This window comes from Amycolatopsis vancoresmycina, from assembly GCF_000716785.1.
GTDB lineage: Bacteria > Actinomycetota > Actinomycetes > Mycobacteriales > Pseudonocardiaceae > Amycolatopsis > Amycolatopsis vancoresmycina.
Genome location: NZ_JNYY01000017.1, coordinates 1 through 57,671, shown reverse-complemented (window position 1 = coordinate 57,671; position 57,671 = coordinate 1). Strand labels below are relative to the sequence as shown.

The 57,671-nt window shown below is 74.8% G+C and carries 31 protein-coding genes (1 of these 31 running past the window's edge); 22 read left to right on the top strand and 9 right to left on the bottom strand.

The annotated features are described in order from the left end of the window. The 7 genes in view from OO60_RS33820 to OO60_RS33790 are tightly spaced (at most 35 nt apart) and all read right to left on the bottom strand, a layout consistent with a single transcriptional unit that may run on beyond the window. Positions 1–1,059 carry the 5' portion of an HAD-IIIC family phosphatase gene (locus OO60_RS33820; RefSeq protein ID WP_003066156.1) on the bottom strand. The gene continues 9 nt to the left of window position 1, outside the view, so 1,059 of the gene's 1,068 nt are visible here — the first part of the coding sequence; its start codon is at positions 1,057–1,059; its stop codon lies off the left edge, out of view. Then, positions 1,056–2,195: an acyl-CoA dehydrogenase family protein gene (locus OO60_RS33815; RefSeq protein WP_003066159.1), complete on the bottom strand. Its 1,140-nt coding sequence runs from the start codon at positions 2,193–2,195 to the stop codon at positions 1,056–1,058. Before OO60_RS33815 ends, OO60_RS33820 begins: the two co-directional genes overlap by 4 nt. A 3-nt stretch (positions 2,196–2,198) precedes the next feature. After that, positions 2,199–2,450: an acyl carrier protein gene (locus OO60_RS33810; RefSeq protein ID WP_003066161.1), complete on the bottom strand. Its 252-nt coding sequence runs from the start codon at positions 2,448–2,450 to the stop codon at positions 2,199–2,201. A gap of 26 nt (positions 2,451–2,476) precedes the next feature. Continuing rightward, positions 2,477–3,319: a 3-hydroxyacyl-CoA dehydrogenase family protein gene (locus OO60_RS33805; RefSeq protein WP_033262873.1), complete on the bottom strand. Its 843-nt coding sequence runs from the start codon at positions 3,317–3,319 to the stop codon at positions 2,477–2,479. A 35-nt stretch (positions 3,320–3,354) separates the two neighbouring features. Further along, positions 3,355–12,255 (bottom strand): type I polyketide synthase, encoded by an 8,901-nt coding sequence (locus OO60_RS45165; RefSeq protein WP_162186958.1) that lies wholly within the window; start codon positions 12,253–12,255, stop codon positions 3,355–3,357. Positions 12,256–12,263: 8 nt separating this feature from the next. Next, a complete protein-coding gene (locus OO60_RS33795) occupies positions 12,264–16,694 on the bottom strand; it encodes a type I polyketide synthase (protein WP_003073936.1) in 4,431 nt (1,476 codons plus the stop codon). Positions 16,695–16,722: 28 nt separating this feature from the next. Further along, positions 16,723–24,591, bottom strand: a complete 7,869-nt coding sequence (locus OO60_RS33790) for a type I polyketide synthase (protein ID WP_033262872.1) — start codon at positions 24,589–24,591, stop codon at positions 16,723–16,725. Between the two features lie 475 nt (positions 24,592–25,066). Between OO60_RS33790 and OO60_RS33785 the strand changes: the two genes are divergently transcribed. The 3 genes from OO60_RS33785 to OO60_RS33775 all read left to right on the top strand — a co-directional run bounded on the left by OO60_RS33785 (position 25,067) and on the right by OO60_RS33775 (position 29,932). Next, on the top strand, positions 25,067–26,296 hold the full coding sequence (locus OO60_RS33785) for a pyridoxal-dependent decarboxylase, exosortase A system-associated (RefSeq protein ID WP_051767842.1): 1,230 nt from the start codon (positions 25,067–25,069) through the stop codon (positions 26,294–26,296). 16 nt (positions 26,297–26,312) lie between these two features. Beyond that, on the top strand, positions 26,313–28,811 hold the full coding sequence (locus OO60_RS33780; RefSeq protein ID WP_051767841.1) for an AfsR/SARP family transcriptional regulator: 2,499 nt from the start codon (positions 26,313–26,315) through the stop codon (positions 28,809–28,811). 182 nt (positions 28,812–28,993) lie between these two features. Then, on the top strand, positions 28,994–29,932 hold the full coding sequence (locus OO60_RS33775; protein ID WP_003074506.1) for a TIGR03564 family F420-dependent LLM class oxidoreductase: 939 nt from the start codon (positions 28,994–28,996) through the stop codon (positions 29,930–29,932). Between the two features lie 320 nt (positions 29,933–30,252). Here OO60_RS33775 and OO60_RS33770 read toward each other — a convergent pair whose 3' ends face one another. After that, complete coding sequence (locus OO60_RS33770) at positions 30,253–33,096, bottom strand: AfsR/SARP family transcriptional regulator (RefSeq protein ID WP_003074508.1); 2,844 nt, start codon at positions 33,094–33,096, stop codon at positions 30,253–30,255. 116 nt (positions 33,097–33,212) lie between these two features. Between OO60_RS33770 and OO60_RS33765 the strand changes: the two genes are divergently transcribed. The 19 genes from OO60_RS33765 (at position 33,213) to OO60_RS47535 (ending at position 53,808) form a co-directional block, all read left to right on the top strand. After that, on the top strand, positions 33,213–33,965 hold the full coding sequence (locus OO60_RS33765; RefSeq protein ID WP_003074510.1) for a hypothetical protein: 753 nt from the start codon (positions 33,213–33,215) through the stop codon (positions 33,963–33,965). A 59-nt stretch (positions 33,966–34,024) separates the two neighbouring features. Continuing rightward, positions 34,025–35,221, top strand: a complete 1,197-nt coding sequence (locus tag OO60_RS33760; protein WP_003074512.1) for a hypothetical protein — start codon at positions 34,025–34,027, stop codon at positions 35,219–35,221. Positions 35,222–35,234: 13 nt separating this feature from the next. Further along, positions 35,235–35,696: a hypothetical protein gene (locus OO60_RS33755; RefSeq protein ID WP_003074513.1), complete on the top strand. Its 462-nt coding sequence runs from the start codon at positions 35,235–35,237 to the stop codon at positions 35,694–35,696. A gap of 13 nt (positions 35,697–35,709) precedes the next feature. Continuing rightward, the gene (locus OO60_RS33750) at positions 35,710–35,916 is read left to right on the top strand and encodes a hypothetical protein (protein WP_003074514.1); all 207 of its coding nucleotides are present in this window, start codon (positions 35,710–35,712) and stop codon (positions 35,914–35,916) included. Beyond that, positions 35,913–38,504 carry a hypothetical protein gene (locus OO60_RS33745; protein WP_033262871.1) on the top strand — a complete coding sequence of 864 codons (2,592 nt, stop codon included), beginning with the start codon at positions 35,913–35,915 and terminating at the stop codon, positions 38,502–38,504. The genes OO60_RS33750 and OO60_RS33745 overlap by 4 nt, the downstream gene beginning before the upstream one ends. After that, complete coding sequence (locus OO60_RS33740; RefSeq protein WP_033262870.1) at positions 38,501–40,246, top strand: hypothetical protein; 1,746 nt, start codon at positions 38,501–38,503, stop codon at positions 40,244–40,246. Before OO60_RS33745 ends, OO60_RS33740 begins: the two co-directional genes overlap by 4 nt. After that, positions 40,243–40,734: a hypothetical protein gene (locus OO60_RS33735; protein ID WP_033262869.1), complete on the top strand. Its 492-nt coding sequence runs from the start codon at positions 40,243–40,245 to the stop codon at positions 40,732–40,734. Before OO60_RS33740 ends, OO60_RS33735 begins: the two co-directional genes overlap by 4 nt. Before the next feature lie 11 nt (positions 40,735–40,745). Beyond that, positions 40,746–41,303, top strand: coding sequence for a hypothetical protein (locus OO60_RS33730; RefSeq protein ID WP_033262868.1), 558 nt, complete (start codon positions 40,746–40,748; stop codon positions 41,301–41,303). A gap of 19 nt (positions 41,304–41,322) precedes the next feature. Continuing rightward, complete coding sequence (locus tag OO60_RS33725; protein WP_033262867.1) at positions 41,323–43,359, top strand: hypothetical protein; 2,037 nt, start codon at positions 41,323–41,325, stop codon at positions 43,357–43,359. After that, complete coding sequence (locus OO60_RS33720) at positions 43,359–43,721, top strand: hypothetical protein (RefSeq protein WP_033262866.1); 363 nt, start codon at positions 43,359–43,361, stop codon at positions 43,719–43,721. The genes OO60_RS33725 and OO60_RS33720 overlap by 1 nt, the downstream gene beginning before the upstream one ends. Positions 43,722–43,731: 10 nt before the next feature. Next, positions 43,732–44,277 (top strand): hypothetical protein, encoded by a 546-nt coding sequence (locus tag OO60_RS33715; RefSeq protein WP_033262865.1) that lies wholly within the window; start codon positions 43,732–43,734, stop codon positions 44,275–44,277. Then, positions 44,274–45,743 carry a baseplate J/gp47 family protein gene (locus OO60_RS33710; RefSeq protein ID WP_033262864.1) on the top strand — a complete coding sequence of 490 codons (1,470 nt, stop codon included), beginning with the start codon at positions 44,274–44,276 and terminating at the stop codon, positions 45,741–45,743. Before OO60_RS33715 ends, OO60_RS33710 begins: the two co-directional genes overlap by 4 nt. Before the next feature lie 3 nt (positions 45,744–45,746). After that, complete coding sequence (locus OO60_RS33705; protein ID WP_033262863.1) at positions 45,747–48,017, top strand: hypothetical protein; 2,271 nt, start codon at positions 45,747–45,749, stop codon at positions 48,015–48,017. Then, entirely contained in the window at positions 48,014–48,793 is a 780-nt protein-coding gene (locus OO60_RS33700) for a hypothetical protein (RefSeq protein WP_003065469.1), read from the top strand. The genes OO60_RS33705 and OO60_RS33700 overlap by 4 nt, the downstream gene beginning before the upstream one ends. 1 nt (position 48,794) lies before the next feature. After that, entirely contained in the window at positions 48,795–49,520 is a 726-nt protein-coding gene (locus tag OO60_RS45160) for a hypothetical protein (RefSeq protein WP_003065472.1), read from the top strand. Further along, complete coding sequence (locus tag OO60_RS33690) at positions 49,517–50,464, top strand: ATP-grasp domain-containing protein (protein WP_003065476.1); 948 nt, start codon at positions 49,517–49,519, stop codon at positions 50,462–50,464. Before OO60_RS45160 ends, OO60_RS33690 begins: the two co-directional genes overlap by 4 nt. After that, complete coding sequence (locus OO60_RS33685) at positions 50,461–51,189, top strand: hypothetical protein (RefSeq protein WP_003065479.1); 729 nt, start codon at positions 50,461–50,463, stop codon at positions 51,187–51,189. Before OO60_RS33690 ends, OO60_RS33685 begins: the two co-directional genes overlap by 4 nt. A gap of 11 nt (positions 51,190–51,200) precedes the next feature. Continuing rightward, positions 51,201–52,721, top strand: a complete 1,521-nt coding sequence (locus OO60_RS33680; RefSeq protein WP_003065482.1) for a right-handed parallel beta-helix repeat-containing protein — start codon at positions 51,201–51,203, stop codon at positions 52,719–52,721. 145 nt (positions 52,722–52,866) lie between these two features. Further along, positions 52,867–53,808 carry a GH25 family lysozyme gene (locus tag OO60_RS47535; RefSeq protein ID WP_051767840.1) on the top strand — a complete coding sequence of 314 codons (942 nt, stop codon included), beginning with the start codon at positions 52,867–52,869 and terminating at the stop codon, positions 53,806–53,808. 7 nt (positions 53,809–53,815) lie between these two features. On the opposite strand, the gene OO60_RS33670 is transcribed toward OO60_RS47535, so the two are convergent. Then, on the bottom strand, positions 53,816–57,671 hold a 3,856-nt coding region (locus OO60_RS33670), incomplete at its 5' end, for a DUF6531 domain-containing protein (protein WP_156081340.1).

Below are 57,671 nucleotides of genomic sequence, written 5' to 3'. Positions count from 1 at the left end.
CACCTCGAGCGTCACGTACCCCGGCGGCTCCTGGATCTCGGCCAGGTCCGCCGCCAGCACCACGTGCGAGCCCTCGCGGGACACCTCGCGGAACCCGCTGAACGCGTAGGTGATCTGCATCATCCGGTTCCGGCCGGTCTCGACGAAGTCCGCGCGCAGGCCCGCGCCCGCCGCCCGGGCCAGGCCCATCACGTGCCCGAGCAGCACCGTGCCGACACCGCGGGACATCACCCGGCACGACATCAGCATCATGTTGAGCCGCCAGTCCGGCGTGCCCTTCTCCAGCAGCGCCAGGCCGATCTTGCCGTAGGAGCCGAACTTGTCGGTCAGCGACGCGACGAGCAGCACGTGGTCGTCCGACGAGCGCAGCGCGTCCAGCTCGTCGTAGGAGTACGTCCGCCCGGTCGAGTTGAGCTGGTTCGTCCGGACCGTCAGCTCCTCCGCCCGCTGCAGGTCCTCCTGTCGGGCCGGCGCGATGGTGAACCGCAGGTCCAGGCTGGCCAGGAAGTCCTCGCCGGTGCCGGCGAAGTCAGCCTCGACGTCGTCGCGGGCGAGCTGGCTGAAGTACATCCCGCGCCGCTGCGCCGACTCGTCGGTGACGAACCGCGGCGCGAACTCCGGGCGCCGCAACACCTCGTCGGCCTCCAGGATGTCCACAGTGGTCACCTGCGGCAGCGCGAAAGCCACCTCGGCCCGCTCGAACTCCTGGTCGTCGACGAACGCGAAGGCGTCCAAGCCCAGGTTGAGCTTCTGCGCGATCTGGCCGATCGACGCCGACTTCGCGTTCCACGAGATGCGCGGGAACAGGAAGTACTCGTCCAGGCCGAATTCGCGCAGCTTCGCCATCGCGGCTTCGTGGTCGTTCTTGCTGGCGACCGAGTGCAGCACGCCCATCGCGTCGAGCCGCTTGACGTGCTCGACCACCCACGGCCGCAGCCGGACGTCGCCGTCTTCCAGGAGGACCCCGTCCCAGACGGTGTTGTCGAGGTCCCACACCACGCACTTGATCTTGCCCTGCACCGGCTTCGCCGCGGGTGCCGGAGAAACGAGACTGGTCACGGTACCTGCTTCCGGTAGGCCTCGGCGGCGATGGTCATCCGCTGGATCTCGGTGCTGCCCTCGATGATCTCCATGACCTTCGAGTCCCGGTAGAACCGGGCCACGGGGTAGTCCCCGCTGCAGCCGTTGGCGCCGTGCACCTGCACGGCCTCCGACGCGTGCTTGGCGGCCGCGACCGACGCGAAGTACTTCGCCACCCAGGTGGCCATGATCGTGGCCGCGTCGCCGCGGTCCTTGAGCCGGCCGGCCTCGGCCAGCAGCAGCCGGGCCGCGCGGACGTCGGTGACCATGTCCGACAGCTTCGCCTGGATCAGCGGCAGGTCCTTCAGCGGCGTGCCGCCGACCGTGCGCTTGCTCGTGTAGTCGGCGCACGCGTCGGCGCACGCCTGGATGATGCCCACCGACCCGGCCGCCACGCTGTAGCGGCCGAGGTCGAGCGTGCCGGTGAGGACCATGCCGGAGGCGAACCCGCTCGGCCCGAGCAGCGCGTCGGCGCCGAGCCGGACGCCGTCGAACCGGATCTCGGCCAGCATCGACGAGCGCGTCCCGAGGATGTCGTCGATCGGGGTGACCGTGACGCCGGGGGTGTCGCGCGGCACGAGCAGCGCGATCGTGCTGGCCGGGCCCTTGGCGAAGACCAGGAACAGGTCCGCGCGCTGGCCGTTGGTGGTCCACTTCTTGAGGCCGTCGAGCCGCCAGCCGTCCCCGTCCGGGGTCGCGGTGGTGGTGATCGCGGCCGTGTCGCTGCCCGCGCCGGGCTCGGACAGGCAGAACGCGCCGAGGGTGCGGCCGCTCGTCAGCTCCGGGCCCCACCGGTGCTGCTGCGCCTCGGTGCCGAAGCGCAGCAACGCCCAGGAGAGCATGGTGTGCACGGTCAGCAGGCTGCGGACCGACGAGCAGCCGCGGCCGACCTCCTCGTGGATCTCGCCGAGGGTGACCATGTCGAGGCCGGAGCCGCCGAGTGCGGGCGGCAGGAACGGCGCCCACAGCCCGGCCTCGGCGATCTTGTCCAGCACGTCCTCGGGGATCCGCCCGGCTTTGTCCCACGCGTCGGCGAAGGGGACGATGTGCTCGTCCACGAAGGCCCGTGCGGCCTCGCGGCCGGGCGCGCGGACCGCGGTGAGTACCTCCGTCACGGGTCAGCCCACCGTCGCGGCCGGGCGCAGGCGGCCGACCAGCTCGGTCATCGCCGCCGCGGTGCGGAAGTTGTCGATCCGCAGTTCCTCGTTGGGGATGGTGACGGCGAAGGTCTTCTCCAGGTGCATCACCAGCTCCATGGCGAACAGGGAGTTGATGTAGCCGAGCGAGAAGATGTCCTCGGTGGCGGTGATCTCGGCCTGGGGGAAGCGGCCGGTGATGAAGGCGAGGATGTCGCCGGTGGTCTCGGACATGGTGTTCTCCTTCTGGGTGACGGGATTCAGCTGTAGGTGTAGAAGCCGCGGCCGGTCTTGCGGCCGTGCAGGCCGGCGTCGGTCATCTGCTTGAGCAGCGGGCAGGGGCGGTACTTGGAGTCGGCGTAGTGCTCGTAGAGGACCTCGACGCTGTAGAGGATCGTGTCGACGCCGATCAGGTCGGCGGTCTGCAGCGGGCCCATCGGGTGGCCGAAGCAGCCGCGGAACACCTCGTCGACCGACTCGGCGGTGGCGACGCCCTCGTGCACCAGGTAGGCGGCCTCGTTGACGGTCAGCATCAGCACGCGGTTGGACACGAAGCCCGAGGCGTCCTTCACGTCGACCCAGCGCTTGCCGATGCTGGTGAGCAGCTCGCGGGTGCGCAGGATGGTCTCCGGCGTGGTGTGGAAGCCGGGGATCAGCTCGACGACCGGCTTCTGCGGCACCGGGTTCATGAAGTGGACGCCGATGACGCGGCCCGGGTTCTTGCCGACCGAGGCGATCCGGGTGATCGGCACGGCCGAGGTGTTGGCGATGATCACCGTGTCCGGGCCGCACACCTCGTCGAGCTCGGCGTGCACCGCGGCCTTGATGTCCCAGTCCTCGGTGACGTTCTCGACGAGGATCTCGGTCTTGTCCAGCGCGGCCAGGCCGACCGCGGTGGTGATCCGGGCGAGGATCTCGTCCGCGTCGAGCGCGGGGCCGCCCATGAGCCGGCTGAGCCGGCAGTTGCGGGTGATCGCGGCCCGCGCCTCGTCGAGGATCCGCTCGTCTTTGTCGACCAGCACGACCTCGTGGCCGGCGGCGGCGAAGTCCTGGGCGACGCCGATGCCCATGACGCCGGCGCCCACCACTCCCGTGACTGCCATGACTGTTCCCTTTCTGGTGTGCGGACTGGGTGATTTCAGGCCCGGCGCCGTCGGGCGGCCGCGGCCTTGATGCCGGAGCGGCGCAGCTGTCCCTGCGCGGCGCTGTCGGGTGCGGGTTCGGGGGTCCCGCGGTCACCGGCGGCGATCTTCGCGAGCGCGGCGACGGTCGGGGCCTCGTGGATGATGTGCGGCGGCAGTTCCGCGTCCGGGAAGCTGGTGCGCAGCGTCGCCAGCAGCGAGATGCCGAGCAGGGACGTGCCGCCGAGTTCGAAGAAGTTGTCGGACGCGCCGACGCGGTCCAGGCGCAGTGCCTCGCACCACGCTTCCGCCACCGCGCGTTCGGCGTCGCCCTCGGGCTCCTGGAACGGTGTTACCAGCTCCGGCCGCGGGTGCCGGTCGGCGGTCGAGCCGCCGTGTGCGGCCGACGTGACGGCGTCGACGCTGAACCGGGCCGCCACCGCCGTCACCGCGTCCAGGTCCTGAGTGGACACTACGACGTGCGGTTCGCCCGAGGCCAGTGCCCGCAGCAGCGTGCGCCAGCCCTGCTCGAAGTCGATGCCGAACTTGGCGCGGTGCTCGCGGAAGTAGGTCTGGATGTCCTCCTCGTACCCGGAAAGCCCCTCGTCCCAGGCGTTCCAGGTCCACTCGCCCCACGAGATCGACACCGTGCGGCCGCCGTGGGAGGCGGCGTAGGCGTCGAGCCAGGCATTGCCGGCGCAGTAGTCGACCTGGCCGGGGCCACCGCCGGTGACCGACGTGATCGAGGAGAACAGCGCGACGAAGTCGAGGTCCAGGCCGTCGGTGGCCGCGCTGAGCGCCCGGGAGCCGGGCAGCTTGGGCGCGAGGACCTGGTCGGCGTCGCCGGGTTGCTTGAACTGCATCAGCCCGGTACCCGGCACGCCCGCGGTGTGCAGGATGCCGTGCAGCGCCCCGAACCTCTCGACGGCCACGGCGACCGCGCGCCGGACGTCGGCCTCCTCGGCGACATCGCCTTCGACGACCACGACTTCACCGCCGAGGGCCTCGATCTCCTGCACTCGGGCGACGCGGTCGCGGATCGTGCCGGGCACCTCGTCGGTGCCGTCGGCGATCCCGGCCCAGCGCTCGCGCGGCGGCAGGCCGCGGCGGCCGAACAGCACCAGCTTCGCGTGGCTGTCGCGGGCCAACCGCTCGGCCATCGCGAGCCCGATCCCGCCGAGGCCGCCGGTGATCAGGTAGACGCCCTCCTCGCGGAGCACGTCCTTGGCCTGCTCGATCGGCTGCGGCGCCAGGACTTCGTAGCCGGGCAGCCAGCGCCGCGACCCGCGCAGCGCGACGGTCCGGCCCGGCGCCGGGCGGTGCAGCTCGGCGACCACGGCGGCGGCACCGGCGGCCGCGTCGACGTCGATCAGTCGCGTTTGGACCCCCGGGTACTCCATCGGGATGACCAGGTTCGGGCCGACGAGGGTGGCCGCGTCGGGCCGCAGCTCGCCGTCGTGCAGGACCCGCTGGGTGCCGGTGGCGGCCAGATCCAGGGTCCAGCCGCCCAGGCCCAGTTCGCCGGCCGCGCGGGCCAGCGCGACGAGGGTGTGCAGGCCGAGGGACAGCGAGTCGCCGTCGTCGAGGTTCCACAGGTGGACGACCCGGTCCAGGCGGGTGCCGCCGCGCTTGAGGTCGCGCAGCAGCTTGAGCAGGTCGTCGACGTCGCCGGGGCGGACGGTGGCGTCCGGGCCCGGCCGGTACCCCGCGCCCGGCCGGACCACGGTCACCGGGTCGCCGGTGCGGCGGATCCCGTCGAGGACGTCCTCGGCGAGGCCGGGACGGGCGAACACCAGCCAGGACGCGGCCTGCGGCGCGGCGGGCGCGGCCGAGGTCTGGCGCCAGGTGGGCAGGTTGATCCACTGCTCCTCCGGCAGCAGCGGGATCCGGTCGAACTCCTCCAGGGGCCCGTCCGCGGGCGTCTCGATCCGGTGGGTCCCGGTGGCCGGCTTGGCCTCGATCCAGTAGCGCTGGCGCTGGAAGGGGTACGTCGGCAGCGGCACCCGGCCCGGGGCGGTGCCGCGGTAGACCGGCGTCGCCGTGCCCCGGCCGTGGTAGGCGGACCAGTCGAGGTCCGCGCCGAGCAGCCACAGCCGGGCGAGCGCGTCGGTGAGCACCTCGTCGGCCGGTCGCGGGTCGTCGGCGGCGGGCAGCGTGGCGGTGATCAGCGGCCAGCGCGTCGCCGGGCTCAGCCCGCGCAGCAGCGCGCCGAGCGACGGGCCGGGACCGATCTCGACCACGGCCAGGTGCTCGTCCGCGAGGAGTTCGGTGGCCGCGTCGGCGAACCGGACGGTCTCGCACATGTGCCGCGCCCAGTACCCGGGGTCGGTCGCCAGGTCCGCGGTCACCGGCGACCCGGTCACGTTGGACAGGTAGGGCAGCTCGGGCGCGTTCAGGGTGACGTTCGCGGCGATCCATGCGGTCAGCTCCGCCGCGGCCGGGGCCAGCAGCCGCGAGTGGAACGCATGGCTGGTGCGCAGCGGGCGGCACGGGACATCGGCGGCCCGCAGGTCGGCGGCCAGCCGCTCGATCGCCGCGCTTTCCCCGGCCACCACGACCAACTCGGGACCGTTGACCGCGGCGATGTCGAGGCCCGCGAGATCGAACCGGACTGCCAGATCGGTGACGGACAGCGGAACGGCGGCCATGGACCCGCCCGGGAGCGCGGCGATCAGCTCCGCGCGCTTGGCGACCAGCGCCAGGGCGTCTCCGAGGGAGAGGACCCCGGCCAGGCAGGCGGCGACGTACTCGCCGAGGCTGTAGCCGAGCATCGCGGCGGGCCGCAGCCCCCAGTCCATCAGCGTCCGGGCCAGCGCGTAGTCCACGGCGAACATCAGCGGCTGCGCCAGCTCGGTCTGCTGCAGCCGGGCGGCGCGCGGGTCTTCGTCGCCGCCGCGGCCGAGCAGCGCGGCCAGGCTCGGCCCGCCGCCGCGGGCGCCGGTGACGAGGTCGCCGTCGAGGTGCCCGAGGCACTCGTCGAGGTGCGCGCGGAACACCGGCTCACGCCGGTACAGCTCGCCCACCAGGCCCGGGTACTGCTCGCCGACCCCGGCGAAGAGGAACGCCACCGGCCGGTCCTGCACCGGCTCCACGCGGGTCGCCGGGGCGCCGGCCAGTGCCGCCGCCGCACCGTCCACATCGGACGCTACGACCACCCGCCGGTGTTCGAACGTCTTGCGCCCCTCCTGCAGGGTGAACGCCACGTCCGCGAGGCGCGCGTCCGGGGTCCCGGCGAGGTGCTCGCCGAGGCGCCGGGCCGCCGCGTCGGCGGCGTCCGCGGTGCGGGCCGAGACCGGCACCACCTGGTAACGGCGTTCGGTGTCCGGGTCGCCCGGGGGCGGCGCGGGCCGGTCCGGCGGCTGTTCGACGACGACGTGCACGTTGGTCCCTCCCATGCCCAGCGAGTTGAGCCCGGCGATCCGCGGGCGGCCGTCGCCGGTGTTCCACGGCGCGAGCTCGGCGGCCACCCGGAACGGGCTGTGCTCGAAGTCGATCTCCGGGTTCGGCGCGGTGTAGTGCAGCGTCGGCGGGATCAGGCCCTCGCGGACCACCAGCGACGCCTTGATCAGCCCGGCCGTGCCGGCGGCGCGGTCGAGGTGCCCGACGTTCGGCTTCACCGAACCCAAAGCGCAGTACTGCTTCTCGGCGGTGTCCCCGAACGCCCGGGTGAGCGCGGCGACCTCGATCGGGTCGCCCAGCTCGGTCGCGGTGCCGTGGGCCTCGACGTACCCGACGTCCTCGGCCGCGACCCGCGCGTCCGCCATCGCGTCGGCGATCACCCGCGACTGCCCGCCGACGCTCGGCGCGGTGTAGCCGACCTTGAGGGCGCCGTCGTTGTTCATCGCCGAACCGCGGATCACCGACCAGATGTGGTCGCCGTCGCGCAGCGCCGCACCGAGTTTCTTGAGGACGACGACGGTGGCGCCGTCGCCGAACATGCTGCCGTGGGCCTGGGCGTCGAAGGTGCGCACGTGCCCGTCCGGCGACTCCTGGCCGCCGGGGGAGTGCAGGTGCCCGATCCGGTCCGGCACGCGGACCGAGACGCCGCCCGCGAGGGCCATCTCGCAGTCGCCGGCCCGCAGGCTGCGCATCGCGGTGTGCACCGCGACCAGCGACGTCGAGCAGAACGTCTGCACCGCCATGCTCGGGCCGCGCAGGTCGAACAGGTAGGACACGGTGGTGGTGAGCGCGTCCTTGTCGTTGCCCATCACCAGCTCGTAGATGCTGGCGTCGGCGTCGGAGGTGAACTGCCCGGCGATGCCGAGCAGGTAGGTCGAAAGGTTGCAGCCGCCGAACACGCCGACCCGGCCGCGTTCGCCGGGCTTCGCGTACCCGGCCCCCTCCAGGGCTTCCCAGCAGACCTCGAGGAACAGCCGCTGCTGCGGGTCGGTCAGCGCGGCCATCCGCGGGCTGAGGCCGAAGAACGCGGCGTCGAAGCCGGTGACGTCGTCGAGCACCGGCCGCGCCGGCACGTACGCCGGGTCGCGGACCTGCGCCGGGTCGACCCCGGCGGCGATCAGCTCGTCGGGGGTGAAGAAGGTGATCGACTCGACGCCGTCGCAGAGGTTGCGCCAGAACTCGTCGATCGTGCCCGCGCCGGGGAACCGGCCGGCCATGCCGACGATGGCGATGTGCCGGTCCAGCTCGTCGTCGTCCGGATCCGCCACGACGACCGGCGCCGCCGGGGCCACGACCTGCGCCGGAGCCTGCTCGTCCAAGGTTGCCGCGAGCGCCTGCACGGTCGGCAGCTCGAACAGCGTCACGGTCGGGATGGCGACCCCGAAGCGTTCCTTGACCAGCGCGAGCATCTGCAGGGCGAGCAGCGAGTTGCCGTTGAGGTCGAAGAAGTTGTCCCGGGTGCCGACCGGTTCGACACCGAGCACGGACGACCAGACCTCGGCCAGGCCGCGTTCGGTGGCGCTCATCGGCGGGACGTAGGGCTGGGGCAGGTCGGGCCGCGGGAACCGGTCGGCCGTCGGCTTCGCGACCACGCGGGCGCCGGGAAGGCGCTCGTCGAGCCCGCCGGCGGCAACGATCACGGCCGGGCCGGGGTGGGCGGTGAGGCGGTCGAACGCGGCCAGCGCCTGGCTGCGGGTCATCGCGTGCTGGGCCATGGAGGCGCCGAGCCGGGCGTCGAGCCGTTCGAGGGTGCCGGGCCAGGTGTCCCAGGCGGCGGCGAGCCACCCGGGACGGCCGTGGGCCTCGGCCAGCAGCGCCGCGTTGGCGGCGGCGTAGCTGCCGAAGGTGACCCCGCCGAGCAGGGCCGACGTCGACGAGAAGAGAAGTGTCCACTCGGGACGATCGGGTTCCCTCAGCTCGTCGAGGGCCGCAGCCAGCGTGCGAGCGCCGCCGACCTTGGCGGCGAAGTGCCGGGCGATGCCCGCTTCGTCCACTTCGGACAGAGCGCGGAACCCGGCGGGGTCCGAGTCCGCGGCGGCGTGGACGATGCCGTCGAACCGCTCGGTGAGCAGCGCCCGCACCGCGGCGGGATCGCCGATGTCCACGCGCGGGGTGTCGACCTCGGCGCCCAGGGCACGCAGCCGGGCCACCGCGGCTTCGGTGCCCCCGCTGCGGCTCGCCAGGACGAGCCGGCGCGCGCCGCGGGTGGCGAGGTGCTCGGCGATGGTCAGCCCGACCCCGCCGAGACCGCCGGTGATGAGGTAACTGCCGCCGGCGCGGATCGCCGGCGGGGCGGCGGGTTCGGCCGGCCGGTGGCCGGGGACGAGCCGCTGGTCGCCGCGGTAGGCCACCAGCGGGGTGCCGGGGGAGCGCAGTTCCGCGGCCAGCACGGCGGCGGCCTCGGCGGGGCTGTGGGCGGGGTCGAGGTCGACGGTGCCGGCGTCGAGGTTCAGGTGTTCCTGGTTCGCGACGACCGGCAGCACGGCGACGGCCGCCTGCGCCGGGCGCACCGGGCCGTCCCCGGCCGCCTGGCCGGCGCGGGTGGCGACGAGGACCCGGACCGCGCGCGAGCCGTCCCCCGCCGCCGTGGCCAGGGTGCGGGACACCGCGTGCACCGCCGCCACGTCGTCGTCCAGGTCGAGGACCGACAGGTCGACCACCGTGTCGGCGTCGGCCACTTCGGCCACCGCACCGAGCAGCGAGGTCAGCGCCGCGGCCACCCCGCCGGTGTCCGGCAGGATCGCGACCCGGCCGGTGGTCCCGGCCGCGGGCGCGGGCTGCGGCCGCCACGACGGCGTCAGCAGCTGCACGTGCTCGTCGGGCTCGGCGGCCAGGCGCGGGACCTCCGGGGTGACCGTGCCGGGGGCGTCGATCCAGTAGCGCTCGCGCTGGAACGGGTACCCGGGCAGGCCGACCCGCCGGGCACCGCGGCCGCCGCGGACACCGGTCCAGTCGAGGTCGACGCCGGCCAGCCACAGCCGTCCGGCCGCCTCGGCCAGCGCCGTGGGGGCCGGGACCGGGTCGTCGGCGCCCGGCAGCGTCGGGATCACCGACGCCCAGCGCTTCGGCGGGCACGCCCGGTGCCCGCGCACCATCGCGCCGAGCGAGCGGCCCGGGCCGAGCTCCAGCAGCACGGTGTCCTCGTCGGCCAGCAGGGTGGCCAGCACGTCGTCGAACCGGACGGGCGCGCACATGTGCTCGGCCCAGTACGCCGCTTCAGGCGCCTCGGTGACCAGCTCACCGGTCACGTTGGAGACGTACGGGATCGTGGGTGCGTTGAGGGTGACGTTCGCGGCGATCCACGCGGTCAGCTCGTCGCGCAGCGGGGCGAGCTGCCGGGAGTGGAAGGCGTGCGTGGTGGCCAGCGGCCGGCACGGGATCTCGTCGGCGGCCAGGGACGCGCTCAGCGCGGCGATCGCGTCCGGGGTGCCGGACACGACGGTCAGCTGGGGGCCGTTGAGCGCGGCGATGTCGAGGTCCGTGCCCGCGATCCGGGCGCGCACGTCGCCGTCGGCCAGCGGCACGGCCGCCATCGCCCCGCCGGGCAGCGCGGCGATGAGCTTGGCCCGGTGCGCCACCAGCTTCAGCGCGTCCTCGAGCGAAAGCACCCCGGCCAGGCAGGCGGCCACGTACTCGCCGAGGCTGTAGCCGGCCAGGACGCCCGGCTCGACGCCCCACGACCGCACGAGCTGCGCCAGCGCGTACTCGACGGCGAACAGCGCGGGGTGCAGCACGTCGGTGCGGTCGCCCGGACGGTCCGTCCCGGTCGTGCGGCCCAGCAAGGCGGCCAGGCCGCCCGCGGTTTCGCGCTCGCCGAGCATGCCGGCCAGGAAGTCCGTGTCCAGCAGGGCGCGGCAGCGGTCCAGCTCGGCCCGGAACACCGGCTCCGTCTCGTACAGCTCCGCGGCCAGGCCCGGGTACTGCTCGCCGGTGCCCGCGATGAGGAACCCGGCGCGGCGCCCGGTCCCGGCGTCGCTCGACGCCGACACCGCGCCTTCGCGGAGTGCCTGCGCCGCCTCGGCAGCCGAACCGGCCACCAGCACCCGCCGGTGCCCGAACGTCGTCCGTCCACTTTGGAGTGTGTGGGCGACGTCGGCGAGCGCGTCGCCGGAGGTCTCCAAGTGGGCGGCGAGATTCGCGGTGGCCGCGTCCGCGGCGGCGGCCGAGCGGGCCGACCACACGAGCAGCTCGGGGCCGGTCGCCGCCGTGGGAGCGAGGAGCGGTGCCTCTTCCAGCACGACGTGGGCGTTCGTGCCGCCGATGCCGAACGCGCTGACCCCGGCGCGACGCGGCACGTCGGTGCGCGGCCACGAGGTGCGCTCGGTGACCACGGTCAGCTCGGCGTCGCCCGCGGTGAGCTGCGGGTTCGGCGTGCCGAGGTTGCGCGTCGGCGGGATCTCCTCGTGGTGCAGCGCGAGGGCGGCCTTGATCAGGTTGGTCACGCCGGCGGCGCGGTCGAGGTGCCCGACGTTGGTCTTCACCGAGCCGATCCGCACCGACCGGCCCGCGAAGACCTGCTGCAGCGCGGCGATTTCGGCGGCGTCGCCGAGTGCGGTGCCGGTGCCGTGCGCCTCGACGTACCCGATGTCCTCCGGCTCCAGCCCGGCGGCGGCCAGCGCCTCGGCGATCACCGTGGCCTGGCCCTCGACGCCGGGTGCGGTGAAGCCGACCTTGCGGCCGGCGTCGTTGTTGACCGCCCAGCCGCGCAGCACCGCGTACACCCGGTCGCCGTCGGCGAGCGCGTCCTCCAGGCGGCGCAGCGCGACCACGCCGACGCCGCCGCCGAGCGGGGCGCCCAGGCCCGCGGCGTCGAACGCGCGGCACTCGCCGTCCGGCGGCGCGATGCCGCCCTGCTGGTAGAGGTAGCCGACGCGGTGCGGCACGCCGATCGACACGCCACCGGCGAGCGCGACGTCGCATTCGAAGTTCGCCAGGCTGCTCGCCGCGACGCACACCGCGACCAGCGACGTCGAGCAGGCGCTCTGGATGCTGAACGCGGGACCGGACAGGCCGAGGGTGTGCGAAACCCGGGTGGCCAGGGTGTCCTTGTCGTTGCCAAGGGCGATCGCGATCTCGCCCATCTCACCGGCGGCGTTCGCCGGCGTCAGGTTGTGGGTCAGGTAGGTGCTCCACGCGCAGCCGGCGAACACGCCGATCGCGCCGTCGAACCGCGCCGGGTCGCAGGCCGCGTCCTCCAGGGCGTGCTGGCTGTGCTCCAGGAAGAGCCGGTGCTGCGGGTCGAGGATCTGGGCTTCCTTCGGGTTGATGCCGAAGAAGCCCGCGTCGAAGTCCTCGACGCCGGTGACGACGGCACCCGCCTTGACGTAGGCCGGGTCGCCGAGCCGGTCGGCGGGGACGCCCGCGGCCAGGAGCTCCGCGTCGGTGAAGCGGGTGATGCCGGAGCGGCCGGCGCGGACGGTCTCCCAGAGCGCGCCGACGTCGTCGGCGCCCGGGAAGCGGCCGGCCATGCCGACCACGGCGATGTCCGTGGGCGAGATCTCGCTGCTGGTGTCGGTCACGGTGTCCCTCATTTCCGGGTGCCGGCCAGGCGGCGGCGCTGGCCCCGCGCGGATCCGGTGGTGGCCGCCCGCGGGGCGGGGGCGTCGGTGTCGGTCAGTGCGGCGGCGAAGGCGGCCACGGTGGGGTGGCCGAAGAGGACGGCGGGCGCGATCTTGCGGCCGAGGCGCTTCTCCAGCGCCGCCACCATCGCCATGCCGACCAGCGAGTTGCCGCCGAGGTCGAAGAACGGGTCGTGCACGCCGACCGCGTCGATGCCCAGGAACTCGCCCCAGACGCCGGCGATGTCGGTCTCGAGTTCGCCGCGCGGGGCGGCGTACTCGGTGCGCAGCGGCGGCCGCGGGTAGCGCGATTCCGGCGCCGGTGCCGCTTCGAGGAGCCCGCCGAGGTCGTTGAGCTCGGCCAGCTCGCGGCGGGCCGCCGTCAGGTCCTGGCGCAGCGCGACCACCGTGCCGCGGAAGCCGTTCCCCGCGAGCCTGTCCAGCACGGCGCAGCCGGCTTCGGCGGAGAAGCCGTAGCGGCGGCGGTAGGCGAGGCGCGCTTCGCCGGTGGCGGCGTCGGCCCAGGAGTCGTGCTGCCAGTGACCCCAGGCCACGGTGACCACCTGGGTGTCCGCTGTGGACAGTGCGGCGCCGTGCGCGTCGAGGACGCTGTTGGCCGCGCAGTAGTCGGCTTCGCCGATGCCGCCCACGACCGTGACGATCGAGGAGAACAGCACCAGCCGCCGGGGCCGGGCTTCGAGCAGCGGGCCGACCGCGTGCACCTTCGGGGCGAGTGTCCGGTGCATGTCCCCGGCGGTGCGGCGCTGGGCGAGTCCGCCGCCCGGCAGGCCGGCGGCGTGCACGATCGAGTCGAATTCGCCGAACCGGGCTCGGGCTTCGGCCAGTGCTTTCCGCAGCTGGTCCGGGTCGCCGGCGTCGGCCTTGAGCACGAGCACCTCGGCGGTCAGCTCCGCGAGGTCGCTCGGGTCCGCCTCGCCGGTGCGGCCGATCAGGGCGAGCCTGCTCGCGCCGTGGCGGGCGAGGTGCTGGGCGACGATCATGCCGAGCCCGCGGGTGCCGCCGGTGATCACGTGCGTGCCGCCCCAGTCCGGGGTGACGTCGTCGAGGGTGATCTCGGTGTACTCCTGGAGGCGGCGGCGTCCGCCGCGCCAGCCGGTGAGCACCGGTTCTGCCGCGGCGTCGCCGGTCCAGGGGCGGGCCAGCTCCGCCAGGAGGTGCTCGGCCGGGGTGCCGGGTTCGACGTCGACGCCGCGCCACCGCAGGCCTGGGTACTCGGCGCGGACGCCGCGGCCGAGGCCGTGCACTGCGGCGGCGTCCGGGTCGGTGAGGTCGCCGCCGGTGATCTCGGTCGCGCCGGTGGTGACGGTGAGCAGGCGGACGTCGTGGCCGTCGAGGGCCTGGACGGTCCGGAGGAGCTCGTCGAACCCGCCTTCGTGGACGACGTGCAGGGGCTGGGGCAGCGTCCCGGGGTCGGTGCCGACGGTCATCCCCGCCTGCACGGCCAGCGCGGCGAGTTCGGCGTTCGTGGTGATCAGCGAGCCCTGCGGGGTGGCCGTGGGCCGCGTGGGGTCGAGGCGCCAGACCGGGGCGTAGAGCCGGCCGTTCTCCTCCGCCGGCCCGGCCTGGGTGCGGGTCGCCTGCGGCCAGAACTTCGTGCGCTGGAAGGGGTAGCCGGGCAGCGACACGGTCCGGCCGGCGTGCCCGGTGCCGAACTTCGCCGGCACGCCGAGTTCCCACAGGCGGGCGAGGGTCTCCAGCAGCGCGGTGCCTTCGGCCGGGCGGTTCTCGACGGGCCAGGGCGCGGGCAGGGTGCCGAGCACGGCGGGCCTGCCTTCGGTGAGGTTCTGGCGGACCAGGCCGCCGAGGGTCTGGCCGGGGCCGAGCTCGACGTAGGCGTCGACGTCCTGGCCGGCGCAGTGCCGGACCCCGTCGGCGAACCGGACGGGGTGGCACAGGTGGCCGGCCCAGTACTGCGGGTCGATCGCTTCGGCGTCGGTGAGGACGGTGCCGGTGGCGTTCGAGACGACGGGGATCCGCGGTGCCTGCCGCGGCACCGAGGCGACCAGCTCGGCCAGCTCGGCGCGGGCGGGTTCCAGCAGGGTGGAGTGGAACGGGTGGGCCGAGCGCAGGGCCCGCGCGGCCAGCCCGGCGGCCTTCAGGCTCGCCGCGGCCGCCTCGATCTCCCCGGGCGGTCCACTGAGGACGGTCATCTGCGGGCCGTTGAGCGCGGCGACGTCGACCCGGGTGCCGCGGACGGCTTCGGCGACCTGCTCCGCGGACGCGGCGACGGCGAGCATCCGCCCGGCCGGCGCGCGCCCGATCAGCCGGGCCCGCCCGGTGACGACGTGCAGGGCGTCGGCGAGGGTGAAGACCCCGGCGAGGCAGGCGGCGACGTACTCGCCGAGGCTGTAGCCGACGAGCAGGCCGGGCTTGACACCCCGGTCGGCGAGCAGCTGGGCGAGGGCGTACTCGACGGTGAAGAGGAGGGGGTGCGCGACTTCGGCGCGGTCGAGGAGTTCGTCTTCCTGCCCGGCGCCGAAGAACGTCGGCGCGGCGGCGGCGACCGGCTCCGCGAAGAAGGCGGCCTTCAGGCCGACGCCGCACCGGTCGGCGGCGATGGCGCAGCATTCGTCGACGGCTTGGGCGAAGACGGATTCGTCGCGGTAGAGCTGGGTGGCCATGCCGCGGTACTGGTCGCCGACGCCGGGGAGCAGGTAGGCGACCTTCGGCGAGCCGGGCTTGCGGTGGACGCCGGGTGCCTGTGCGGCGGCGGTCAGCTGCCGCGCAGCATCCTCGAGGCTGGTGGCGACGACGGCACGGCGGTGGTCGAGGTGCGCGCGGCCCTCGCGGAGCGTGTGGGCGAGGTCGGCCAGGGTCACGGCCGTGCTCGCCGGGGCATCACGCGTGATCAGCGGGGCATCACTCGTGACTGAGGGGGCATCACCCGCGGTCCGGGCGAGCCGAGAGAGCTGCGCGCGCAGCGCGGCTTCCGACGCCGCCGAAACCGGGACCAGTTCGGCGCCGGGGGGTCGTGAGTGAAAAGGAGGGTTAGAACCCTCTTTTTCACTCACGACCACCCGCGCCGCTTCCAAAACCAGGTGGGCGTTCGTCCCTGACCAGCCGAAGGAGCTGACGCCCGCCACCGCCGGGCGGTCGTGGTCCGGCAAGGGCGTCAAGCCGGCCGACGGGCGGACCGTCGCGTTCGCCAGCACCTGCTCCGCCGGGTCGCTCATGTGCAGGTTCGGCGGCACTTCGCCGTTCTCCAGCACCAGGACCGTCTTGATCAGCCCGGCGATCCCGGCCGCGGTGTGGGTGTGGCCGATGTTGGTCTTCACCGCCCCGACCGGCAGCGGCCGGTCCGCTGGCCGCTCGCCGAACACGTCGCCCAGCGCGCCCAGCTCGATCTCGTCGCCCAGCGGCGTGCCCGAGCCGTGGGCCTCCAGGAAGTCGACGTCGGCCGGGGCGGCACCCGCGTCGGCCAGTGCCCGGCGGATCACGTCGACCTGGGCGCTGCGGTTGGGGGCCGTCAGGCCGTTGCTGCGGCCGTCCTGGTTCACCGCCGAACCGCGGATCACCGCGCGGATGCGGTGGCCGTCGCGCAGGGCGTCGGACAGCCGCGCCAGCACCACCATCCCGCCGCCCTCGCCCATCATGTAGCCGTCGGCGCTGGTGTCGAACGTGTGGCAGCGGTCGGTCGGCGACAGCAGCGCGTTGCGGCTGCTGTAGACGTACAGGAACGGGTGCAGCGCCAGGAACCCGCCGCCGGCCAGCGCGTAGTCGCACTCGCCCGCCCGCAGCGCGCGGGCCGCGAGGTGCACCGCGACCAGCGTCGACGAGCACGCCGTGTCCAGCGAGAACGCCGGCCCGCGCAGGTCGAAGTGGTACGCCAGCCGCCCGGCGACGACGCTGGCGAGGCTGCCCTGGCCCATGTACGGGTCGGCGTACACGCCGGTGCCTTCGCGTTCGGCCGCCACCTGGCCGTACTGGAAGGCGTCGGAGAACCCGAGGAGCACGCCGGTGCGGCTGCCCCGCAGCCGGGGCGCCGGGGTGCCGGCGTCGTCCATCGCCTCCCACGCGAGCTCCATCAGCAGCCGCTGCTGCGGGTCCATCCGCAGCGCCTCCTGCGGGGCGTAGCCGAAGAAGGGGGCGTCCCAGCCGTCCACTTCGGTCAGGAAGGCGCCGCGGCGGCGGGTGCCGCCGGTGTCGGGCAGGTGGTCGAACCGCCCGGCGGGCACGTCGCCGACTTCGGCGGCGCGGCCTTCGCGAAGCAGCTTCCAGTACGCGTCGACGTCCGGGGCGCCGGGGAACCGGCAGGACATGCCGATCACGGCGATGGGCTCGCTCTCGCGGGCCTCGTACTCGGCCAGCCGGCGGCGCGCGCCCGCGAGCTCGACCGTCGCCCGCTTCAGGTAGTCGCGAAGCTTGTCTTCGCCGGTCATAACCGAACCCCTATTCGTTCGCAAAAGGTCAGAGCTTGTCGATGAAGGCGAAGAGCTCGTCATCCGAGGCGAGGTCGAGCGCCGGCTCCGCGCCGAGGCCGGCCAGTGCCTCCCGCAGCACGTCCGCCAGCCGGACGCGGTCCTCGGCGTCGGCGCCGGGCAGGACTTCGCCGAGGGCCTCGCGCAGCCGCTGCGCGGGGTCCGGCGGCGGTGGGAGCAGCTCGCCGAGCAGGTGCGCGGCCAGCAGCTCGACCGTCGGGTGGTTGAACAGCAGCGACGCGGGCAGCCGCAGCCCGGTGCCGGCCCCGATGCGGTTGCGCAGCTCCACCGACGTCAGCGAGTCGATCCCCAGTTCGCTGAACGGTTTCGCCACCTCGACCGACGCCGGCGACCGGTGCCCCAGCGCCGTGGCGACCTCCGTGCGGACGAAGCCGGTCACCGTCGCGGCCGCCGTTTCCCGGTCCAGCCCGGCGAGCTGCCCCGCCAGCCCGGCCGCGACCGGCGCGGCCGCGGCAGCGCGGCGCACCGGCGCGAAACTCCGCAGGACGGCAGGGATTTCGTCGGCCGCCCGCAGCGCCGCAGTGTCCCAAGTGGACGCCACGACCGTGCCGGACAGCCCCAGCGCGGCGTCGAACGCGGCGAGCCCCTGTGCCTCGCTGATCGGCCGGACGCCGGTCAGGCGCGAGCGGTCGGTGGCGGTCATCGCCGAGGTCATGCCGGTGGCGGTGTCCCACAGGCCCCACGCGATCGACACGCCCGGCAGCCCGCGGGCCGCCCGGTACTCCGCCAGCGCGTCGAGGGAGGCGTTGGCGGCGGCGTAGTTCGCCTGGCCGCGGTTGCCGAGCACCCCGGCGATCGAGGAGAACAGCACGAACGCGGCGAGCGGCTGGCCTTCGGTGAGCTCGTGCAGCAGCCAGGCGGCGTCGCGCTTGGGCCGCAGCACGGTCTCCAGCCGGGCCGGGGTGAGCCCGGTGAGGGTCGAGTCGGCCAGGACACCGGCGGCGTGCACCACCCCGGTGAGCGTCTCGCCCGCCAGCACGGCCGCCAGCGCGGCCCGGTCGGCGACGTCGGCGGCCGCCACCCGGACGCGGGCGTCCAGCCCGGCCAGCCGGGCCGGGACGTCCCCGCCGGAGCGGGAAACCAGCAGCAGGTCGCGGACGCCGTGCGTGGTGACCAGCCGTTCGGCGACCAGGGCGCCGAGCCCGCCGGTGCCGCCGGTGACCAGCACCGTGCCGCCACCGAAGTCCACTGTGGAGGGCTCGGCCGCGTACCGCGCCAGCCGGGGCACGAGCACCGCGCCGTCGCGGACGGCGAACTGCGGCTCGCCGGCGTCGAGCGCCGCGGACAGGGGCGCGCCGGGCCGGGCACCCGCGAGGGCGAAGCGGCCGGGGTGTTCGGCGATCGCCGAGCGCACCAGGCCCCACACCGGCGCGCCTTCGGGCGAGCCCGGGTCCTGCAGGAACACCAGCTGCGAGCCGTCGCAGCGCTCGTCGAGCAGCCAGCGCTGCACGAGGCCGAGCACGGCGGGCAGCTCGTGCGCGGTGGTGAGCACGACCGGCGGGACGACCTCCGGCAGCTCCGTGCCGATCACCGTCCACTCCCGGTCGGTGCCGCCGCCGACCGCGGCCGGCGTCCATTCCACCCGGTAGAGCTCGGCCGCCGCACTCGCCTCGGCGGCCGGCCGCAGCAGCAGCGACTCGACGCCGCCGAGCGGGGTGCCGTCGGTGTCGTAGAGGGTGACTTCGACCCCGGTCGTGGCCGAGCCGGACAGCCGGGCCCGCACCGAACCCGGCAGCGGCGCGGTGATCCGCAGCCCGCCGAAGGAGAACGGGAGCAGCAGTTCGGTGCCGTCGAGCACGAGGGCGTGCAGCACCGCGTCGAGCACCGCGGGGTGGGCGGTGAACTCGCCCTCCGCGGGCAGCTCCACCTCGGCGTACCGGTCGTCGCCGTCGCGCCACAACGCCGTGAGCCCCCGGAACGCGGGCCCGTACTCGTAGCCGCGTCCGGCGAGCCGCGCGTACGCACCGCCGAGGTCGACGGGCTCCGCCCCGAGGGGCGGCCAGGCCGGCAGGGGAGGGGGCGGCGGTTGCGCGGGGCCCACCGTGCCGGTCGCGTGCCGCGTCCACGGCCCGTCGCCGAGCCGCGAGTGGATGGTCAGCGGGCGGCGGCCGTTCTCGTCCGCGCCGCCGAGGCCGGCCTGGACCTCGACGACGCCCGAGGCGGGCAGCACCAGCGGTGCTGCCAGCGTCAGGTCCTCGACGCTCCCGCCGTCCGCTGCTTCCAGGGCCAGCTCGGCGAAGCCGGTGCCGGGGAACAGGACCGTGCCGCGCACCGCGTGCCCGGCCAGCCAGGGCAGCGAGGTGAGCGAGAGCCGCCCGGTGGCGACCAGGCCGTCGCCGTCGGCGACCGGGGTGGGGGTGCCGAGCAGGCCGCTTCCGCCGTCGGTGAGCCAGTAGCGCTGCCGGTCGAACGCCGAGGTCGGCACGTCCGGGTGGCGGGTGACCGGGCCGAGCAGCCGCGGCCAGTCGACCGCGGTGCCCCGGACGTGCGCGGCGGCGAGGGCGAGCAGGAACCGGCGGCGCCCGCCTTCCCCGCGGCGCAGGGTGCCCACGGCGGTGCCGTCGACGTCCGCGTCGGCCAGGATCTCCTGCACCGCGCCCGCCAGGATGGGGTGCGGGCTGACCTCGACGAACAGCGGCCGCCGGTAGCCGGCGAAGGCGCGCACGGCGGCGTCGAACCGGACCGGCTCGGCCAGGTTGCGGTACCAGTAGTCCGCGGTCAGCTCCGAGCCCGGCAGGAAGCCGCCGGTGCAGGAGGAGCAGATCGTGGTCGCGGTGTCGGCGGGCGCGAGCTCGCCGATTTCGGCGAGCAGCGCGTCACGGACGGCCTCGACGTGCGGGGTGTGCGCCGCGTACGCCACCGGGGTGCGCCGGATCTGGACGTCGGCGCAGGCGGCCGCGAACTCCTCGATCGCGGCCAGGTCGCCGCCGACCACGGTGCCCGCCGGGCCGTTGTCCACGGCGGGCCACAGGCGCCCGGCCCACGGCTGCAGGCGCTCCCGCACCTGCGCCACCGGCAGGCCGACGGCGAGGATCCCGCCGGTGCCGTCGAGCTCGGCGGTGAGCAGCCTGCTGCGCACGGCGATGATCCGGGCGGCGTCGGCGAGCGGCAGCGCCCCGGCGACGACGGCCGCGGCCAGCTCACCCTGGGAGTGGCCGACCACCGCGGCCGGAACGACCCCGGCGGCCTGCCACAGTCCGGCGAGGGCGACCATGACGGCGAACAGCACCGGCTGCACGACCTCGGTCCCCTCCAGGCCCGGCGCGCCGCCGTCGCCGGTGAGCACGTCGAGCACCGACCAGCCCGTGTGCGGGCGCAGCGCTTCGGCGGCGTCGGTGAGCAGCCGCGCGAAGTCCGCGTCCGCGGCGAGCAGCTCGGCGGCCATCCCCGGCCACTGGGCACCCTGTCCGGGGAAGACGAACACCGGCTTCGTGTCGCCCGCCGCGGTGCCGGTGACGAGCGCGGGGTGCGGGGCGCCGTCGGCGAGCGCGCCGAGGGCGGCCACCAGCTCGGCGCGGTCTTCGGCGACGACGACCGCGCGGCAGGTCCCGGGACGGCGGCGGGCGAGGATCGCCGCGGTGGCCGCGATGTCGTCATCGGACGCGGTTTCGGCGTAGGCGCGCAGCCGGGCGGCCTGGGTGCGGAGTGCGGTGCCGGTGTGGGCGTACAGGGGCCAGACGAGCGGCCCGGCGGGCGCCGCGGCCGGCGCTCCGGCCGGCACCGATTCCAGCACCACGTGCGCGTTGGTCCCGCTGATGCCGAAGCTCGACACGGCCGCCCGGCGCGGGCGCCCGTGGTCGGGCCACGGCTGGGCCGCCGACAGGACCTCGACCCGGCCGCTCGCCCAGTCGACGTGCGGGCTCGGCACGTCGGCGTGCAGCGTGCGCGGGATCGCGTCGTGCCGCAGGGCCTCGACCATCTTGATCACGCCGGCCACCCCGGCCGCGGCCTGGGTGTGACCGATGTTGGACTTCAGCGACCCCAGCCACAGCGGCGTTTCGCGGTCCTGCCCGTAGGTGGCCAGCAGTGCGTGCGCCTCGATCGGGTCGCCCAGCGCCGTCCCGGTGCCGTGCGCCTCGACGACGTCGACGTCCGCAGTGGACAGTCCGGCGGCGCCGAGCGCGCGGCGGATGACCTGCTGCTGCGCCTGGCCGTTGGGCGCGGTGAGGCCGTTGCTGGCGCCGTCGGAGCCGGTCGCGCCGCCGCGCAGCAGGGCGAGGACCGGGTGGCCGTGGCGGCGGGCGTCGGACAGCCGCTCCAGCACGAGCATCCCGGCGCCCTCGGCGAACGCCGTGCCGTCGGCGCCGGCGGAGAACGCCTTCGCGCGGCCGTCGGCGGAAAGGCCGTTCTGGCGGGTGAAGTCCACGAGGTTGCCGGGCGCGGCCATCACGGTGACGCCGCCGGCGAGGGCGAGCGAGCAGTCGCCGCGGTGCAGCGCGTCGGCGGCCAGCTGGATCGCGACCAGCGACGACGAGCACGCGGTGTCGACGGTGAGCGCGGGGCCGCGCAGCCCGTAGGTGTAGGCGATCCGGCCCGACGCGACACTGGGGGAGGTGCCGGTCAGGCGGTGGCCGTCGACCGATCCGGTCGGCTCGTGCAGCCGCGGGCCGTAGTCCATGGCCATCGCGCCGACGAACACACCCGTGTCGGTCCCGGCGAGGGCGTCCGGCTCGAGCCCGGCGCGCTCGATCGCCTCGTGGCTGATTTCCAGGAGCACCCGCTGCTGCGGGTCCATCGCCAGCGCTTCGCGGGGGCTGAGGCCGAAGAAGGCGGGGTCGAACCGGTCGGCGTCGTGCAGGAAGCCGCCGAACCGGGTGGCGCACGAGCCGGGGCCCGCCTCGCCGAGGAGCGTGTCGAGGTCCCAGCCGCGGTTCGCGGGCAGTTCGGTGACGGCCTCGCCGCCCGCCGAAACCAGGTCCCACAGCTCGGCGGGGGAGGTGACGCCGCCGGGGAAGCGGCAGCCCATGGCGACGATCGCGATCGGATCGCCGTGCTGCGGCGCGGTTTCCGCCGCGGGAGCGGGCTCGCCCGGCCGGGCCCGCAGGTGCGCGGCGAGGTGGTTCGGCGTCGGGAAGTCGAACAGCAGCGTGGTCGGCAGCTTGCGACCGGTCGCGGCCTGCAGCCGGGTGCGCAGCTCGACCACGCTCACCGAGTCGAAGCCGAGGTCCTTGAACGTGCTCGCGGGGTCGATGCGGCCCGCGTCGGCGTGGCCCAGGACGGCCGCGGCCGTGGCGAGCACCAGCTCCGCGACCTGTGCCGGGTCGACGGTGACCGGGGCGGCGGCGGCTTCTTCGCCGAGCCAGTGCCGGGTCCGCTGGAACGCGTACGCCGGCAGGTCCACCAGGCGCTCGCCCGGGACGTCCCACCGCACCCCGGCGCCGGCCACGAACGCCTCGGCGAGGCTGCGCCGGAGCCGGTCGCCGCCGCCGTCGTCCCGCCGCAGCGTGCCGACCACGGCCACGGTGCGGTCCTGGGCTTCGGCGGTCTCCTCGATGCTGCCCAGCAGCACCGGGTGCGGGCTGCACTCGACGAACCGCGCGCCGCCGGCCGCCAGGGCACCGGCGGTCGCCTCGGCGAACCGGACCGGGCACCGCAGGCTCTCGAACCAGTACCCGGCGTCGAGACCCGCGGTGTCGAACGGCTTTCCGGTGAGCGCCGAAACGAACGTGACCGATGTGGACACCGGCCGCACCGGGGCCAGCAGCCGCAGGATCTCCTCCCGCAGCGGGTCGACCGCCGCCGAGTGCGACGCGTAGTCGACCGGCAGGATCTTCGCCCGGTGGCCGGCTCCGGTGAGCGTGGTGTGCAACGCCGCCAGTGCGCCGGACGGCCCGGACAGCACCACCGACCGGGTGCCGTTCACCGCCGCCACCGACACCCCGGCCGGCAGCAGCGGGACGACCGTGTCCTCGGGCGCGCCGACCGACATCATCCCGCCGCCGCGCGGCATCCCGGCGATCGCCCGGCTGCGCAGGGCGACCACGCGGGCGCCGTCGGCCAGCGACAGCGCGCCGATCGCGGTGGCGGCGGCGATCTCGCCCTGGGAGTGCCCGACCACGACCGACGGCGTGAGGCCCGCGTCGCGCCAGACCTCGGCCAGCGACACCATGACCGCCCACAGCGCGGGCTGGACGACGTCGACGCGGTCCAGGTCGGCGGTGCCGTCGCGCAGGTCCGCCAGGAGGTCGTAGGCCACGAACCCGGCCAGCGCGGCCGAGCACTCCGCCAGCCGGCGGGCGAACACGGGCGAGTCGCGCAGCAGCGCACGGGCCATTTCCGGCCACTGCGAACCCTGCCCGGGGAACACCAGGACGTCGGCGCCGTCGACGGTCCGCCCGGTCACGACGCTGTCGGCGGGCGTACCGGCGGCCAGCGACGCGAGGTCGCCGAACACGACGGCGCGGTGCTCGAAGGCGTCCCGGGTGCGCAGCAGCGACCGGGCGACGTCGCCGTGCCCCAGCTCGGGGTGCTCGGCGAGGTGGTCCGCCAGGGCGCGGGCCTGGGCGGGCAGCGCGGCGGCCGAACGCGCCGAAAGCACCAGCGGGACGTCCTCGGCGACGACGTCTTCCGGCGGGGTGGCCGGGGGAGCTTCGGCGACGACGAGGTGGCAGTTGGTGCCGCCGACGCCGAACGAGCTCACCCCGGCGACGAGCCGCTCCTGCGGGCGCGGCCAGTTCCGGCTTTCGCGCACGACTTCGAGGTTCAGCGCCTCGAACGGGATCGCCGGGTTGGGCGTGGCGAAGTTCAGGCTCGGCGTGAGACGGCGTTCCTTGAGGCACATCAAGACTTTCAGCAGCCCGGCGATCCCGGCGGCTCCTTCGAGGTGGCCGACGACGGTCTTCACCGAACCGACCTGCAGCGGCGCCGGACGGTCCCCGGCGAACGCGGCCCCGAGGGCCTCCGCCTCGATCGGGTCGCCGACCGGCGTGCCGGTGCCGTGCAGCTCGACGTACTGGACGTCGGCCGGGGTGACACCGGCGTCCGCGCAGGCCAGCCGGATCACCTCGGTCTGCGCTCCGGCCCGTGGCACGGTGAGGCCGTCGCCGCCGCCGTCGTTGTTCACCGCCCCGCCCAGCAGGACGGCGTGCACGCGGTCGCCGTCCGCGAGCGCGGCGCTCAGCGGCTTGAGGAGGACCAGTCCACCGCCTTCGCCGCGGACGTACCCGTCGGCGCGGCTGTCGAAGGTGTGGCAGCGGCCCTGCGGGGACAGCGCGCCGAAGCGGTCGACGGTCTCGGTGCTGGCCTGCAGGAGGTTGAGGTTCACGCCGCCGGCGAGCGCGACGGCCGCGGTGCCGCGGCGCAGCTGCTCGGCCGCCAGGTGCACCGCCACCAGCGACGACGACTGTCCCGAGTCGACGGTCAGGCTCGGGCCGCGCAGCCCCAGCACGTAGGAGACGCGGTTCGCGATCAGGCTGCGGTGGGTGCCGGTGAGCGTGTGCGGGCCGGCGCCGAGGCGGTCGTGCAGCAGCGCGTAGTCGGCGGCGATCGCGCCGACGACCACGCCGGTGCCGCTGCCGCGCAGCGTGCCGGGCGCGATCCGGGCGTCCTCGCACGCCTCCCACGCGAGCTCCAGCACCAGCCGCTGCTGCGGGTCCATCGCCGCGGCTTCGCGCGGGGAGACGCCGAAGAAGGGCGCGTCGAAACCATCCACATCGGACACGAAGCCGCCGCGCCCGGTGCCGTCGCCGTCCGCCCACCGGCCCGGCGGGACCGGGCCGACGGCCTCGCGGCCCTCGGCCAGCAGCCGGCGCAGCCGCGCCGGGGAAGGGGCGCCGGGGAGCCGGCAGGACATGCCGACCACCGCGATCGGCTCACCGGGAGCAGGCAGGGAAGACATAGTTCACCCATCGTCGGAAGGGATCGCGGAAATCGGGAATGTGCGTCGTGGCGTCGGTTCCGGGAATTCCCCGGTTGGCCGGTGGATTCCGATCGTGCGGGCTGCGCACCCCGTTCGTCAAGGGGTGTCCGCGAGGACGGCGGTGGCAGGCAGGCGACGGCAGGAAGCTGCCACCGGCAGCGGCCACCCGACTGGGGCAACCGGGGCGGGTGACTGCGCCGAACGGTGTGGTCAATCGCGCTGACCTGCGGAAACGGGCTGGCTTGAGGTCATGGGTGATGTCACGGGAGTGACCGCTCGGGCACAGCAGGTACACCTGGGTGCCCCCATCCCCACCCGGCCGCCGAATCTGGGTGAGGACTACCCATGCCCGGGTGGGTGGGTAGTTGCTTCAGTGGTCCCCGTACCGCCACGGAAACGACGGTGGTGCGTTTTCGGATTGCCATTTCACCCGTGCTCGAAGAAAAGGAAAGCGATGGCGAACACGACGGAAGCCGCGGCGGCGCCGCATCGCCGCGCCGGCGGTGTGCTCACCGTGGGCGGCGTGCCCGTGGACCGGCTCGCGGCGCGGGTCGGCACCACCCCCTTCTTCGCCTACGACCGCTCGCTCGTCACCTCCCGCGTCGAGCGGGTGCGGGCCGCCCTCCCCGAGGACGTCGAGCTGAGCTACGCGGTCAAGGCGAACCCGATGCCCGCGCTGCTGCACCACTTGAGCGGCCTCGTCGACGGCCTCGACGTCGCTTCCGCCGGGGAACTGCGGCAGGCGCTCGACACGACCATCCCCCCGGAACGGATCAGCTTCGCCGGTCCCGGCAAGACCGCGGCCGAGCTGGCCCGCGCGGTCGCCGCCGGCGTCACGGTGGAACTGGAGTCCACCACCGAGCTGGCCCGCGTCCGGGAGGCGGGCGACCGCCTCGGCCTCACCCCGCGCGTGGCGCTGCGGGTGAACCCGGACTTCGCCGTGCGCGGGTCCGGCATGCGCCTGGGCGGCGGCCCGCAGCAGTTCGGCATCGACGCCGAACGCGTCCCCGCCGTGCTCGCCGAAGTCGGCGCCGCGGGCCTGGACTTCCAGGGCTTCCACGTCTTCGCCGGCTCCCAGAACCTGCGCGCGGAAAGCCTGTGCGAGGCCCAGCGCGCGACGGTCGACCTCGTGCTGCAGCTCGCCGAGGCGGCGCCCGGCCCGGTGCGGTCGGTGAACCTGGGCGGCGGCTTCGGGATTCCCTACACCGCCCGCGACACGGCCTTGGACCTCGACGAGGTCGGCGAGAACCTGGCGAAGCTCCTGGATGTTTCCCTGCGGCCCGCGCTGCCCGAGGCCCGCGTGGTCATCGAGCTCGGCCGCTACCTCGTCGGCGAGGCCGGGGTCTACCTCACCCGCGTGGTCGACCGGAAGGTCTCGCGCGGCACGACGTTCCTCGTCGTCGACGGCGGCCTGCACCACCAGCTGGCCGCGTCCGGCAACTTCGGGCAGGCCATCCGGCGCAACTACCCCCTCGCGCTGGCGACCGCGCCCGGCGGTCCCGAAGAGACGGTCACCGTGGTCGGCTGCCTGTGCACCCCGCTCGACCTGCTCGGCGACCGGGTTTCCCTGCCCGGTGCGGCGATCGGCGACCTGATCGCGATCTTCCAGGCCGGCGCGTACGGCCTGACCGCCAGTCCCACCGCCTTCCTCGGGCACCCGGCGCCGCCCGAAGTCCTCGTCTGACCCCGGAGGGAACACCGTGCAGACCACCGTGCCGACACCCGGAGCCCCCGGGCTCCGCGTCATCCCCGAACCGACCTCCGGCCCCGGCTTCCGCGTGCTCGGCCTGCTGCAGGTCCACGGCCGCGAGCCGGTCGTCGTCACCGCCCGCCGCCAGCAGGTGGTGCTCGCGCTGCTGCTGCTCAACGGCAACCGCGTGGTGCCGCTGGAGGTGCTGCTCGACGCGCTGTGGGGCGCCGCGCCGCCCGCGACGGCCCGGGCCCAGGTCCAGACCTGTGTGTCGGCCCTGCGCCGCGCACTGGCGACGGCCGGGCTGGGGGAGCGGATCTCCGCGCGCGGCAGCGGGTACTGCCTCGACCTCGCGCCCGGGGAACTGGACCTGCACGCGTTCGAGGCACTGGTGGCCCGCGGCCGGGCCGCGCGGCGCCCGGAAGATGCGCGGGCGGCGTTCCGCGAGGCGCTGGCCCTGTGGCGCGGGGACCCGCTGACCGGCATCGACAGCGGTGTCGTGCGGGCCCACCAGGTGCGCATCGCCGAGCGGCGGGTGGAGGTGCTCGAGGACTGCCTCGACGCCGAGCTGGAACTGGGGCTGCACCGCGAGGTCGTCGGGGAGATCTCGGTGCTGACCGAGGAACACCCGCTGCGCGAGCGGTTCGTGCTGCAGCTGATGACCGCGCTGCACCGCTGCGGCCGCCGGGTCGAGGCGCTCGCCGCCTACCGGGCCGTGCGCCGCCGGTTCGTCGACGAGCTGGGCCTGGAGCCCGGCGCCGCCCTGCGCGAGCTGCACCAGGACATCCTCGCCGGGTCGAGCGAGGCGCCCGCGGCCGGCTGGGCGCCGCCGCGGATGCTGCCGGCGCGCCTGCCGTACTTCACCGGCCACGAGCGGCTGCTGGCCGGGCTCCGGCGCGGCCTCGCCGACGACGGCCCCGGTGCCGCGGTCGTCACTGTCCTCAGTGGACGCGGCGGGGTCGGCAAATCCGCCGTGGCCGCGGAAGCCGCACACCGCGCCGCACCCGCCTTCCCCGACGGCGTGCTCTACGCGCGGCTGGCCGAAGAGGACGCCGCCGACGTGCTCGCGCGGTTCCTGCACGCACTCGGCCTGCCCGCGGCGGAGGTCCCCGAAGAGCTGGACGGCCGCGCCGCCCTGTACCGCAGCGTGCTCGCCGGCCGCCGGGTCCTGACCGTGCTGGAGGACGCGGCGAACCTGTCGCGCGTCACGCCGTTCGTCGCGGACGCCCGCGGCTGCCGGCTGCTCGTCACGACCCACGCCCGCGTGGCGTCGCGGCCCGGCGTGACCGTGGCCGAGCTGGACGTGCTGGACGGCGCGGAAGGCGTCGAGCTGCTGTCGGCCCTCGTCGGCGAGGACCGCGTGACCGCCGAGCTGTCCGACGCGGTCGAGCTGGTGGAGCTGTGCGGCGGGCTGCCGCTGGCCGTCACCGGCGCCGCCACGCACGTCGCCGCGCGGCCCGGCCGCACGCTGGCCCACGCGGTGGCGCGGCTGCGGGCCGAGGACGACCGGCTGGGCCGGCTCGGCACGGGCGTCCGCGACGCCGTCGGGCGCGGCCTCGACGAGCTGCCGGCCCCGGCGCGGGACCTGTTCGCCCGGCTGGCCCTGCTCCCCGCGGGCAGCTGGCCGGGCTGGTCGGCGTCGGCGCTGGCGGACGTCGGCCCGGCGGAAGCCGCGGACGCGCTGGAGGCGCTCGTCGACGCGCGGCTCGTCGACGTGGCAGGCACCCGCTACCGGCTGCCGCCGCTGACCCGCCTGCTCGCCCTCGAACTGCTGGCGGCACAACCCCTTCCCGCGCGGGCGGCGGCGTCGCGGCGGCTCTTCGGCGCGTGGCTGCACCTGGCCGACCAAGCCCGTGGCGTCGAGGTCGAGGGCGTGCCGCGGACGCCGGTGCCGTCCGGCCCCGGCGACCCCCGCACGTGGTACGACCGCGAGCACACCGGCCTGCTGGCCGCGGTGCGCGAAGCCGCCGACGCCGGGGAACCCCGCTACTGCGCGGAACTCGCGCTGGCGGTGGCCGACCTGGCCGGCGAACGCGGCTGGTACGCGGACTGGCGTGAAAGCGGCGAAACGGCGTTGGGCGTGGTGGTCCCGGCGGGCGACCGGCGGGCCGAGGCGGCGCTGGAACGGTCCCTCGGCGAGCTCGCGGTCCGCGAGAGCCGGTTCGCCGACGCGGCCGGCCGCATCACCCGCGCGCTCACGGCGGGGGAGCAGGCGGGCGGCGCGAGCTGGGACGAGCTGGTCCGTGAAGTCCTCGCCGGAGTCGGTCGCGCACGGGCTTCGGGGGCCGCCGACCCGATGCCGGGCGTACCGGTGCCGGGAGTGCCGGTGCCCGGCAACCGGACGGCGTCACCGCGGATCACGCTGGGCCGCAACCAGTTCGACCTGGCGGCCGACCGCGCCCAGCCCGACGGCACACTCCGGTCGGCGGGCCGCGCGGGCCACCGCCGCCTGCCCCGCCCGCGCCCGATCTCGTGGCGCCGCGAGTCCGACTACCCGGAGGAGGCGTGACGCGCCCCCGGACCGGCAGCGCCCGGACCACGCGAGTTCCGGCCCCGATCACGCGAGTTCCGGCTTCAAGCACGCGAGTTCCGGGTTCAAGCACGCGAATCCCGCCCCGGATCACGCCGGCCGGCGCCGTGACGTGTCCTGAGCCCGACCTTCCCGAAGCAGCCTGATCCCGGAGGAACCCCATGACCATCGGTGCCGCCCTGCCCGCCGGCGACCTCTCCGGGGCCGCCAACAGCGTCGAAGAACTCCTCGCCCAGACCCGCGAGGCGGCGGCCGCCGGGCTGCGCTCGGTGTGGTTCTCCCAGCTCTTCGACCACGACGCCGTCACCCTCGCCGCGCTGGCCGGGCGGGAGGTGCCCGGCATCGCCGTCGGGACCGCGGTCGTGCCGCTCTACCCCCGGCACCCGCTGCACCTGGCCGCCCAGGCGCAGACCGCGCAGGCCGCCACCGGCGGCCGGTTCACCCTCGGCCTAGGCATGGGCGTCCGGAGCCTGCTGGAACCGGCGTTCGGCTTCGAATACCCGCCGCCGATCACGTCCCTGCGCGAATCCCTCACCGTCCTGCGCGACATCTTCGGCGGCAGCCGCCCGCTGTTCGACGGCGAGACCCTGACCGCCTGCCCGCCGCTGCCCACGACGGTCCCGGGCGGCGGCGACGTCCCGATCGTCGTCGCCGCCATGGGACACCAGGCATTGCGCGTGGCGGGGGAGCTGGCGGACGGCACCCTGCCGTTCCTGGCGGGCCCGCGCGCACTGGCGGACCACATCGTGCCCGTCCTCACCAAGGCGGCCGCCGACGCCGGACGCCCGCAGCCGCGCGTCATCGCGGCGGTGCCGGCGGTGGTCACCGACGACGCCGGCCCGGTGCGGCAGATCGCCGCGGTGCACCTGGGCTACTACGGCGACATCCCGTCCTACCGCCGGATCCTCGACGTCGAGGGCGCCACGCACGCCGCGGACCTCGCCCTGATCGGGGACGAACGGGTCGTGGAGGCCGGCCTGCGCCGCTACTTCGACGCAGGCGCCACGGAAATCGTCCTGATCCAGTCGGGGATGCGTTCGGCACGGGACCGGCTGCGGACCTGGCGGCTGGCGGGATCGCTGAACGCCCGGGCGCACTGACCGCGGCCGCCGGGCGGCCCGGGATCCGCGCTCGGCCCGGGATGCCGAGGACGAGGTCGGCCACCTTGGCCGGCGGCGTGGCGGAGAGGTCGGTGATCGGGTGCCCGCCGACGCGGTGCGCCGAGGCGTTGCCGGTGTCGCGGGCCGCCTGCTCGTCGACGCTCATCTGCGCCGCGATCCACCGCCGACCGAGTTCGCCGAGCAGCTGCCGGAAGAGCCGCGCGAGCCCGGGAACGTCGGCGACGTCCCCGGCGGACGGCGTGCCGTCGAACCCGAGGCGGAAATCTATCGAGCCGCCGTACCGGGCGCCCATACGTTCGCTACACGTTCCCGGTGGGGGTCCGGCTCCAGTTCGCCGCGCGCTTCTCGACCTCGTCCGCCGCCGGGTGCAGGTTTCCCGCGCGGTACAGGGTGATTGCTTCCTGCCACGCCTCGCGCGCCTGGTCCGCGTGGCCCAGTGACTGGTGCGCGTCGCCCATGGCGGCGAACGTCGCCGCCTGGCGGTAGGTGTTGTCCAGGTGGCGCCACAAGGACAACGCCTGGCGGGACCGGTCCAGTGCCTCGTCGTGGCGGCCGGTGTCGGCGGCGATGGCCGCCAGGCTGTCCAGTGCGTCGGCCTGGCCGTAGACGTCGTTGCTTTCGCGACAGCGGGCCAGGCCCGCCTCGGCGTGGGTTCGCGCCTCCTCGTGGCGGCCCAGCCGGCTCAGGCACGCGCCGATCAGGCTGAACGCGCGCGCCTCCCACTTGCCGTCTTCGAGCGCGCTGTACAGCTCCTGCGCACTGGTGGCGTGCTCCAGCGCTCGCTCGTCGTCCTTCTCGTTCGTCCAGTGCAGCGCCAGGACGAAGTGGACGCCCGCCTGGCCCAGCGTGTCGCCGATCTCGCCGGCCAGCGCCAGGGAACGGTTCAGGTGGTGCAACGCTTCCGCCGGCATCCCGAACGGGCCGTAGACCAGGCCGAGGCGGCGGTGCGCGCGGGCCTGCACGGCCACGTCCCCGAGGCGCTCGGCGGCGGCCAGGCCGGCCAGCCACGACGTGATGTTGGGCTGGAGGTGACCGCGGCGGTAGTGGAAGTTGTCGAGCGTCCAGGCCAGCTGCCACACCCACGTGTCCCAGCCGGCGTCCTCGGCGGCCTGCCGCGCCGCGAGCACGCACTGGTGGTTGCCGTCGAACCAGGTCATCGCGGCCGTGTCGTCGGCCAGCGGGGCCGGGACGCAGCCGGGCGGCGGCTCGCCGACGTCGATCGGCGGGTGCTGCTGGTCGAGCAGGCGGCTGCCGCGGTGGCCGGTGTGCAGGTGGAAGGCGACCAGCCGGCGCAGCGCCGCGGTCCGCGCCGGTTCCGGCTCGTCGGCCTGCACGGTGGCCTGCGCGTGCTGGCGGACCAGGTCGTGGAAGCGGAACCGGCCGGTCACCGGCTGCTGGAGCAGGTGGTCGTCGACGAGGCTTTCCAGCAGCCGCTCGGCTTCGGCCGCGGGCACGGCGGCCAGCGCCGCGGCCGCCGGGACGTCGATGTCCGGGCCCGGGTTCAGCCCGAGCAGCCGGAACATGCGCTGCTGCGCCGCGTCCAGGTGCGCGTAGGACAACGCGAACGCCGCGGCGACGCTGCGGTCGCCCGCGGACAGCTCGGCCAGCGGACGGCCCGCCTGGCGCAGCCGGTCGGCCAGGTGGGCCACCGTCCACGCGGGCCGGGTCCGCAGCCGCGCCGCCGCGATCCGGATCGCCAGCGGCAGGTGCCCGCACAGCGCGACGACGTCACGGACGGCGTCGGCTTCGGCGGCGGCCCGGTCGTCGGCGACGATGCCGCTGAACAACGCGATCGCGGTGGCCTCCGGGAGCACGTCCAGCGACAGGATGTGCGCCGCCTCCAGCCCGACCAGGCGACGGCGGCTGGTGATCAGCATCAGCGTCCCCGGGCTGCCCGGCAGCAGCGGCCGGACCTGGGCGGCGTCCGCGGCGTTGTCCAGCACGACGAGGATCGAACGGCCGGCGAGCTCCGCGCGCCAGAGCGCCGCGCGGGCGTCCGGTTCGCGGGGGATCCGGTCCGCGGCCACGCCGAGCGCCCGCAGCAGCGTGTCCAGCGCCGCCGCCGGGGTGGTCGGGGCCTGGCCGCAGGTGTGCCCGTGCAGGTCGATGAACAGCTGGGCGTCGCGGTAGCGCCCGGCGAGCCGGTGCGCGGCGTGGATCGCCAAGGTCGTCTTGCCGATGCCGGCCATCCCGTCGATGGCCTCGATCACGACGGCCGTCGGCGCGGAGTGCGCGACCCCGCCCGGGGCCGACAGCAGCCGGGAGAGCTCGGTTTCGCGGCCGGCGAAGTCGGCGATGTCGCCCGGGAGGTCGTTGCGGACCGCCCCGGCCGGCCGGACGGCGACCGGGCGCGCCGGGAACAGCGCGGGATCGTTGTCGAGGATCCGGCGGTGGATCCCGGCCAGCCGGGGCGAGGGGTCGAGCCCGAACCGGTCGACCAGCACCGTCCGGGCCCGGGTGAACGCGTCCAGCGCGTCCGCCTGGCGGCCCGCGCGGTACAGGGCCGTCATCAGCTGCCCCCACAGCCGTTCGTGGCCGGGGTGCCGGTCGGTCAGCGCGGTCAGTTCGCCGATCAGCGCCTCGCCGGCGCCGGTGGCGAGGTCGGCGTCGACGCGGTCTTCGAGGGCGCCGAGCCGCAAGGCCTGCAGCCGCCGGGTTTCGGCCAGCAACGCCACGGTGCCGGCGAAGTCTTCGTAGGCGTCACCGCGCCACCGGGCCAAGGCCCGGGTCAGCAGGTCCGACGCCGTCACCGGGTCCGCCGCCAGCGCCGCCCGCCCGGCGGCCGCCAGCCGTTCGAACTCGCGGGCGTCGAGCAGCGCGGGTTCCAGCCGCAGCACGTAGCCCGCCGCGCGGGTTTCGATCAGGTCGGCGGCGACCGGCGCCAGCGAGCGGCGCACGCGGGACATGTAGGTCCGGACCGTCCGCGGCGTGCCGGGCGTGGCGTCGACGTCCCACAGCGCGTCCGCCATCGTGTCCACCCCGGTGACCCGGCCGGCGTTCGCGATCAGCAGCGCGAGCAGCGTGCGGATCCGGGGACCGCCCAGGTCGAGCGGCCTGCCGTGCACCAGCACCTCGAACGGGCCGAGCACGCGGAACTCCGGTCGTGCCCGCTCCTCGGCCGCCTCGCCCGCCGGGTCGTCCATCCCCACCCTGTTCAAGAGGACCGGGCCGCGGCGTGGATACAGGTCCGTTCGGCCCAATCCCGGCGTTGTCGACCGGTTGTCGACCGGCTGTCGACGGGCCTTGTCACGGTGGGCCCATGGACGTCGCCAGTGAGATCGTGCTGCGGCTCGCCGATCCGGTGGCCCGCCCTTCCGTGCTGACCGCCGAGGCGCTGCTCGCGATCGCCACGGTGGCCTACGAGCTCGACCCCGCGCTCGTCACGGAACCGGCGACGGCGACGTTCGACCGCTTCGACCTCGCCGTGCCGCTCGGCGCCCGGGTGTCCGCGCTGGCCCAGTTCCGCCGCACCGGCGAGCCGGTGCCGTGGGAGGTGAGTGCTTCCTGGGACACCGGGCAGGCGCCGCCGGCCGCGGCCGACGCGGTGTGGACCGGCGCCGTCGTGGTCCGCACGGCGCGCCCCGGCGGGACCATTGTGGACGTCACCACCGAAGAGTCCGAAGTGGACAGCCGGATCGCGCTCGGCACCACCGTGGCGATGAGCCCGCCGGAGCACGACCCGGCCCCGGTGCCGGTCCCGTTGCCGGTACTCGTCGCGTTCCTCGCCGCGGACGCCACCACGAGCCCCCGCGACCTGCTGCGGGCGACCGCGGTGGCCCGGCTCGGCGCCGCCCGCTACGCCGCCGCCGACGTCCCCCGCGGGGCGCCGGACCGCCGGTTCGACCGCCTCGTCTGCTGGGTCGTCCCGGACCCGACGTTCGACGACCCCGGCTGGTCGGGGGCGCAGAGCGACACGACGCCGGAGCAGCGGCGGGCGGACCGGCTGCGCGCGGCGCGGGGCTGGCTCGCCGGCCAGGGCGTCGCCGTCATCACCTTCACGGAGCCCACATGACCGCCAAATCCCGCGCCAAACGCGCATCGACCACGTCAGAACCACGTTCGGAGATCGGTATGGCCACCCTCGTGCAACCGGCTTTCCCCTTTGTCGACGTCACCATCGACACCAGCGCGCTGGTCCCGGTCGCGCAACGCTCGCCGGGCGTGGTCGCGGTGGTCGGCAACGCCGACGGCGCCACCGCGCCCGCGTCGACGCCGCTGGTCGTCACGGCCCACGACGACGCGCTCGCGCTGTTCGGCAAGGCCGGCGCGGCGACCCCGCTGACCCGCAGCCTGGACCTGGTGTTCGCCCAGGACCCGCGGCCCAGCAAGGTCTACGGCGTCCGCACCCCGGCGGCCGGCAACTACGCCGCCGCGCTCGCGGGCCTGGAGGCCGCCGACGACGTCACGTTCGTCTGCCTGGCCGGGGAAACGACGGTCGGCGCGGCCACCAACGGCGGCACCCCCGCGACCGGCCTGCGAGCGCTGGCCGAGCACGTCGAGAACACGTCCGCGGCGGGCAACCGGCGGATCGCGGTCGCGATGATCGACCCGGCCATCGCGAAGACCGCGACCTATGTGGACACCGTGCTGGCGACCGGCTCCTACGGCGCGCTGAAGAGCTCGACCGGCCGGATGATCCTGGTCGCCGCGCGCGGCGCGACCACCGACGAGACGGCGAGCCCGAACCCGGTCGCCGACGCCGCCGCGGCCGTCATGGGCGCGGTCGCCGGCCTGGCCCCGGCCACCAGCCTCGTGCTGAAGCAGGTCCGCGGCTTCACCGTGCCGATCACCCAGCAGTACGTGCCCGCCGAGGTCACCGGGCTGGCCGGCCAGGGTGTCATCCCGCTGATCGACCCGGCGCTCGTGCCGGGCACCGGGCTGTTCATGGGCGACGGCGGCGTGTTCTCGTCCGACCCCGCGATCGGCTACGCCGACACCCGCCGGGTGATCGACGACGCCGAGGCGCGGCTGCGGGCCGGGCTGATCGGCTCGGTGGGGGACGCGCGGATCACCAAGGCCGGCCTGACCGCCGTGCGCGTGCGGGTGGAGGGCATCCTCGGCCCGCTGCAGCTCGGCGCGGTGATCGACGACTTCTCCGTCACCATCCCGCTGCTGGCCATCCTCGCGCTGCCGGAGAACGCCCGCAGCGCCGCCGAGCAGGCCCAGGTGGTCACCGCCCGCCAGACCCGCCAGGTGTCCGTCCTCATCAGCATCACGTACGGGCCCGCGGTGCACCGGCTCAACGTGACACTCGCCCCCCAGTTCTGACCAGGAGCCCAGCATGTCGAGTCCCGAAGCCAGCTGGAACACCCGCCTCTCGGTGCACTACACCGACGACCGCGGCGTCGACCACGAGATTTCGCCGATCCAGTCGTTCACGCCCACGTTCGCCACCACGGCCGAGCCGCTGCACAGCATCGAACGCACCCACGTCGGCGTCGTCACCCAGCCCTTTTCGCTGACCTTTTCGCTGACGGTCAACGCGATCGGCCCGGCCACCGCGCAGCTGACCGCGCTGGCGCTCAACGCGACCGAGTTCAGCATCGCGATGCAGGAGCGCAGCGGCGACGACTGGTCGTTCTCCACGATCGTGCTCAGCCGGTGCGTGATCACCAGCGCCTCGCCGACGGCGGCCACCGTGACGGGTGCCCCGCAGGCGACGTTCTCCGGCTTCTCCATGCACGTCGACGCGACGGACGCCGGGGGCACCAAGACCTCCGGCCCGCTGCAGGCGTCGCGGTAAGAGGGGGAGTTCCGTGTCCGATGCCCCGGAAGCCGGTGCCGGCGGCCTGCTGCCACCGCCCGGACAGTGGTGGGACGAGCCGGGGGCGCACGCCACCGCGCGGCCCGGCGGGCTGGTCCTCGAGTTCCCGGTCGAGGTCGAGGTCCGCCTGGTCGCACCGGACCGCCCGGCCGACACGACCATCCAGCGGCTGACCGCGGCCCTGGAGGGGCTGTCATGACGACCGTTCGCGTGCCGGTCCGGATCCGGCTCGACCTCGATCCCGCGCGGCCGCCGGCGGAACTGGCCCGGCTGCTGCGCGACGCGACCGAGCAGGCCACCGTCCGTGCGGCCGAGCGGGCGAGCCGGGTGCCCGCCGTCCGCGACGCGGCCTGGGACGACGGACCGCCCGCGGTGACGGTCCGGTTCACCGGTGCTGCGCTGCCCCAGGCACTGGCCGCCGATCTGTCGGCCGCCACCCGGGCAGCGCTCCAGACCGCAACCGCACGGCTGCAGGCCCCGTCGGCCGGTGCCGCCAAGGGGCCGGCCGGGACCGCGCGGAAGGTCCCGGTCGCCGTGCGGTTGCGGTCCTTCGCCACCCTCGGGGAGGCGTGGGACGCCGTGCTCGGCCACTACCACGGCGACCCGCCCGGCGAGGTCCTCGTCATCGCGCGCATCGGCGGCAGCCCGCGGCAGGCGATCGTCGTCGCCAACGGCGGGCAGCCGACGCGGCGGATCGAGGGCGACTTCAAGCTGTTCGTGCCCGCGCGCTTCGGCGGCGGGGAACGGCCCGCCGGCGCCCTGGACGCCGACGAGCTGCGGTTCTGGCGGTTCGTCGGCGACGAGAAGAAGTGGCACGCCGCGCTGGCCGAGCTGGAGCTGGAGAAACCCGGCGTGCCGCAGTTCGCCTGGCCGGGCCCGGCGGCCATCTACGAGTTCCGCAAGGTCGGGGCCCACGTGCAGTGGCACGTGGCGCCGGCGTCGTTCACCAGCGGGACGCTGCCGGTGGTGGTGCTGACCGAGGAGGTCGTCCGCGAGGGGTACGGGACGGACTGCGCGCCGCTGGACCTGTCCACGGCCGGCGAAGCCGACCTCCGGGCGCCCTACCTCGGCGAGCCGCACCTGAGCGAGTGGCCCGCCGACCGGGAGCACCTGGCCGCGCTGATCGGCGAGATCGCCACCCGGCTGGCCATGCCGCCGGGCGGCTACGCCGGCTCGTTCGCCATCGTCGCCGCGGCCGAAATCGGCAGGCAGAGCGAACGCCTCGGCGTCGCCGGCGGCGGGACGCGGGGCCGGCAGGCGGAACTGCGCCGGCTGGCCGAGGCTTCGGTCCTCACCACCAACCTCGCCGCGGCCTACGTCGACGCGATGTACTCCGCCGACCGCTCCAAGTCGTTGCGCTGCCCGCTGGCCGGCCACAGTGGACAGTGGGCCGCGCACTTCCACCAGCTGTTCTTCCGGGTGCGGCGGGACGCCGTCGGGCAGCTGTTCGTCTCGGCCTGCCAGGACGTCCTCCTGGAAGTGCTGGAGAAGAGCCTGGTCGAGCTGGACCGCAGGCTGGACGCCACGAACTTCCCGCAGTACATGCGGTTCACCCGCGCGTTGCTGGTGATCGTGCTGGCGCCGAGCGCCGAGCTGGAGGATCTGCGCCGCCGGATCGGCGTCGCGAAGGCGCGGAACCGCAACCCCGGGCTCGCGTGGCGCGCCCCGAACCTGCACGCCGGCTGGGGCCGGGCGAGCGCCGACGTCGTGGCCGCCATCCGCGACGCGGCGCCGGACAGCAGCCCGGCGGGTGCGGTCGCGGCCGTCGACGGCCAGTACTGGGCCAAGGACGCCCACGGGCGCTGGTGGAGCGACGAGCAGCTGGCCTTCGCGATCGGCACGGCCCGCGACGAGGCGTTCCTGATCGACCCGTTCCTCGAGAAGATCAAGGACCTCTCCGACGTCGCGAGCCGGCTCGCGGACGCGCAGCGCCGGGACGACGAGCGCAGCGAGCAGGCGGGCAACGCCGTCACCGAAGCGGTGGACGCCGAATTCTCCGCCGTGCTCAAGGAAGTCCGGCGCGAGAACCTCGAACGCACCGCGCGGGTCCGCCGCGACCGCACGATCGCGCTCGGGCTGGCGAGCTTCGTCGAGGACCGCACCGACGAGATCGGCGCCCGGCTGACCGGCATCCACCGGAAGGCCGACGAGCGCCTGCGCCCGATGTTCGGCTACCAGGCCGTCTACGTCGACGCCCTGCACGAACTCGCGGCGGCCGAGCTGGGCAAGGCCGAGCTCACCGAGTTCTTCAGCCTCGTCGGCCTGCCGTTCCTCGCCGTCTTCTGCCCGCCCGCGGCGTTCCTGCTCGGGGCCGCCCAGGCGGCCGGTGCCCTGGTGACCGCCTACGAGCACCGCGGGATCCAGCGGGCGCTGCTCGGCGGCGACGAGATCATCACCAGGGCCCAGGCGGAGGCCGAGCTGTGGGCGGCCTGGATCGGCGCCGCGCTCGCGTTCCTCCCGGCGGCGAAACCGCTCGCCCGCGGGCTGTCCGGCGCCGCGCGGCTGGCGCTGCCGGGCGCCGAACGGCGGGTGGCGGCCATCGCCGCGATCCGGCTGGCCAAGCAGGAAGCGGAACACCTGTTCGCCGTCGTGACCGCCGAAGAACTGGTGAGCGCCTTCCTGCGGGAGGCGGTCAAGGGGTACGTGCTCAACCTCGTGCTGTCCTCGGCCATCGAGCGGTTCGTCGACGCCGTCGTGCACGAAGACCTCCACGGCGAGGTCTCCCGCGACGAGCTGCGCGCGATCATGACCGCGGCGGCCCGCGCCGCCGGGGCAGGTGCGCCGTGACGCCCCAGCCGCCGGGTGGCGCGCACGCCGCGCTGAGCGGGCACCCGCGCCTGCTGGAGGGCCTGGCCGAGGTCCGGCAGCGCACCCGGCTGACCGAGGAACGCCTGCGGGAGCTGTGGGACCGGTCGCTCGGCTCGTCGCTGGACATCCTCGGCCTCGGGTACGTCCGGGACTTCGAGACGGCGATGGCGAACGTGCGGGAACTGCGCGGGCGCGTCCACGAGCTCTACGAACGGCTCTTCCGGCAGCCCCTGACCGAAGCGGACCTGGAGAACCTCCGGGTGTTCGAAGCGGCGCTGGCCGACGACGTCCAGGCGCTGGCCGATCCGCAGCGGTGGGCCCGCGACCGCCCGAACCTGCCGGACAAACGGCTCGCCCCGGACGCGGCCCCCGCCTCGCCCGCCGAGGCCGGGCGACGGCGGGCCGCCCGGGTGCGGGCGCTGCCCGCGGACCGGCGGGTGGCCTTCGACCGGGCCCGGCTGCTCGCGCCCGACCGGCTGGAAGCCGCGCTGCGCGGCGAACCCCGGGCGGAAGCGGCGTTCCGGCGCGCGCTGGCGGAGAAGGGGATGGACGAGGAGTCGATCGGCCACGCCCTCGACGCGCTCGACGACGTCCGCAACCCGGGCCTGGACTACGCGTTCGGCGCGGGTCCGGGCCGCGCGCAGGCGGAAACGGCCCGGGTGCACGCCGCGTACCGGGAGCTCCCGGCCGAGCAGCGGACTCTGGTCAACCAGGCCAACGTCCTCGACCCGGATTTCCTGCGGCTGGTGGTGCTCGGGGAGAACGAAGCCGAGATTTCCCGGCGCATCGACCGGTTCTGCGCCGAACACGGCATCACCGGGCAGCGGCGCACCGACCTCGAAGCCGCCCTGCGGCGGCTGAACGACGTCCACCGCGAAGTCCTGCACGACGTCGGCCCGGACGGGACCGGCAGTGCCCAGGCCCGGACCCGGGCCGAGGTCCTCGACCGGGCGGCGGCCGAGATCGGGCTGCCGTCCCAGGACGAGATCACCCGGCGGCTGGGCCGCAGTTCGGCCGTCGTCGAGCTCGCCGCGCGCAGCCCGGGACAGCTGGCGAAACTCGCCTCGGACTGGCTGCGCTACGCCGTGGCGAAGCGGGCGGAGGGCAAGCCGGTCGCGACCCTGGAGCGGTATGTGCGGGCGTTGTCCCGCTCCCACGTGCGCGGCCTGCTCGGCGAGCGCACCGCGGCCTTCCAGCTCGCCGACGACGCCTGGATCATCAAGGTGCCCGACCTGAACGTGACGGTGGGCGGGACCGACTTCGTCGCCGTGGACACGCGGACCGGCGAAGTGTGGTTCGGCGACAACAAGGCGCTGTCGAGCCGCGGGCTGGGCGAGGTCAGCAGCCTCATCGACAACATCGTCGACAACATGGCCGCCGACGTCGCCGAGTTCGGGAGCTGGCTCCACCGCGACGAAGTCCCGTTGCCGCCCAAGCTCGCCGACGCCGTCCGGCGCGCGGCGGAAGCGTCGGCCGAAGTGAGCGCGTACGTCTCACGGGTGCGGCCCGAGGAGATCACCAGCGACCGCGTGCAGCGCCGGATCGGCAAGATCCTCGCCCGCAAGGGCGTCGGCCGCGTGGTCACCAACGCCGGCGGTGAGCTGTCCTGGCTGACCGGCGCGGCCCGGAAGTACCTGTCCTTCCAGAACCTCAATGAACGCGGTCCCATCGCGCCGGAGCGCCGCATCGAGTTGCCCGCACCCGAAGGGAGTGCCCCGTGAGCGGCTACGAACCCGGCCAGCACACGCCGAGCGCCATCCTGTCCGACGGGATCGTGCCGGTCCCGCTCTGGGCCGTCACCCAGCTGTCCATCGCGTCGACGTACTTCGTGCCGCAGATCGGCGGCAGCAGGCGCCGGGTCGCGGTCGTCACCCACGACGACACGCTGTCCTTCAGCGCGGTGCTGCTCGGCCCGTCGCGGTTCGCCTGGAAGGTGGCGCTGGAGAACCTGGCCGAGTCCAGCCGGCAGGGCACCGCGCTGTCCCGGCTGACCCGCAACGCCGTCGGCGGGCTGGTGCTGATCACCGCGGCCACCATCCGCACCGACCTCGCCGTCCAGTCGCTCACCTTCACCCAGGCGGCCGGGCGGCGCGAGGCGATCGACGTGTCGATGCAGCTGATCCACCTGCCCCGGCCGGGCAGCCTCGCCAAGCTGCTCGAGGTCGCCTCGGTCGGGGTCGGCGCGCTGACCGACGCGCTGCCGGTCTGAAGGGGACGACGATGACCGTGTTCGCGCTGCCCGGGCTGATCAGCCGGCCGCCCTTCGCCGTGCCCGCCCTGCCGGGCCCCGACGTCCCGGCGAGCGGGCCCGCCGCGCCCCGGGAGCTCAAGCAGGAGCTCACCGCCGGCCTGCCGGTCCGGGTCGACCTCGACGGCGCACGCGGCCTCGTGCTCGCCGTCCCGCTCGGCGTCGCCCGCAGCGTCCTGTCCGCCGACCCGCAGGCCGTCGTCTTCGACACCCGGACGGACGTCGATCCGGCCGCCGCCCGGGACGACGGGGCCGCGTGGCCGCGCCTCACGCTGCTGTCCGGCGGGGTGATCGGCGAGACGGTCCCGGTGGTGGCCGGCGTGCCGTTCGCGCTGCGGCTCGGCGCCGTGGCGGCCGTCGAGGTCACCGTCGACCTGCTGGTCGTCACGATCGGCACGCTGCGCAGCCCCGGGCAGTTCGGCAGCAGGCTCGCCCTGCGGTGGCGGGACCTGGGGCCCGCGCCCGACACCGGCCCGCCGCGGTCCGGCGGCGACCCCGGCATCCCCGTCCTCAACGCCCCGAACCCCTGACCACCGAAGGAGGGCACCGATGAGCCGCAGCACCCTGATCGCGACCGCCGAAGGCCCCGACGTCACGCCGGGCACGGTGCCCGCCTGGGCCGTCGTGTTCTTCGAGGAGGAGACCGGCCGGACGCTGACCACGCTCGGCAGCGAGACCTACACCGGGTCGGTGTCGGCCACCCTGCCCGCCGACCTGACCGGCGGGGCGTACGAAATCGTCTTCGAGGGCCTGACCGACGCCGACTACCAGGACATCCACGTCGCGCCCGGCAAGCACCTGGCCGCCTCCCTGCACCTGTGGTGGCAGGATTCGCCGTCCGGGGTGGCCGGCGACCTGGCCCGCTTCACCGGCCTCGACCACCCGCTCGGGGCGATCACCCCGGACCCGCCGCCGCTGAGCCTGGTCGCCGTCCTGCGCGTCGACCGGCTGTGGCGCCGCTCGGGCACCCGCCGCTTCGAGGCGGTGGTGAGCGGGCGCGAGCTGGTGACGGCTCAGCTGTCCGGAACGGACGCCGATCCGGTGCCCCAGCCGGGACTCCAGGACGCGGTCCGCGCGATCACGGACAAGGCCGGCGTGGAGCTGGTCCGGTACTACGGCCTCGCCGACGTGCCCCCGCCGCCGGGCGCGGGCGCCCCGGTGCAGATCCCGGTCCGGGAGGGCACCTGCCTGCAGGCGCTGACCGGGGTGCTGGAGGACCAGGCGCGCAAGCTGCTGCGCCGGTACGGCCAGCCGCTCGCCCTGATCCGCAACGGCGTCCTGCACGTCGGCGTGTGGGCCGGCGACGCCGGACCGCAGCTGCCGGCGGAACGCCGTGTCGACGACGACAGCGGGCTGCTCGTGATCGAGCGCGGGTCCGCCCGCCCGCGCGAGCAGGCGGCGGGGAACCGGCCGGACGCGCCGCAGTCCCGGCTGACGGTGTCGGTGACCACGCTCGGGCGGCCGGACCTCAAGCCGGGCGACACGCTCGTCGTCGAACTGCCGCCGGAGGACTTCCCGAAGGTCGAGCCGCCGAGCATCGGGGCGACGCTGCTCGGCTCGCTGAACGTGCGGCCGTTCGGCGACCCCGGCCCGGGCGCCACGCCGGTGCACTGCCGGATCACCGAGGTCAGCCACCGGGTTTCCCGCGAGGAAGGCTTCCTCACGGTCGCGAAGGCGTTCGTGCTGGCCGACGGCGACGACGGCTGGGACCTCGGCGGGACACCCGCGCCGGAAGTCCGGGCCGCACCCCAGGTCGGCGAGGCGGCCGCGGATCCCGCGCAGGCCTTCGCCGTCAGCCTCCGCGGGGCGACGGCCAGCCTCACCTCCGGTGTCGCGCAGCGGGCCCGTTCCCACGTCGGCCTCGTCCACGACCACGTGGCCGCCGAGGCGACGGAAACCCGGCACACCAGCGACTTCTGGGTCTCCCGGGATCCCGGCGACGGCACGGGCAGCACCGCGCAGCGGGTCGTGATCAGCCGGGACGCGCCCGCCGAGGCGCACCGGGTGCCCTACGCGACGCCGTTCGCGTGGGGGAACTTCGGCCTGGTGCTGCCGCGCTACCCGGGTACCAGGGCGCTGCTGGTCGACGGCGCCGGCGGACCCGGGGAGTACGTGGACGCCGGGGCGCTGTGGGTGCTGGGCGCGGGCCCGGCGGCCCAGGCCGGCGACTACTGGCTGGCCCTGCCGGCGAACGTCGAAGCGCCCGAACACCTGCCGCACGACGGTTCGCCACCGTCCGAAGTGGACCAGGTGCCGCTGGACGGTGCCGCGGCGCACGACCTGACCGACCGCCGGGGCAACCGGGTCGTCGAGACGGCCCGGTTCGTGCTGCGCGTGGTCGACGACCCCGGCGGCCTGACGCCCGTCCCGCAGCGGCCGGACCCGGAAGCGGGCGCGCCCGCCGGCAGCGTGCTGATCGAGACCAAGCCCGAATCCGGGACCCCCGCGCGGATCCTGCTGCGGGCCGACGGGAGCGTGACGATCACCGGCTCGTCGATCACCTTCGACGCCGGCGACGGGCAGATCGACTTCCGGGCCAAGGACGTCCGGGTGGCGCTGGCCGGCGGAACGATGGACGTGAGCTGATGGCCTTCCCCGTCACGATCTCCGGCACGTTCACCTGCGCGCACCAGGGCGTCCGCCCGGCACCGGCCGGCGACGCGAAGCTCACCGTCGGCAGGAAGCCGGTGCTGCTGTTCTCCCAGGCCGCCGCGACCGCGACCTACCTGGGGTGCGTTTTCCCGCAGGGAGCCCCGCCGACGCCGTGCAAGACGACGTCGGCACCCGCCCCCAACCCGGGAGCGGCGCGGCTGCTCACCGCCGGCGGCGCGCCGGTGCTCCTGGACGCCCTGCGCGCCACCACCGAGAACGCCCCGTTCACCCCGCCACCGGACCCCGCGAAGACCGTCACGGTCGACGCGGGCCAGGACAAGCTCACCGCTTCGTGAAGGAACGATGATGACCGCTGCTCTGCCACCGCCCCCGCCGGGCGACGACTCCGCCGTCCGCCGCCGCCGGCTGCTCGGGTTCGGGCCGCGCGCCGACCTGACCGACCGCGCGGACACCGCCCGCGACCTGGTGCTGCGGGCCGGCGCGACCGGCGTCGACCTCGACCTCGTCGAAGGGGTGGACGCGCTCTGCCAGGACCTCGCGATCGGGCTCACCACGCTGCGCGGCAGCGACCCGTTCAACGTGCGGTTCGGCTTCCTCGGCCTGACCCCGCTGGTGCGCCAGACGTCGCCGGTGCTCGCGCGGGAAGGGCTGCGCAGCGCGGTGATCGAGATGGTGGCCGCCGACCCGCGGGTGCGGCGGGTGGTCGACCTGACCACGCCGACGCCGACCGAAGGCCCGGCCTCGCGGTCGTTCGCCATCACCGTCTCGTTCGAAGCGATCACCGGCGACCCGGCGACGCTGGCCACCGGCGGCCTCGCCACCGGCGCCGAGTGGGGCGCCGTCGACACCCCGGGCGTCGCCGCGTCCGGCACTCCCGGGAGGACACCATGAGCTCCGAGACCAGCATCGACCTGACCGACGTCCTGGCCGTCGACGAGAGCGTCACCCGCTCCACCGGCAGCGGCGCGTTCGGCGTCACGCCGTCGGGGTTCCTGCCCAAGCCGTTCACGCGGCTGCTGGCCGAGAAGATCGCGCTCGCCCAGCAGCTGATCGACCCGGCCATCGACCTGACCAGCGGCAGCGTCGTGCGCAAGCTGCTGGAGGTCACCGCACTGGAGGACGCGCGGACCTGGGCGGCGCTGGCGGCGGAGTACGACGACAGCTTCGTCAGCACGGCCCGCGGCCGCGCATTGTCCGACCTGGGCGCGGAACTCGGCATCACCCGGCCGTTCCGCACCGCGACCGGGGCCGTCACGCTGACCCTGTCGCAGGCGCTGCCGGCGGGCGTGGCGACCCTCGTGCTGCCCCGCGGTTCGCGGCTGTCCACCCCGGGCGGGCACCGCATCGCGCTCGCCGCCGGGGTCCAGTTCACCGCCGGCGTGACGTCGGCCGTCGCGCCGGTGACGAGCTTCGACCCGGGCCCGGCCGGCAACCTCGACCCCGCGGTGACCGACGCCGGGGGCGGGCACCCGCAGCGGATCGACCGGTGGGAGATCGCCGACCCGAAACTCGCCCCGATGGTCGCGGCCGACGTGGCGGCGGGCCTGCACCCCACGGTGTCGTCGATCGGCCAGGGCCTGGTCAGGGTCCAGCACAGCCAGGCGCTGAGCGGGGGCGACGCGCAGTTCGACGACGACCGCTACCGCGCGCTACTGCTGAACGCGCCGAGGTCGCTGTGGACGGCCGAGGCGATCGCGGCGACGGTGTCGCTGGTGCCCGGCGTGCGGCAGGTCGCGGTGCGCGACGGGGCCGGCGGGCTCGACCTGTCCCAGTCGATCTTCGGCCAGTTCACCTTCTTCGAGCGGCTGTTCGCGGCCGACCGTGACCTGTCGTCGCCGTTCTTCGTCACCGTGCTCGTCGCGCCCACCGAGGCCGCGGTCTGGGACGGCGCGTCCGGGCTGCGCGCGGCCGTGCAGCAGGCCATCCGCGACGTCCGCCCGGTCGGGATCTTCCCCGACGTGGTGCGGGCGGAGCAGGTGTTCTTCACCGTCGACGTCGACGTGGTGACCTCGGGCCTGCCGCTGCCGTCCGGGTCGCTCGCCAGCCGCAACCTCAGTCCCGCCGCGCTCGCGCTCAAGCAGCGGCTGGCGGCCCGGCTGCGCGGGGTCGTCGACGGCCTGACCCTCGCCGAACCCGTCCGGGCCGCCGCGCTGTCCGCGGCCTTGATGGCGGAGCCCGGCATCGTCGACGTCAACGGGCTCCAGCTGGTCCGGTTCCCGCGCTCGATCGACGCCGTGGGGTCCGGCGGCGAGGACAACACCGCACCCGAGGAGCTCGACGTGGACGAGAACCTGATCGTGGGGGCCGACCAGATCGCGGTCTTCGTCGACTCGCCCGGCCGGCTGACGGTGCGGTGAGCCATGACGAACCCCGTACCGACCTCGCTGCTCGACCCGGCCGGCCTCGGCGCCGGCGTGCTGGCCGCCGCGGCGGCCGAACTGATCGGGCCGCTGTCGACGGCGGCGACCCCCCGGCCGCTGGCGTTGCACGCGTCCCCGCCGCCGGGCCCCACCGGGCAGGCCGAGGCCGCGGTCGCCGTCGCGACCAGGCAGCCACTGGTGCTGTGCACCGTACTGTCCGATGTGGACGCTCAGGGGCTGACGATCCTGCCCGCCCTGCAGTCCGGGAACGGTCAGCCGCAGCCGCTTCCGGTGGTGACGTTCGCGCCGCACACCGCGGCGGGCACCGCGCTGGTCGCCGCCGTGCCACCGGCGGGCAAGGGAGACGCCGTTGCCCCGTTCTCCGTGCTGGCGCGCGGACTTCGCGGCGGCCGGACCGGCACCGGGCTCAGCGCGGCGCAGCTGATCGCCGCCGTCCGGTTCGACCTCGTCGAAGGCGTGCTCGGGCGGCTGCTCACCGTGCTGCTCGACGAGAAGGGCCGGATCCGCCGGACCGCGCGGCAGATCCGCGCGATGCGGACCCTGGACGTGGCGAGCGGCAACGCGCTCGACCGGCTCGGCGCCGATCTGTCCTGCCCGCGGTTCGCCGACGAGCTGTTCTGGGACGCCGGGCGGCAGAGCCCCGCCACCCGGCCGCTCCAGCCGCCCGGCACCCGCGAGGACGACGCGTCCTACCGGGCCCGGCTGCGGGTGCTCCGCGGCGTGCGGCTGCCCGGCAAGCCGTGGATCGACTCGGCGCTGGGCGGCTTCCTCGCCGACGTCGGCGTGGCGAGCCCGGTGACCGCCGACGAGTCGGTGGACCCGCAGCTGATCGCGCTGCGGCTGGTCGCCCCCGGCGCACCGGGCAAGATCCCCGCGCTGCTCAACGCGATCCGGCGGGTGCACCTGATCTGGCCCGCCGGCAGCACGGAAGGCGACGACAGCCACGCGAACCGCCTGCTGCCACCCGATGAGGTCGCCCGCATCGACACCTTGCGCGCGGCGCTCGCCACCTGGCAGGTGGAACCCTTCCAGCCGGTGGCGCCCGCCGTGGCCGAGGCGCTGACCACGCTCGACCGGCGGTGCGCCCAGCTGGGCGCGCGGCCGTGGCCCCGTGTCCTCAAAGGACAGGACAACGCCGGCGGATCCCGGTTCGAGCTCGGGCTCGGGGCGCTGCTCGCCGCGCCCGTCGCCGCTCAGCTCGACGCCGCGGTCACCGCGGCCGGCCAGTTGAAGGACCCGGACCTGGTGCCGCAGCCGAGGGCGGCGGACCCGGCCGGGGCGTGGCTGCTGCGCGCCTGCGGCCTGCGCACGGTCGAGCCGGGCGCCGACGGCACGGTGTTCGTCAGCACCGCGCCGATGGGCCCGCTCGTCATGGACGTCGAACCCGACTCCGACGGCGACGTCCCGCTGACCCTGACCGCGCGGCTGGTCTCGGCCACCGACCCCGAGCACGACGTGCCGGTGGTTTCGGTGATCACCGCGCTCGCGGGCGCGCAGCTGACCCCGGTCGCGAACCCGGCCGCGGTGCTGGCGGGCGCGCGGCCGACGACCACCGTCCCCGGCTTGGACGCCGCGCTCGACAGCCGGAGCTTGCCGAAGGTCACCGACGTCACCGCGTTCACCCGGGAGCTGGGCACCGTGTCACCGCGGGACTACGTGCTCTTCGACCTCGGGGCCACCCGCACGGCCGCCGTGATCGCGAACTCCGGCGTGCTGAGCCCGGTGTTCACCACGGCGGCCGACGCCGGCGCGAGCAGCGTCGTCGCACTGGTCACCGGAGCCGGGACGCTCGCGCTGCTGTTCGGCGTCGCCGGGCTCCCGCTCGCGGGCAGCAACCTGGCCGGGGAGCACACCCTGATCCACCGGTGGCAGGTGCGCGGGCTCGGGACGCAGCACGCCACCCTCTCGTCGAGGCGGGGGTCCGTCGTCAGGATCCCGGTCTCGAACGAGGGGATCAGCGTCGTGTCCTGCGTGCTGGGTCAGCACTCCGGCGCGAACAACCCGTACACGTGGCGGCCGTCGCTGCCCGACGGCGCGCTGCTGACCCTGCGCCAGTACGAGCACCTGCTCAACATCGTCGAGCTGGTGACGCCCGCCGGGGTGCGGGCCGACACCTTCGCGATCCGGCGGCGCCACCTGGACGTGGACGGCTCCGGCAAGTCCACGGGCCTGACCATCGCCGCCGCCCGGGCCTACCGGCACTACCGCTTGGCGCCTTCGGCCCGGGCAGGACAAGGAGAGAGCTCATGAGCGACGAACCCGAGAGGACCGGCGAGGAGCAGCTCGTCCACGGCGTCCCGGCGCACCCGATCGTCGACGCCCTGCGGTCGGCGGGCGTCGCGGAGGACGACGTCGTCGCGGTGCTGGGCCGGGCGATCGCCCGGCAGTCCGGTGCCGGCCTCACGACGACGGTGACCCCGCCGTTCGTGTTCCAGACCACCGTGCCCCAAGTGGCGCCCCAGTGCGAGGTGCACTTCGAACCCTCGTTCACGCACCCGGACTTCGTCGACGGCGTGACCGTGGTGCAGGCCGGGGAGACGCCCACCGAGATCGGCTTCAACCGGCGGTTCCACGCGATCGAAGACGACCTGGCCGACATCGCCGACGCCCTGCGCACGGTCAGCAACTGCATGAAGGAGCTGCGGCTGGAGCTCTTCGGCGTGGTCCAGGAGCTGCAGGTGAAGATCACCGCGCTCGACCGCCGGATCGACCCCCTCAAGGACAAGGCGGAAACCAAGGAGACGAAGGAAAAGGAAAAGGAGAAGGAAGGCAAGGACACCAAGGAAAAGGAGGGCAAGGACGACAAGGAGAAGGAAAAGGAGATCAAGGAAAAGGAGAAGGACAAGGAAAAAGAGGGGGAGAAGGACGGGTCCAAGGAGTTCACCGAACTCGCCGGGGCCGTCCCGCCGGACCCGCTGCCGCCCGCGTCGGAGGAGAACGAAGGCGGCGACCGCACGTTCATCTCGCTGGCGGACCGCCCCGACGTCGGCCGGAACGCGCTGGCCGACCCCGAGGAGGACAGCTGAGATGCTGCTGATCCTCGCCCACGACCGGGATCCGGCGGCCCGCGCCCTTGCCCTCCGGTGGGGCGGCGACGCGCTCCTGCTCACCGTCGGCGACCTGCACCAGGCCCGGTGGCGCCTCGACGTGGACCGGGACGGCCGGGTCACCACCGGGCTGGCGGCGGCCGACGGGACACCGATCCCGGTGACCGGCGTGGTGAACCGGCTGGGCGTGATCACCGGCGCGGACCTGGCCAGGGTGCACCCCCGGGACCGCGCGTACGCCGGGGCCGAGCTGACCGCGTTCCTGCTCGCCTGGCTCGACGCGTGCCCGGCCCCGGTGCTGAACCCGCCCACCCCGAGGTGCTTGAACGGTCCGGCGTGGTACCCCGAAGAGTGGGCGAACGCGGCCGCGTCGGTGGGCCTGCGGGTCGACGCCGTCCACCTCAGCCTCGAGCTCGCCACGGCGCCACCGGCCGCGGTCCCGGCGTGGGACGACGGCGTCCGCGTGCAGGTGATCGGGGACGCCTGGGTCGGCGGCGTGCACCCCGCGGTGGGCCGCAGGCTGGCCGGACTCGCCCGCCTGGCGGGTACGCCACTGCTCACCGCGACCGTGTCCGGCCCGGGGCCGCACGCCCGGGTGCGGGACATCTCGGCCTGGCCGGACCTGGCCGTCCCCGAGGTGGCCGACGCCGTCGCGGCCGCGCTGCGGGGCGTCCCGGCGGACGACGTCTCGGCGGTGGCCGGATGACGATCCTGCTGTGGGGCCTGCTGCGGGACCACCCGATCGCCGCGGTGCGGGAGCGGCTGCGGCAGCTCGGCGCCCCCGTCCGGTTCCTCGACCAGCGACGGGTGCTCGACACGACCGTGCGGGTCGACGGCGGCCGGTTCAGCCGGACCGTGGTGACCGTCGACGGCGAGGAGTTCGACCTCGACCGCGTCCACGCCGCCTACCTGCGCCCGCACGACAGCACCCGGCTGCCCGCCCTGCGCACGCGTACGCCGTCCTCCCCGGAGTGGCGGCACGCCGCCGGCGTCGACCAGGTGCTGACCGCCTGGTCCGATCGCACCCCCGCCTACGTCCTGAACCGGCCGGCCGCCGCGGCGAGCAACGGGTCCAAGCCGTACCAGCTGCGGGCCATCGCGGCGGCCGGCTTCTTCGTGCCGCCGACCCTGGTCACGAACGACCCGGACCAGGTCGAGGCGTTCGCCCGCGAACACGGCGAGGTCATCGTCAAGTCGGCCAGCGGGGTCCGCAGCCGGGTGCGCCGGCTGGGGCCCGCCGACGCCGCCCGGATGGCGGACGTGGCGACCTGCCCGACCCAGTTCCAGCGGCACGTGCCGGGCACCGACGTGCGGGTGCACGTCGTCGGCGCCGAGGTGTTCGCCGCCGAGGTGGACAGCGATGCCGACGACTACCGCTACGCCCGGGTGCAGGGGCACCGCGACCCGGTCCTGACCGGCATCGACCTGCCCGCCGGCGTCGCGGCCCGCTGCCAGGACCTGTCGAAGCGGCTCCGGCTCCCGGTGGCGGGCGTCGACCTGCGCCGCACGCCGGACGGCGAGTGGTACTGCTTCGAGGTCAACCCGTCGCCCGGGTTCACCTACTACGAGTCGAGGACCGGCCAGCCGATCGCGGCGGCCGTCGCCGGGCTGCTCGCCGCGGCGGCGTTGTGCCAGGAGCGTGCCGTATGACCACAGTGGACACCGGGGCCCGCCCGGTCGAAGAGATCCGGTTCGGCGGCGCGCGGGCCTTCGGCGTCGAGCTGTTCACCCCCGGCGAAGTGGCCGAGGTCGCCGCCGCCGTGGCCGCCGTCCCGGCCGGGCTGCGGCACGGAGCCCGGGAGGTGCCCAGCCTCAGCACGATCGGCGAGGCGTTCTACCTCAACCGCGAGCGCCCCGGCTACTACGCGGCCTGCGCCCGCGCGGAGAACCGCCTGCTGTACCGGCACTTCCGGCTCGTCCACGAGCGCGTCGCGGTGTTCTTCGAGCAGCGGTACGGGATGCCGGTGGTGTACGCCGAGGACCTGGCAGTCCCGGGCTTCCACCTGTTCGAGTTCCCGGAGCCCGGCGAGTACCCCGGCGGCGGCTGGCACGTTGACTCCCTCGAGACGCAGGTGCCGTCCCTCGTGGCCCGCCGGGCCGCGATCACCGCGGTGGTCAACTTCACCGTGCCGTTCGTGCTGCCGGACGGGGGAAGCGGCCTGGACCTGGAGGCCGACGTGCCCGGCGCGCCGCCCGGGCGCCGGGGCGGCGGCGAGCCGGTCACCGTGCCCTACCGCGCCGGAACGATGGTCTTCACCGAAACCGAGCTGTGGCACCGGATTTCCGGCTCGCGGTGCCGGAAACCCGGCCAGCGCCGGGTGACCCACCAGGGCCACGGTGTCCGGCTCGGCGACCGCTGGCTCTTCTTCTGGTGAAAGGTGTTGTGATGGAACGGATCCGACGGCGGGCGCTGCTGGTGACCACGGCGATCGCCGCCCTTTCGGTCGGCACCGCCGTCGTCGTGTCGGCGGCCGCGGTGCCCAAGGCAGGCTCGGGGACCGGTGGGTGCTTCGACCCCGCGGTCTTCGGCGCGGTGCCGGACGACGGCGCCGACGACCGGGCGCCGGTGCAGGCCGCCATCGACGCGGCGGGCGCCGCGGGCGGCGGCACGGTGTGCCTGGGCAGCGGGCGCTGGCGGGTGTCCCGCGCCCCGGTGGGGTCCTACGACCGGTTCGCCGCGCTGTCCACCCACAGCGCGCACGTGACGATCACCGGCAGCGGGCCGGGCACGGTGCTCGAACTGGCCGGCGACCAGCAGGCCGGTGCGGTCTCGGTGGTGTCGCTCGACCCGGGGGCGAGCGACACCACCGTCGAACGGCTCACGATCGACACCTCGGCGGCGACGAACACCGACGAGCAGACCCACGCGATCGAGATCGGCTCCGGCGTCTGCTCGGCCGCGAACGGAACCTGCTCGCTGCCGGTCACCGACGTCACGGTGCGGGACGTCGTCTTCCACCACCCGGCGGCGCCCGGGGCGCGGAAGGGCGACTGCGTCCGGCTGCTCGGCAACACCCCGGCCACCGCGGTCCGGCGCGTGACGATCGCGGGCGGCTCGTTCGTCAGCTGCGCGCGCTCCGGGATCGGCGTGCAGCGCAACGTGTTCTCGCTGGCGGTCCTGGGCAACCACTTCGGCGAGCAGATCGGCGACACCGCGTTCGACGGCGAGGCCACCGGCGGCGACTGGGACGACGGGCTGCGGCTCGAAGGGAACTCCTTCGCCGATTCGACGGTGACCTTCAGCGCGTCCCTGACGTCCTACCGGCACGCGACGATCACCGGCAACACGTTCGGCGGCAAGGGCCTGTCCCTGTACCGCACCCAGGACGTCGTCGTGGCGGACAACACCTTCGACGTGACGGCGCTGAGCGGGGCCGGGGTCGTCGACTCGCAGAACGTCGCCACCGGTGACAAGATCGCCGGCAACGTCATCCGGCGGCACGGCGTGGCCGGCCCCGGCATCCGGGTCACCCCGCACAGCGGCGGGTTCCCGGCCCAGGTGACGATCACCGGCAACACGATCGCGGTGGACGGCGACGCGGACGGCGTCTACGGCGATTCAGTGCACGAGATCGGCGTCCGGGACAACGACATCACCTTCACCGAAGCGGCCCCGGACGGGTCCGGGATCGCGCTGCAGGGCATCAGCGGGCCGATCGAAGACGCGACGATCACCGGCAACACGGTGACCGGGCCGGGCCCGTACTTCGCCGCGGTCCGCCTGGATTCGCGGCCGGAGCCGTTCCACGGGGTCACGGTCGCGCTCAACTCGGCGCGCGGCGCGGCCCGGTCGCTGCAGTGCACGCAACGCGCGGCGGGCGGCTTCCCGCCGTCGATCGTTTCGACCGGGAACCGGTGGGACGTCCCGCCGTCCTGCCCGGTCGCCACGCTCCAGCCGGGGCAGTAGCGGAAGGGAAAGTGTTGTCGCACAGAAGAATTCGGGCTCGGGACCGTGCTCAGGTCCACCTTCGTGCTGCAGGCGGTCCCGTCGCCGGCGGTCCCGCTGCAGCTGGACATGACGCTGTTCTGCGCGCGATGAGAGGAGATCCGTGATGGCCAGGGGAACCGACGTCCATCCGTTCTACCAGCGCGGCCTGCGCTGGGACCAGGCCGGCGACATCGCGTTCGCCTGGGTCAAGGTGTCCGACGGCGGGGCGCCCTACCAGCACGCCGAAGGCGGGGTGGTCTACCGGCCGGACACGCACGTGGCGGGCGCGAAGGCGCAGGGCATCCCGGTCGGCGGCTACCACTACGCCCAGCTCGCCCCCGGCCCGGAGCGGCAGGCGGACGTCCTGGCCGGCGAGGTCCGGCGGCTCGGCGCGACGGGGGTCGTGCCGCTGCTGGACCTCGAGGCCCCGTTCCACCCGGACGCGGCGGCCGCGGAGTTCGCCATCGCGTTCTGCCGGCGGATCGCGGCGGCGGGCTTCCGCCCGGCGGTCTACCTGAGCGCGTCGTTCGCGGCGGTGCTGCGGCCCGACCAGTGGGACGTGCCGGGGCTGGTGATCGTGATCGCCCGCTACGGCGCCCGCCCGGAAGCACCGGGGCCGGGCCGCTACCCGGGCCGCTACGACGTCCACCAGTACACCAGCGGCGGCACCCTGCCCGGCTCGGCGGGTGCGGTCGACTTCGACGAGTCCTACACCGGAAACCACCTCGACCCGGAGGCTGCCATGCCCTTCACCAGCGACGACTTCGCCCACCTGATGTGGGGGAACGTCTTCGACGTCAACGGGAACCGCAACTACGCGGCGTTCATCAAGGACATGGACGCGAAGCTGACGGCCCTCGGGTCGTCCCTCGACGCGGTCACGAAGCTGATCACGGACAGCCCGGATCACCCGGTCGACGCGCAGAAGCTCGCCGACGCCCTGGAGGGCAAGCTGGTGGCCGACCTGGTCCCGGCGGTGACCCAGGCCGTGGCCACGGCGGCGGGCGGCGAGATCGCGGACGAGGTGCGGAAGATGCTCGTCGAGCGCCTCGGCACCCCGGCCTGAGGCGCCCTCAGCGGGTGGTCCGGTCCCAGATCAGCACCGGGGGTTCGTCCGGGAAGTCGGTGTCGTGGGCCCAGACCTTGTCGACCTTCGGGTTGTGCCGCAGGATCGGGAACTCGTCCATGTCGAACACGTTGTTCGGCCGGCGCGAACCCAGCTCGTCGCCGTGGCCGGGCCAGCCGCTCGACTTGCCCGGCGTGTTCGGCAGCGCGATGTGGACGTCGCCTTCCGCGTTGTGGGCCAAGGCCTTCGACGCGTCCTTCCACACCTTCTCGCCGTTCGGGTGGTTGTCGGAGAACTTCGGCATCTCGACGCCGTTGTCCTTCAGGATGCCTTCGAGGGTGTTGCCGCCGTTCTTCTTCGCCATGCCGATCGCCGGGTCCTCGATCGAGCCGTGGTACTTCGAGTCCGAGATCTTGGCGCCGGTGACGGGGTCGACGTGCTCGTCCTTGATGTGCCCGCCCGACCAGAACCAGGACTTGTCCTTGCCCGGCGCCATCATCTCGTCCCACTTCTTCGAGAACTCGGCGTACTGCTCGTCGGTCATGTTGTGCGGCCGGATCTTGCCGTCCGGGTCGCGGAACTCGCCGAGGCCGTCCGGCTTCTTGGCGCCCGGCGGCAGCTTCGCCGCGTCGCCGCCGCCCGCCGGGCTGTCCGGGGCCTTCGGGCCGCCCGTCTTGCCGCACGGGCTCTGCACCAGGCCGAGCGGGTCGCCCTGCAGGTGCGGCTGCCCGACGTAGGCCACCGGGTCGGGTGCCGCGGCCAGGCCGAGCGGGTCCTGGCTCAGGTACCGCCCGGTCCGCGGGTCGTAGTAGCGGTAGACGTTGTAGTGCAACCCGGTCTCGGCGTCGCGGTACTGGCCGGGGAAGGCCAGCGGCATCGGCGCGCTCCCGGAGCTCGACGGCAGCAGCTCGCCCCAGAAGCTCGTGCGTATCTGCCGGCCGAGCGTGCCGTCCGGAGCGACGAGCTCGGTCGGCGTGCCCGCCGGTGACGTCACGACCGAGTGGAAGCGCACCTCGGCGCCGCGCTGCTCGACCTGGACCACCGGGCGGCCGTCGCCGGGGTGCCGTTCCCAGGTGAGCACGCGCGAGGACCCGTCGTCGGCCACCTCGATCTCCTCGACGAGCTCGGCGCCGCTCCAGACGAACCACGTTTCGGCCGTCTGCCGCGGGGCGCCGTCGTCGCCGAGCACCCAGCGCCGCTTGGCGAACCGGCGGCCGAGCCCGTCGTAGCGGTAGGTCCAGAACGACTCGTCCGGGGCGACGACGGCGATCAGCCGGTCCAGCTCGTCCCAGACCAGCCGCCATTCCGCCGGTCCGGCCGGGGTGGCCAGGACCCGGCCGGTGACGCGGCCCTGCGGGTCGTGGCCGTACCGCGTCCCGGGCGGCGGCACGAGCCGGCCCGCCGGATCGTAGGCGAAGCGTTCGACGCCCTCGGGCGCGTGCACCTCCGCGACGCGGCCCGCCGGGTCGAACCCGAACCGGACCGGCCGCGGGTCGTCGATCGCGGCGAGCCTGCCGTCCGGCGTGTACGTGTACGCGCGCCGCCCCAGCCCGGCGATCACCTGCTCGCCGAGCCGGTCCGCGGCGTCGAACACCTGGCGCAGCACCTCGGTTCCGTCGACCGAACGAGCGATCTCGCGGCCGGCTTCGTCGTACTCGAAGGCGATTTCGTGCCCCACGATCCGGAGGGACACCGGGCGGTCGCCGTCGTAGTGCCACTCACTGTCCACACCGGACAGAGTGTGCCGCCGGACGCTCGTGGCCGCGTAGGTCCACCGCACGCCGAGGCCGTTCAGCGTTTCCTCGCGGACGCGCCCGCGTTCGTCGCGCACGATCTGCACGACCGACTCGTTGTCGACCGCGTACTCGAGCTGTCCGAGCGCGTCGTAGGCGTACCCGGTGACGCCGGTGGCCGTGCGGCGTTCGACGACGTTGCCGAGCACGTCGTAGGCGTACTCGGTGACTTCGCCGAGGCCGTTGGTCATCCGGCGCAGCTGCCCGGCCTCGTCGTAGGCGTAGGCGAGCCGGCGTCCGTCGAAGTCGGTCTCCTCGACCAGCCGTCCGGCGGGGTCGTAGGTGTAGTGCCAGGTCTGCCCGCGCGGGTTGGTCACCGCGACCAGCCGCAGCTCGGCGTCGTAGCGGTACGCCGTGCGCGCGCCGGCGGCGTCGAACTCCTCGACCGGCAGGCCGAACGGGCCGTACGTGCGCCGGGTCGTCCGCCCGGCGGCGTCGCGGTGCTCCACGACCCGGCCTTCGCCGTCGTGGCGCCAGCTCTCCCGGGCCCCGTCGGGGCCGGTCCGCCAGGAGCGCTGCCCTTCGGCCGTCCAGCCGAGCCGGGCCGCGCCGCCGGAGGCGGTGTGCACCAGCCGGGGCCTGCCGAACGGGTCGCGGTCGCCCGGCCGCGCCGCCGCGGTGAACACCGGTTCGCCGCCGAGGGGGTCCGCCGGGCCGTCGATGCGCAACCGCGTGGAGACCCCCGGGAGCGCGGCGTAGGGGTCGGCCGCGGCGGTCACCACCCGGGCGCCGCCGGCCCGCAGCTCCACCTCGCCGGTCGCGGTGGGCGTCAGCCGCACCTCGGAACCGTCCGGGCGCGTCACGGTCGCCAGCACGCCGTTTTCGTAGCCGTAGAAGGTGATCCGGCCCAGTTCGTCGGTCTGCGAGAGCAGGTCGTCGTAGCGGGTCCACGAGTAGCGGCGGGTGTGCCCGAGCGGGTCGGTGCGCTCGACGAGCTGGCCGGCCTCGTTCAGCCGGTAGGTCCAGGTGTGGCCGAGCGCGTCGGTGTGCCGGGTGGTCCGGCGTCCGGTGTCGTAGGCGAACGTGCCGTCGAGGTAGCGCCCGGCGCCGACGCTGCGTACGCAGCGGCCCTCGGCGTCGTAGACGTAGCGGTACCAGGTGCCGGTGCGGTCCTGCCAGCCGACGATCCGGTCGTCGACGTCGTAGTCGAGGTTCACCGGGCGGCCGCTGAACCCGGCGATCTGGGTCAGCTGGCCGAGCCGGTTGTAGCCGTACCGGACGACGGGCGCGCCGCCGGGCACGCCGAGCGCGGTGATCCGGCCGGCGCCGGCTTCGACGGCGATCTCGGTGCCGTCGTCCCGGCGCAGCAGCCGCGGGACCCCGCTTTCGGTGTGGTCGATGGTGGTGCGGGAGCCGTTCTGTTCGATCGCCGTCAGCGGGAGCACCCGGCCTTCGCCGGCGAACTCCAGGTCGCGGGCACCGGCCGAGAGCCGGTAGCCGGCGGCGGTCCGGCGCAGCGGGTGGCGCGGCCCCTCGATCGGCAGCACGGGCTCGTCGCCGTCCGGGAGCGGGTACCCGAGGACCATGCCGTCCTCGGCGAAGAACCGGACCTGCGCGCGGCCGACCTCCAGCCGCTGGTCCAGTGTGGACGCCCAGGAGCGGCCGAACCACCGGCCGGCGCGGTAGGCCGACAGGTGGGTCCGCGACAGCACGAGGTCGCCCGCGTCGCCGGGCAGGGTCAGGTCGATCTGGGCCAGCACGACCTCGCCGGTGGCGACGTCGACCGGGTCGGAGACGCAGACCTTCTTGTCGTCCGGCACCGCGCGGTCGCGCGGGCCGTCCTCCTTCGGCTTGCCGCCGCCGGCTCCGCCCTTCGGCGTGCCCCCGGGCGGCGCGTCGTTCTTCGGCGGTGGCGGGGTGTCGGCCGGCGGGTCGCTCTTGGGCGGCGGATCCGTCTTGGGCGGCGCGTCGGTCTTGGGCGGCGGGTCGCCCTTCGCGCCGGACGCCGTGGTGCTGTCGCCGTTCTTCGGGCCGCTCTTGATGTCGGCGTGCTTCGGCGGCGGCGCAGCCTTACCCGGCTTGATGTTCTTCAACGCCTTCGCCGCATCCGCGAACAAATCACCCGCCCGC

Bases quoted from the DNA above. Each gene is read 5' to 3' on its own strand.
- OO60_RS33810 (WP_003066161.1), bottom strand. From the start codon at position 2,450: ATGTCCGAGACCACCGGCGACATCCTCGCCTTCATCACCGGCCGCTTC.
- OO60_RS33805 (WP_033262873.1), bottom strand. From the start codon at position 3,319: ATGGCAGTCACGGGAGTGGTGGGCGCCGGCGTCATGGGCATCGGCGTC.
- OO60_RS33795 (WP_003073936.1), bottom strand. From the start codon at position 16,694: ATGACCGGCGAAGACAAGCTTCGCGACTACCTGAAGCGGGCGACGGTC.
- OO60_RS33790 (WP_033262872.1), bottom strand. From the start codon at position 24,591: ATGTCTTCCCTGCCTGCTCCCGGTGAGCCGATCGCGGTGGTCGGCATG.
- OO60_RS33785 (WP_051767842.1), top strand. From the start codon at position 25,067: ATGGCGAACACGACGGAAGCCGCGGCGGCGCCGCATCGCCGCGCCGGC.
- OO60_RS33775 (WP_003074506.1), top strand. From the start codon at position 28,994: ATGACCATCGGTGCCGCCCTGCCCGCCGGCGACCTCTCCGGGGCCGCC.
- OO60_RS33770 (WP_003074508.1), bottom strand. From the start codon at position 33,096: ATGGACGACCCGGCGGGCGAGGCGGCCGAGGAGCGGGCACGACCGGAG.
- OO60_RS33765 (WP_003074510.1), top strand. From the start codon at position 33,213: ATGGACGTCGCCAGTGAGATCGTGCTGCGGCTCGCCGATCCGGTGGCC.
- OO60_RS33760 (WP_003074512.1), top strand. From the start codon at position 34,025: ATGGCCACCCTCGTGCAACCGGCTTTCCCCTTTGTCGACGTCACCATC.
- OO60_RS33755 (WP_003074513.1), top strand. From the start codon at position 35,235: ATGTCGAGTCCCGAAGCCAGCTGGAACACCCGCCTCTCGGTGCACTAC.
- OO60_RS33745 (WP_033262871.1), top strand. From the start codon at position 35,913: ATGACGACCGTTCGCGTGCCGGTCCGGATCCGGCTCGACCTCGATCCC.
- OO60_RS33730 (WP_033262868.1), top strand. From the start codon at position 40,746: ATGACCGTGTTCGCGCTGCCCGGGCTGATCAGCCGGCCGCCCTTCGCC.
- OO60_RS33725 (WP_033262867.1), top strand. From the start codon at position 41,323: ATGAGCCGCAGCACCCTGATCGCGACCGCCGAAGGCCCCGACGTCACG.
- OO60_RS33720 (WP_033262866.1), top strand. From the start codon at position 43,359: ATGGCCTTCCCCGTCACGATCTCCGGCACGTTCACCTGCGCGCACCAG.
- OO60_RS33715 (WP_033262865.1), top strand. From the start codon at position 43,732: ATGACCGCTGCTCTGCCACCGCCCCCGCCGGGCGACGACTCCGCCGTC.
- OO60_RS33710 (WP_033262864.1), top strand. From the start codon at position 44,274: ATGAGCTCCGAGACCAGCATCGACCTGACCGACGTCCTGGCCGTCGAC.
- OO60_RS33705 (WP_033262863.1), top strand. From the start codon at position 45,747: ATGACGAACCCCGTACCGACCTCGCTGCTCGACCCGGCCGGCCTCGGC.
- OO60_RS33700 (WP_003065469.1), top strand. From the start codon at position 48,014: ATGAGCGACGAACCCGAGAGGACCGGCGAGGAGCAGCTCGTCCACGGC.
- OO60_RS45160 (WP_003065472.1), top strand. From the start codon at position 48,795: ATGCTGCTGATCCTCGCCCACGACCGGGATCCGGCGGCCCGCGCCCTT.
- OO60_RS33690 (WP_003065476.1), top strand. From the start codon at position 49,517: ATGACGATCCTGCTGTGGGGCCTGCTGCGGGACCACCCGATCGCCGCG.
- OO60_RS33685 (WP_003065479.1), top strand. From the start codon at position 50,461: ATGACCACAGTGGACACCGGGGCCCGCCCGGTCGAAGAGATCCGGTTC.
- OO60_RS33680 (WP_003065482.1), top strand. From the start codon at position 51,201: ATGGAACGGATCCGACGGCGGGCGCTGCTGGTGACCACGGCGATCGCC.
- OO60_RS47535 (WP_051767840.1), top strand. From the start codon at position 52,867: ATGGCCAGGGGAACCGACGTCCATCCGTTCTACCAGCGCGGCCTGCGC.